The sequence below is a fragment of the Cellulosimicrobium cellulans genome, assembly GCF_007679345.1.
GTDB lineage: Bacteria > Actinomycetota > Actinomycetes > Actinomycetales > Cellulomonadaceae > Cellulomonas > Cellulomonas cellulans_A.
In genome coordinates, this window is the sequence record NZ_VEGH01000015.1 from 1 (window position 1) to 56,845 (window position 56,845).

At 75.2% G+C, this 56,845-nt stretch carries 54 protein-coding genes; 29 read left to right on the top strand and 25 right to left on the bottom strand.

Going from position 1 to position 56,845, the window contains the following annotated elements:
• The 3 genes from FS882_RS17295 to FS882_RS17310 form a co-directional block, all read right to left on the bottom strand.
• Positions 1–237: hypothetical protein (locus FS882_RS17295; protein WP_158374923.1), on the bottom strand; the 237-nt coding region annotated here is incomplete at its 3' end.
• Between the two features lie 296 nt (positions 238–533).
• On the bottom strand, positions 534–989 hold the full coding sequence (locus FS882_RS17305; protein WP_262348380.1) for a DUF6325 family protein: 456 nt from the start codon (positions 987–989) through the stop codon (positions 534–536).
• Between the two features lie 24 nt (positions 990–1,013).
• Entirely contained in the window at positions 1,014–1,685 is a 672-nt protein-coding gene (locus tag FS882_RS17310; RefSeq protein ID WP_158374927.1) for a GAP family protein, read from the bottom strand.
• A 452-nt stretch (positions 1,686–2,137) separates the two neighbouring features.
• On the opposite strand from FS882_RS17310, the gene FS882_RS17315 reads away from it, so the two are divergent.
• The gene (locus FS882_RS17315; protein ID WP_158374928.1) at positions 2,138–4,060 is read left to right on the top strand and encodes an alkyl/aryl-sulfatase; all 1,923 of its coding nucleotides are present in this window, start codon (positions 2,138–2,140) and stop codon (positions 4,058–4,060) included.
• Positions 4,057–5,784: a SulP family inorganic anion transporter gene (locus tag FS882_RS17320; protein ID WP_222848252.1), complete on the top strand. Its 1,728-nt coding sequence runs from the start codon at positions 4,057–4,059 to the stop codon at positions 5,782–5,784. Before FS882_RS17315 ends, FS882_RS17320 begins: the two co-directional genes overlap by 4 nt.
• 10 nt (positions 5,785–5,794) lie before the next feature.
• Here FS882_RS17320 and FS882_RS17325 read toward each other — a convergent pair whose 3' ends face one another.
• The gene (locus FS882_RS17325; RefSeq protein ID WP_222848253.1) at positions 5,795–7,087 is read right to left on the bottom strand and encodes a DUF1214 domain-containing protein; all 1,293 of its coding nucleotides are present in this window, start codon (positions 7,085–7,087) and stop codon (positions 5,795–5,797) included.
• Between the two features lie 146 nt (positions 7,088–7,233).
• A complete protein-coding gene (locus tag FS882_RS17330) occupies positions 7,234–8,691 on the bottom strand; it encodes a DNA polymerase IV (protein ID WP_187365350.1) in 1,458 nt (485 codons plus the stop codon).
• Between the two features lie 91 nt (positions 8,692–8,782).
• Between FS882_RS17330 and FS882_RS17335 the strand changes: the two genes are divergently transcribed.
• From FS882_RS17335 to FS882_RS17365, 7 genes are all read left to right on the top strand, one after another.
• Entirely contained in the window at positions 8,783–9,466 is a 684-nt protein-coding gene (locus tag FS882_RS17335; RefSeq protein ID WP_158374934.1) for a Type 1 glutamine amidotransferase-like domain-containing protein, read from the top strand.
• Positions 9,463–9,873, top strand: a complete 411-nt coding sequence (locus FS882_RS17340; protein ID WP_158374935.1) for a type II toxin-antitoxin system VapC family toxin — start codon at positions 9,463–9,465, stop codon at positions 9,871–9,873. The genes FS882_RS17335 and FS882_RS17340 overlap by 4 nt, the downstream gene beginning before the upstream one ends.
• 185 nt (positions 9,874–10,058) lie before the next feature.
• A complete protein-coding gene (locus FS882_RS17345; RefSeq protein WP_158374937.1) occupies positions 10,059–10,634 on the top strand; it encodes a hypothetical protein in 576 nt (191 codons plus the stop codon).
• A 26-nt stretch (positions 10,635–10,660) separates the two neighbouring features.
• A complete protein-coding gene (locus FS882_RS17350; RefSeq protein ID WP_158374939.1) occupies positions 10,661–11,179 on the top strand; it encodes a signal peptidase I in 519 nt (172 codons plus the stop codon).
• Positions 11,176–11,715 (top strand): hypothetical protein, encoded by a 540-nt coding sequence (locus tag FS882_RS17355; RefSeq protein WP_158374941.1) that lies wholly within the window; start codon positions 11,176–11,178, stop codon positions 11,713–11,715. The genes FS882_RS17350 and FS882_RS17355 overlap by 4 nt, the downstream gene beginning before the upstream one ends.
• Positions 11,708–11,902: a hypothetical protein gene (locus FS882_RS17360; protein WP_158374943.1), complete on the top strand. Its 195-nt coding sequence runs from the start codon at positions 11,708–11,710 to the stop codon at positions 11,900–11,902. Before FS882_RS17355 ends, FS882_RS17360 begins: the two co-directional genes overlap by 8 nt.
• A gap of 19 nt (positions 11,903–11,921) precedes the next feature.
• Entirely contained in the window at positions 11,922–12,293 is a 372-nt protein-coding gene (locus tag FS882_RS17365) for a hypothetical protein (RefSeq protein ID WP_158374945.1), read from the top strand.
• 69 nt (positions 12,294–12,362) lie between these two features.
• On the opposite strand, the gene FS882_RS17370 is transcribed toward FS882_RS17365, so the two are convergent.
• Both FS882_RS17370 and glnA read right to left on the bottom strand, forming a co-directional pair.
• Positions 12,363–13,406, bottom strand: coding sequence for an NAD(P)-dependent alcohol dehydrogenase (locus FS882_RS17370; RefSeq protein ID WP_158374947.1), 1,044 nt, complete (start codon positions 13,404–13,406; stop codon positions 12,363–12,365).
• 293 nt (positions 13,407–13,699) lie between these two features.
• Entirely contained in the window at positions 13,700–15,124 is a 1,425-nt protein-coding gene (gene glnA, locus FS882_RS17375) for a type I glutamate--ammonia ligase (protein ID WP_147796422.1), read from the bottom strand.
• 172 nt (positions 15,125–15,296) lie between these two features.
• Between glnA and FS882_RS17380 the strand changes: the two genes are divergently transcribed.
• Positions 15,297–15,791, top strand: a complete 495-nt coding sequence (locus FS882_RS17380; RefSeq protein ID WP_158374949.1) for an RDD family protein — start codon at positions 15,297–15,299, stop codon at positions 15,789–15,791.
• Between the two features lie 275 nt (positions 15,792–16,066).
• On the opposite strand, the gene FS882_RS17385 is transcribed toward FS882_RS17380, so the two are convergent.
• Positions 16,067–16,792, bottom strand: a complete 726-nt coding sequence (locus FS882_RS17385) for a DUF4191 domain-containing protein (RefSeq protein WP_158374951.1) — start codon at positions 16,790–16,792, stop codon at positions 16,067–16,069.
• A gap of 197 nt (positions 16,793–16,989) precedes the next feature.
• Between FS882_RS17385 and FS882_RS17390 the strand changes: the two genes are divergently transcribed.
• Positions 16,990–17,508: a flavodoxin domain-containing protein gene (locus FS882_RS17390; protein WP_158374953.1), complete on the top strand. Its 519-nt coding sequence runs from the start codon at positions 16,990–16,992 to the stop codon at positions 17,506–17,508.
• 7 nt (positions 17,509–17,515) lie between these two features.
• Here the strand turns inward: FS882_RS17390 and FS882_RS17395 are convergent, their stop codons facing one another.
• Positions 17,516–17,983 carry a MarR family winged helix-turn-helix transcriptional regulator gene (locus FS882_RS17395; protein ID WP_262348381.1) on the bottom strand — a complete coding sequence of 156 codons (468 nt, stop codon included), beginning with the start codon at positions 17,981–17,983 and terminating at the stop codon, positions 17,516–17,518.
• Between the two features lie 77 nt (positions 17,984–18,060).
• Between FS882_RS17395 and FS882_RS17400 the strand changes: the two genes are divergently transcribed.
• Together FS882_RS17400 and FS882_RS17405 are read left to right on the top strand one after the other, a co-directional pair.
• Complete coding sequence (locus FS882_RS17400; protein WP_158374955.1) at positions 18,061–20,418, top strand: MMPL family transporter; 2,358 nt, start codon at positions 18,061–18,063, stop codon at positions 20,416–20,418.
• Between the two features lie 10 nt (positions 20,419–20,428).
• Positions 20,429–21,463 (top strand): Gfo/Idh/MocA family oxidoreductase, encoded by a 1,035-nt coding sequence (locus FS882_RS17405; RefSeq protein ID WP_158374957.1) that lies wholly within the window; start codon positions 20,429–20,431, stop codon positions 21,461–21,463.
• Between the two features lie 149 nt (positions 21,464–21,612).
• Here the strand turns inward: FS882_RS17405 and FS882_RS17410 are convergent, their stop codons facing one another.
• Positions 21,613–22,500, bottom strand: a complete 888-nt coding sequence (locus FS882_RS17410) for a TIGR01777 family oxidoreductase (RefSeq protein ID WP_158374959.1) — start codon at positions 22,498–22,500, stop codon at positions 21,613–21,615.
• A 104-nt stretch (positions 22,501–22,604) separates the two neighbouring features.
• Between FS882_RS17410 and FS882_RS17415 the strand changes: the two genes are divergently transcribed.
• Positions 22,605–23,636, top strand: coding sequence for a LacI family DNA-binding transcriptional regulator (locus tag FS882_RS17415; RefSeq protein WP_158374961.1), 1,032 nt, complete (start codon positions 22,605–22,607; stop codon positions 23,634–23,636).
• A gap of 130 nt (positions 23,637–23,766) precedes the next feature.
• Here FS882_RS17415 and FS882_RS17420 read toward each other — a convergent pair whose 3' ends face one another.
• The 3 genes from FS882_RS17420 to lpdA form a co-directional block, all read right to left on the bottom strand.
• Positions 23,767–25,932: a glucoamylase family protein gene (locus tag FS882_RS17420; protein WP_187365351.1), complete on the bottom strand. Its 2,166-nt coding sequence runs from the start codon at positions 25,930–25,932 to the stop codon at positions 23,767–23,769.
• A 311-nt stretch (positions 25,933–26,243) separates the two neighbouring features.
• Positions 26,244–28,067: a 2-oxoglutarate dehydrogenase, E2 component, dihydrolipoamide succinyltransferase gene (gene sucB / locus FS882_RS17425; protein WP_158374963.1), complete on the bottom strand. Its 1,824-nt coding sequence runs from the start codon at positions 28,065–28,067 to the stop codon at positions 26,244–26,246.
• A 32-nt stretch (positions 28,068–28,099) separates the two neighbouring features.
• Positions 28,100–29,485, bottom strand: a complete 1,386-nt coding sequence (lpdA, locus tag FS882_RS17430; protein WP_158374965.1) for a dihydrolipoyl dehydrogenase — start codon at positions 29,483–29,485, stop codon at positions 28,100–28,102.
• A 268-nt stretch (positions 29,486–29,753) separates the two neighbouring features.
• Here lpdA and FS882_RS17435 point away from each other — a divergent pair, with 268 nt between their 5' ends.
• The gene (locus FS882_RS17435; RefSeq protein WP_158374967.1) at positions 29,754–30,137 is read left to right on the top strand and encodes an oxidoreductase; all 384 of its coding nucleotides are present in this window, start codon (positions 29,754–29,756) and stop codon (positions 30,135–30,137) included.
• A 399-nt stretch (positions 30,138–30,536) separates the two neighbouring features.
• Here FS882_RS17435 and FS882_RS17440 read toward each other — a convergent pair whose 3' ends face one another.
• Positions 30,537–32,036 (bottom strand): leucyl aminopeptidase, encoded by a 1,500-nt coding sequence (locus tag FS882_RS17440; protein ID WP_158374969.1) that lies wholly within the window; start codon positions 32,034–32,036, stop codon positions 30,537–30,539.
• A 40-nt stretch (positions 32,037–32,076) separates the two neighbouring features.
• On the opposite strand from FS882_RS17440, the gene FS882_RS17445 reads away from it, so the two are divergent.
• From FS882_RS17445 to FS882_RS17460, 4 genes are read left to right on the top strand one after another with little or no spacing between them, the layout of a single operon-like run.
• Positions 32,077–32,436, top strand: coding sequence for a hypothetical protein (locus tag FS882_RS17445; protein ID WP_158374971.1), 360 nt, complete (start codon positions 32,077–32,079; stop codon positions 32,434–32,436).
• Positions 32,433–32,891, top strand: coding sequence for a hypothetical protein (locus FS882_RS17450; RefSeq protein ID WP_158374973.1), 459 nt, complete (start codon positions 32,433–32,435; stop codon positions 32,889–32,891). Before FS882_RS17445 ends, FS882_RS17450 begins: the two co-directional genes overlap by 4 nt.
• A 10-nt stretch (positions 32,892–32,901) precedes the next feature.
• Positions 32,902–33,966, top strand: coding sequence for a quinone-dependent dihydroorotate dehydrogenase (locus FS882_RS17455; protein WP_158374975.1), 1,065 nt, complete (start codon positions 32,902–32,904; stop codon positions 33,964–33,966).
• Complete coding sequence (locus tag FS882_RS17460; protein ID WP_262348382.1) at positions 33,963–34,211, top strand: hypothetical protein; 249 nt, start codon at positions 33,963–33,965, stop codon at positions 34,209–34,211. Before FS882_RS17455 ends, FS882_RS17460 begins: the two co-directional genes overlap by 4 nt.
• 36 nt (positions 34,212–34,247) lie before the next feature.
• Here FS882_RS17460 and FS882_RS17465 read toward each other — a convergent pair whose 3' ends face one another.
• The gene (locus tag FS882_RS17465) at positions 34,248–35,720 is read right to left on the bottom strand and encodes a PLP-dependent aminotransferase family protein (protein ID WP_158374977.1); all 1,473 of its coding nucleotides are present in this window, start codon (positions 35,718–35,720) and stop codon (positions 34,248–34,250) included.
• A 61-nt stretch (positions 35,721–35,781) separates the two neighbouring features.
• Between FS882_RS17465 and FS882_RS17470 the strand changes: the two genes are divergently transcribed.
• A complete protein-coding gene (locus tag FS882_RS17470) occupies positions 35,782–36,519 on the top strand; it encodes a YczE/YyaS/YitT family protein (protein ID WP_262348383.1) in 738 nt (245 codons plus the stop codon).
• Positions 36,520–36,586: 67 nt separating this feature from the next.
• On the opposite strand, the gene FS882_RS17475 is transcribed toward FS882_RS17470, so the two are convergent.
• Both FS882_RS17475 and FS882_RS17480 read right to left on the bottom strand, forming a co-directional pair.
• On the bottom strand, positions 36,587–37,597 hold the full coding sequence (locus FS882_RS17475) for an aldo/keto reductase family protein (RefSeq protein WP_158374979.1): 1,011 nt from the start codon (positions 37,595–37,597) through the stop codon (positions 36,587–36,589).
• A gap of 33 nt (positions 37,598–37,630) precedes the next feature.
• Positions 37,631–38,239: a DUF3043 domain-containing protein gene (locus FS882_RS17480; protein ID WP_262348384.1), complete on the bottom strand. Its 609-nt coding sequence runs from the start codon at positions 38,237–38,239 to the stop codon at positions 37,631–37,633.
• Between the two features lie 32 nt (positions 38,240–38,271).
• On the opposite strand from FS882_RS17480, the gene FS882_RS17485 reads away from it, so the two are divergent.
• Positions 38,272–39,672 (top strand): dipeptidase, encoded by a 1,401-nt coding sequence (locus FS882_RS17485; RefSeq protein ID WP_158374981.1) that lies wholly within the window; start codon positions 38,272–38,274, stop codon positions 39,670–39,672.
• Positions 39,673–39,760: 88 nt separating this feature from the next.
• Here FS882_RS17485 and FS882_RS17490 read toward each other — a convergent pair whose 3' ends face one another.
• Complete coding sequence (locus FS882_RS17490) at positions 39,761–40,360, bottom strand: DJ-1/PfpI family protein (RefSeq protein WP_158374983.1); 600 nt, start codon at positions 40,358–40,360, stop codon at positions 39,761–39,763.
• A 40-nt stretch (positions 40,361–40,400) separates the two neighbouring features.
• A complete protein-coding gene (gene nadA, locus FS882_RS17495; RefSeq protein ID WP_158374985.1) occupies positions 40,401–41,615 on the bottom strand; it encodes a quinolinate synthase NadA in 1,215 nt (404 codons plus the stop codon).
• Positions 41,616–41,704: 89 nt separating this feature from the next.
• Here nadA and FS882_RS17500 point away from each other — a divergent pair, with 89 nt between their 5' ends.
• Both FS882_RS17500 and erpA read left to right on the top strand, forming a co-directional pair.
• Entirely contained in the window at positions 41,705–43,042 is a 1,338-nt protein-coding gene (locus FS882_RS17500) for a glycerate kinase (protein WP_262348386.1), read from the top strand.
• 502 nt (positions 43,043–43,544) lie between these two features.
• On the top strand, positions 43,545–43,895 hold the full coding sequence (erpA, locus tag FS882_RS17505) for an iron-sulfur cluster insertion protein ErpA (RefSeq protein WP_147796443.1): 351 nt from the start codon (positions 43,545–43,547) through the stop codon (positions 43,893–43,895).
• 66 nt (positions 43,896–43,961) lie between these two features.
• On the opposite strand, the gene FS882_RS17510 is transcribed toward erpA, so the two are convergent.
• Positions 43,962–45,149 carry a cysteine desulfurase family protein gene (locus FS882_RS17510; protein WP_262348387.1) on the bottom strand — a complete coding sequence of 396 codons (1,188 nt, stop codon included), beginning with the start codon at positions 45,147–45,149 and terminating at the stop codon, positions 43,962–43,964.
• Positions 45,150–45,416: 267 nt separating this feature from the next.
• Between FS882_RS17510 and coxB the strand changes: the two genes are divergently transcribed.
• The 3 genes from coxB (at position 45,417) to FS882_RS17525 (ending at position 48,597) form a co-directional block, all read left to right on the top strand.
• Positions 45,417–46,316 carry a cytochrome c oxidase subunit II gene (gene coxB, locus FS882_RS17515; protein WP_154729390.1) on the top strand — a complete coding sequence of 300 codons (900 nt, stop codon included), beginning with the start codon at positions 45,417–45,419 and terminating at the stop codon, positions 46,314–46,316.
• Complete coding sequence (gene ctaD / locus FS882_RS17520; RefSeq protein ID WP_158374989.1) at positions 46,316–48,133, top strand: cytochrome c oxidase subunit I; 1,818 nt, start codon at positions 46,316–46,318, stop codon at positions 48,131–48,133. The genes coxB and ctaD overlap by 1 nt, the downstream gene beginning before the upstream one ends.
• A gap of 65 nt (positions 48,134–48,198) precedes the next feature.
• On the top strand, positions 48,199–48,597 hold the full coding sequence (locus FS882_RS17525) for a cytochrome c oxidase subunit 4 (RefSeq protein ID WP_158375083.1): 399 nt from the start codon (positions 48,199–48,201) through the stop codon (positions 48,595–48,597).
• 149 nt (positions 48,598–48,746) lie between these two features.
• On the opposite strand, the gene FS882_RS17530 is transcribed toward FS882_RS17525, so the two are convergent.
• The 5 genes from FS882_RS17530 to FS882_RS17550 form a co-directional block, all read right to left on the bottom strand.
• Positions 48,747–49,376: a superoxide dismutase gene (locus FS882_RS17530; RefSeq protein ID WP_158374991.1), complete on the bottom strand. Its 630-nt coding sequence runs from the start codon at positions 49,374–49,376 to the stop codon at positions 48,747–48,749.
• Between the two features lie 304 nt (positions 49,377–49,680).
• Positions 49,681–51,423 carry a cytochrome b gene (locus FS882_RS17535; RefSeq protein WP_158374993.1) on the bottom strand — a complete coding sequence of 581 codons (1,743 nt, stop codon included), beginning with the start codon at positions 51,421–51,423 and terminating at the stop codon, positions 49,681–49,683.
• Positions 51,420–52,445, bottom strand: coding sequence for a ubiquinol-cytochrome c reductase iron-sulfur subunit (locus FS882_RS17540; RefSeq protein ID WP_158374994.1), 1,026 nt, complete (start codon positions 52,443–52,445; stop codon positions 51,420–51,422). The genes FS882_RS17535 and FS882_RS17540 overlap by 4 nt, the downstream gene beginning before the upstream one ends.
• Entirely contained in the window at positions 52,442–53,245 is an 804-nt protein-coding gene (locus tag FS882_RS17545; RefSeq protein WP_158374997.1) for a c-type cytochrome, read from the bottom strand. The genes FS882_RS17540 and FS882_RS17545 overlap by 4 nt, the downstream gene beginning before the upstream one ends.
• Before the next feature lie 55 nt (positions 53,246–53,300).
• Positions 53,301–53,948, bottom strand: a complete 648-nt coding sequence (locus FS882_RS17550; protein WP_154729393.1) for a heme-copper oxidase subunit III — start codon at positions 53,946–53,948, stop codon at positions 53,301–53,303.
• Between the two features lie 187 nt (positions 53,949–54,135).
• Here FS882_RS17550 and FS882_RS17555 point away from each other — a divergent pair, with 187 nt between their 5' ends.
• The 3 genes from FS882_RS17555 to FS882_RS17565 all read left to right on the top strand — a co-directional run bounded on the left by FS882_RS17555 (position 54,136) and on the right by FS882_RS17565 (position 56,626).
• Entirely contained in the window at positions 54,136–54,558 is a 423-nt protein-coding gene (locus FS882_RS17555) for a two-component system response regulator (RefSeq protein ID WP_158374998.1), read from the top strand.
• On the top strand, positions 54,555–55,607 hold the full coding sequence (gene trpD, locus FS882_RS17560; RefSeq protein ID WP_158375000.1) for an anthranilate phosphoribosyltransferase: 1,053 nt from the start codon (positions 54,555–54,557) through the stop codon (positions 55,605–55,607). The genes FS882_RS17555 and trpD overlap by 4 nt, the downstream gene beginning before the upstream one ends.
• A 167-nt stretch (positions 55,608–55,774) precedes the next feature.
• Entirely contained in the window at positions 55,775–56,626 is an 852-nt protein-coding gene (locus FS882_RS17565) for a phosphotransferase (protein WP_158375003.1), read from the top strand.
• Positions 56,627–56,845 lie beyond the last annotated feature (219 nt).

Here is a 56,845-nt window from a genome sequence, read left to right on the forward strand (position 1 = left end):
CGCCGAGGGCAGCACGTCCAGGTCCAGGTCCCGCAGCCACGCGTCCAGGACCGGTCCGGGCGGGCAGGACCGGATCGACTCGACCTGCCGCTGCTCACCCGTGCGAGGCGCCCCGCCGGCGGCCACGACCGGGTCGGGGCCGAGGTCCGTCAGGCACGTCCCGTCGGGTCCGTAGACCGGCAGCACCACGGCGGCGACCACGTCGCCGTCCGGGTGTTCCTGCAGGTCAGGTGCCATGGAACGACACTACCGACGGCCACCGACACGACCCCGGCGACCGACCCCCGCCCTGGGGACGGAGCACGACGACCGCACCTGTGGAGAACTCAGGTGAGCAGCTTGGCCTTGGCCGCGGCGAACTCATCGTCGTCCAGGACGCGCGTGTCGTGCAGCCGGGCGAGGCGCTGGAGCTGCTCGACCAGCCCTGCGTCGCCGTCCGGCTCCGGCGGCGGTCCCGATCAGTCCCGGGCGGCCGAAACGAGGCATGAGCAGGGGCACGGCGGTTCCTCCAGGTCTCGACTGCGGACGAAGGGTCACGACGCCGCGAGGGCGTTGACGACCTCGGCGGGGACGAGCTCGGTGAGCACCACCACGGCGCCGACCTCGCGCGCGGCCGCAGCCAGCGCGGCGGCCCAGAGGTGCTCCACGACGAGCACCAGCGCGCTCGCGCCCGGCGGCAGGGACTCGGCGACCAGCCCGAGGTCGTGCTCGCCGGCGAGCCCGCGGCCGACCAGGTCCGCTAGGTCGGCGAGCCCGCCCTCGGCGGGCCCGTCCAGGTCGGCGACCTCGACGATCTCGATCCCGTCCTCGCCGGGCCGGACCAGCACCACGTCGACCACCCGGACCCGGTCGGACCCGGCGAGCGCCACGACCTCCGCCAGCACCGGGCCGGGACGTCGGCCCCGGGGAACGCCAGCGCGATCAGCTCCACCGGGCCGAACGCGGGCGCGGCGCCCTCGTCGGGTGAACCTGCCATCACGGCCTCCCACCGTCGGGCCCGGCCGGCCGCCGCCTCACAGGGCGGCGATCCCGTCACCGAGCATCTTGGCGCCGATCACGAGCAGCAGGACCGCCATGATCGCCGCGTTGTGCTGCACCATCCAGGTCTTCAGCTCGTCCAGCACGGCGCCGGCCCGCGGGCCGCCCGCCAGGTACACGACGAGCGGTGCCGCCACGCCGAGCGACGCGACGACGACGAACACCGCGAGCGCGCCGAGCCGCGCACCGGTCGAGGTCGTGGCCGCGGCGATGGCCGCCGCGCCCGACACGACCAGCAGCAGGTTCTTCGGGTTGACCACCCCGAGCACCACCGCCAGGCCGAACGCCCGGACGGGGTTGAACCCGTCGACCGCGCGCATCCAGCCGGGGGTCGGCGGCTCCACCCCGCCGCGGGGCCTGGTCCGCCAGCTCCGGACGGCGAGCAGGACCAGAAGCAGGCCGAGGACGATCTTCAGCACGCTCGCCCACGCGGGGGGCGCGCCGTCGCCCGCCGCGCCCGCCGCGCCGGCCACGAGCATCAGCGCCGCGCCCACCACGGCGATGCCGACCACCCACCCGAGCAGGAACGCCGACGCGTTCGAGCGGGCCCGCGGCGTCAGCAGCATCAGCACGACGGCCACGATCGGCATCGGGCTGATGAGCACGCCGACGGCGACGGGCAGCGCCTGGCCGACGGCCTCGCCCACGGGGGCCTCCTCGGTGCGGTGACGGGGTCGGCGGTCCGGGGCCGACGCGCACCAGCCTGCGGGGCGACCCGGCGCGCGATCGTCACCCCGCGAGGATGACCCGGCCCGCGCCCGGGCCGCGTCCGGGCTCGCGCCCGGGCACACCCGTCTCGCGCCCGAGCCGTCCCGCCTCCCGCGGCGGCGGACCCCGGACACGTTCACCCGCCCCGGACGACGACGGCGACGCTCCGCGCCGGTGACGCTCGGACCGACGCCGACGACACCCGCGCCACGCGGCGGCGAGACCGGAGGACCAGCCGTGACGTACTGCTCGACGGACGCGACCCCGACGCTCGACGGCGACCGCGGCGTGCTGGAGACCTCGGGCTCCCTCATCGACTCCTTCGACCCTGACTTCGCCGTCGTCACGCCGTGACCGGCCCTACCCCGCACCGAGAGCAGGAGCGACCGCCATGACCCAGATCCCGGCCGGCACCCGGCCCCGCGACGCGGAGGCGGCGACGTCCGCCGTCCTCGACCGGTTCCGCACCACGCTGCCGTTCGACGACCGGCAGGATTTCGAGGACGTCTCCCGCGGCCTGGTGGCGGCGGCGCCGACCGCGGCGATCCGCCGGCCGGACGGGTCCCCGGTCTGGGACCTGGGGGCCTATGCGTTCGAGGACGCCGAGGACGCCCCGCCGACGGTCAACCCCAGCCTCTGGCGCCAGGCGCAGCTGAACCGCGCGGCCGGCCTGTTCGAGGTCACCGAGCGCATCTACCAGCTGCGCGGCATGGACATCTCGAACATCACGGTCGTCGAGGGCGACACCGGCATCATCGTGGTGGACCCGTTCATCTCGACCGAGACCGCCGCCGCGGCGATGGACCTGTACCGGGAGCATCGCGGAGACCGGCCGGTGGTCGCCGTGATCTACACCCACAGCCACGTCGACCACTACGGCGGGGTGCGTGCGGTCGTCAGCGAGGACGACGTCGCGTCCGGCCGCGTGCCGGTCTACGCCCCGGCGGGGTTCCTCGAGCACGCGGTCTCCGAGAACGTGTTCGCCGGGACCGCGATGAGTCGGCGCTCGCACTTCCAGTACGGGGTGTTCCTGCCGAGAGACGAGCGCGGTCAGGTGGACATCGGGCTGGGCAAGGGGGTGTCCTCGGGCACCATCACGCTCATCCCGCCGACCGACGTGATCACGACCACCGGCACGACCCTGCACGTCGACGGCGTCGACATCGAGGTGCAGATGACGCCGGGCACCGAGGCGCCCGCGGAGATGAACGTGTACTTCCCGCAGCTGCGGGCGCTGTGCGCCGCCGAAAATGCCACCCACACGCTGCACAACCTCCTCACCCTGCGGGGCGCCGAGGTGCGCGACGCCAAGGCGTGGGCGTCGTACCTCGACGAGACGATCGAGCGGTACGCTCACCGGTCGGACGTCGTCTTCGCCTCCCACCACTGGCCGACGTGGGGCACCGACCGGCTGACGACCTACCTGACCGACATCCGGGACGCCTACCAGTACCTGCACGACCAGACCCTGCGGCTGATCAACCACGGCCTGACCCCGATGGAGATCGCCGAGACGCTCACCGAGCTGCCGCCGGCGCTGGAGCGGAAGTGGTACCTGCGCGGCTACTACGGGTCGATCAGCCACGGGGTGCGCGCGATCTACCAGAAGTACCTGGGGTACTACGACGGCAACCCCGCGCACCTCGACCCGCACCAGCCGACGGCGGCCGGCGAGCGCTACGTGGCGCTGGCGGGCGGCGCCGACGCGCTGCTGGACCACGCCCGCGCGGCGTTCGACGAGGGCGACTACCGGTGGGTGGCCGAGGTCGTGAACCACCTGGTGTTCGCCGACCCGCAGAACCGGGCCGCCCGCGAGCTCCAGGCCGACGCGCTGGAGCAGCTCGGCTACCAGAGCGAGAACGGCACCTGGCGCAGCCTCTACCTGTCCGGCGCCCATGAGCTGCGGAACGGGGTGTTCCACGGCGCGGAGCTGTCCGTCGCGACGCCGGACACCATCCGTGCGATGACGCCCGACCTGTACTTCGACTACCTCGGCATCCGCGTGGACGGGACGCGGGCGGCCGCGCTGGGCACCCGCACGCTCGACTGGGTCTTCACGGACCTCGACGCCCGCTACGCCGTGACCCTGCGCAACGGCGCGCTGACGTACCGCCGCGGCCGGCACGCCGACGGCTCGGACGCGACCGTCACGCTGGCGAAGGCGTCCCTGGACCGGGTCACGCTGGGGGAGGCCACGTTCGACGAGGCGATCCGCGAGGGCGCGATCACGGTCACCGGGGAGCCCTCGGCCCTGACCGACCTCCTCGGTGTGCTCGACACGTTCGAGCTGATGTTCAACGTCGTCGAGCCGTGACGAGCGCCGGGCCGGACGCCGTGACGGGCCGCCACCCGCCGCGGCCGGGCCGCCGCCCGCGCCTCGGCCGGCCGACCCGGCAGGACGCCGTGTCGGGCTTCGTCACGGGCCTGTTCTCGATCCCGGAGGGCATGGCTTACGCCTCGATCGGCGGCTTCAACCCGCTGGTCGGTCTGTACTCGGGCATGGTGCCGACGTCCGTCGGCTCGCTGCTCTCCCGCACGGTGCTGATGACGACCACGCTCACCAGCGCGATCGCGCTCACCTCGCACAGCGTGCTGGCCGACGCGGGCCTGGACGCGGACGACCCGGGGAACCTCGCCACGCTCACCGTCCTCGTGGGCGTCGTCATGCTGCTGCTCGGGGTGCTGCGCCTGGGCTCGGTGATGAGCTTCGTGTCGAACGCGGTGATGACCGGGTTCACGACGGGGATCGCGCTGCAGATCGTCGCCGGGGTGATCGGCGACGCCACCGGGTACGAGACCGACCGGCACAACACGATCGCGAAGATCGTGGACGGGCTGGTGCACCTGCCGCAGTGGGACCTCACCTCGACCGCCGTCGCCGCCGCGACGGTGCTGGGCTGGTGGGCCGCGCACGCGGTGCGGCGGCTGCGGTCGTTCGCCGTGCTGATCGCCCTGCTGGTGGTCAGCGTCGGGGTCGCGGTCCTGCGCGTGGACGTGCGTGAGGCCGGCGACATCGGCGCGATCCCGCGGGCGCTCCCGCTGCCGGTCCTGCCCGACGTGTCCGCCGTCCCGGCGCTCGCCACGGGGGCCGTCGCCATCGCGCTGGTCGCGCTCGCCCAGGCCGCCGGCATCGGGGCTGCGGTGCCCAACCCGGACGGCAGCCGGTCGAACCTGTCGGGCGACTTCACCGCCCAGGGCGTCGCCAACATCGCGGGTGGGTTCTTCCGCGCGCTGCCGACCGGCGGCTCGCTGTCCCGCACGGGCGTGGCCACCAGCGCGGGCGCCCGCACCCGGTGGGCGGGCATCTTCGCGGGGATCTTCCTCGCGCTCCTCGTCCTGGTCGCGGGCCCGCTGGCGGAGCGGATCCCGATGCCGGTGATCGGCGGCCTGGTGGTCGTCATCGCCGGCGAGCTGATCGTCGGCCGGGTCCCGGACATCCGGCTGGTCCTGCGCACGGGCGCGCTGCCCGCGGCGGGCATGGTGCTGACCTTCCTCGCCACCACGCAGCTCGCCCTGCAGTACGCGATCTTCCTGGGGGCGGTCGTGTCCCTGGTGCTGTTCTGCGTCAACGCCCAGCGCCAGGCCCGGCTGATCCGGTTGCAGCGGGACGACGACGGCCGCTGGCGCACCGCCGACGTGCCCGCCGAGGTCGACCCGGGGTCCGTGGTGGTGCTGCACTACGAGGGCGTCAGCCTGTTCGCCGAGATGGCCCGGCTCGACGAGACGTGGCCGGACCTGTCCGGGGCGCGCCGCTCGGTGGTCGTGCTCGACGTCCGGACCATGCCCGACGTGCCGTCGTCGACGATCGTCAAGGCGCTGCTGCGCCGGGCCGCGCAGCTGCGGGCGAACGGGTCGCGGCTCGTGGTGGTCGGGGCCGACGACCTCCTCGCGGGGGTGTTCGAGCGGACCGGGCTGACCGCCGCGCTCCGTCCGGGGGACGTGCGGCCGGGCACGACGGTGCTGCTCGAGGCGCTGGACGCGGCGTACGACGAGGCCGTGGCATGGGTGGGACGCGGGGACCACGCGCCCGGCGACTGAGGTCCGGCCGTCAGGCCCGCGGCGTCACCGCCGGAGGTCCCCACGTGCCGAACGGGCGCGCCGTCACCGGGACGTAGCTGCGCAGCGTCAGCGAGAAGGGCCTGCCGGCCGCCGAGGGCAGCCAGTTCGTCGTCGGGACGTCGTCCGGCGCCTCCGGGCCGATCGCGATCGTCAGCCCGCCGTCGTCGTCGGGAGCGAGCGGCGAGTACTGGTTGAGGTTGTAGCGGTCGAGCTCGTTGGGCACCACCCGGTAGTCGGGGACACCCACGAGGATGATCGACCAGTAGGCCGCCACCGCGTCGGCGGGCAGCGCGCCCGGGGCGAACCGCAGCCGGTACTGGCGGCCCCCGTCGAAGGGCTCGTCCTCGGCGTCCCGGGTCGCGACGAAGTAGACGACCTCGCTCGCGGTGTTGGCCCAGATTCCCGCGTAGTTCGCGACGGTGCGGAGCGCGACGTCCGCGCCGTATGTCCCGATCCGCCCGCCCCCGATCCAGTGGTCGACGTACGGGGCCGACCCGGTCAGCGCCCACCTCTGGAAGCCCGGCACCACCGTCCGGCGCAGGTACGCGTCGAGGCGCTCCCGCTCGGCGGGGTCGGCCGCAGCGGTGGCGGCGACTGCATGAGCGGCCACCTGGAGGCGGGCGGCGGCCGGGGACACGTCGAGCGCCGAGGCGAGCACCGCGGGCGCATGGTCGAACAGCTCCACCCCGAGCAGCGTGGCGTTGTCGAACGGCGGGAGTGCCGGCGGGTCCGGGATGACGGGCCGGCCGATGACGTGAGCCGCGAACGCGTGCTGCAGCGCGACGGCGCGGTCGGGATCGCCCTGCAGCTCCACGCGCGCGAGCAGCTTGGCCTTGCGCCCGTGCAGCGTCAGCCGCGGCACGTCCGCGGGGACATCCACGCGCGAGCCGGGGGCGACCAGCGCGAACCGGCCCCAGGGGTGCGTCGGCATCTCCCGCTCGTTGACGTTCGCGATCACCTCGCCCCATTCATCGAGGAGCTGGGCGGTGTAGTACCGCCCCTCGATCGCCGGCACGTCGAGCAGAACAGCGGAGTCGTCGTCCACGGCGAACCACGCCTCGAGGTACGCGACGTCCAGGTTCGGGTTGACGAACTCGGCAGAGCCCAGCGGGTTGAACCGCAACGTGTTGTACGCGAAGCCCTCCGACGCGCGGTCGATCTGCTCCTGGCGGACGACGAGGGCGCGCCCCAGGAGGTAGACGTAGGCGTCGCGGACGAGGTCGTCGTCGACGTCTCGCGTCGTCGGAGAGGCCGGTACGGCCGACCTCGGTTCGTTCGCCACGATCTGCTCCTCACGGACGGTGCGCAGCCGGGCGGTCTCCCGGCGCCCGGCAAGCGAACCCGCTCGCAGGGCGCCGCGGCCTCATCCCGGTGGGGTGAACCGGGCGGAGCACCGCCCCGGCGGCGTCATCGAGTCGAGGCCGACCGTCATGTCGGGTCCGGGGCGCCCCACGGGGCCGCGTCCGGCAGCTCCGCACCGTCCGGGCCGAGCGCACCGACCAGCTCGACCTCCTCCGTCGCCGGGTCCAGCCAGATCTGCCGGCCGGGCCCGGTGGCGGCGGTCTCGAACCGGACGGCGACCCGGCCGTCGTCGCGCGCCTTCACGACCCAGCCCCGGCCGTGCGCCGGGTGCCGGACGTCGAGCCCGGGGGCGGCGTCCTCGGCGCGGAGCCGGCCGCGGCGGCGCCGGGCCACGGGGCGGAGCGCGTCGGCGTCGGCTGTGCTGGGGTCGGCCCCGGTGCGCGGGTCGTCATCCGCGCCCGCGGCCGGCGCGCCCGAGCCGGCAGCGTCGACGGGCCCCGCCAGGTCGAGCATGAGCTGCGCGTGCTCGGACAGCCCGCTGAACGCCACCCCGAGCAGCCGCACCGGCTCCGTCAGCTCCACCAGGTCGAGCGCCCGCGCCGCCGCCTCGTGCAGCGCCGCTCGGTCCGCGGTCGGCGACGGCAGCGACACCGCGCGGGTCACGGTGCTGAACCCGGCGAACCGCACCTTGGCCGTGACGGTCCGGGCCGCGCCGCCGTGCCGCTCCAGGCGGGTGTAGGCCTGGTCGACCACGGCGGGCAGCTGCGCCGCGACCTCGGCCCGGCCGTGCAGGTCCCGCTCGAACGTGTGCTCGGCGCCCGCGGACTTCCGCTCCCGGGTCTCCGCCACGGGCCGGTCGTCCCAGCCGCGCGCGACCCGGAACAGGTTCGACCCGGCGGCCTCGCCCAGCACCATCGTCAGGGTGTCGAGGGGCTGCCCGCGCAGGTCCTCGACGGTGCGCACGCCGATCTTCTCCAGCCGCTCCGCGGACACCGGGCCGACGCCCCACAGCGACCGCACCGGCATCGGCAGCAGGAACGCGTCCTCGTCCTCGGGCGCGACGACCACGACCCCCGCCGGCTTGGCGGCCGCCGAGGCGAGCTTCGCGACGAGCTTGGACCGGCCCATCCCGACGGACACCGGCACGCCGGCGAGCTCGACCGCGCGCTCCCGCAGGTCCCGCGCGACGCCCGACCAGCCGTCAGGGCCCGGGCGGACGGCGCCCAGGTCGGCGAACGCCTCGTCGATGCTCAGCGGCTCGACCGCGTCCGACCGCTCGCGCAGCGCCGCCATGATCCGCGCCGAGTACGCGGTGTACGCGTCGAACCGGGGGACCACGATCGTCGCCTGCGGGCACGCGCGCCGGGCGCTGGCCATCGACATCGCGGACCGCACGCCCATCGCCCGGGCCTCGTAGGACGCCGCGGCGACCACCCCGCGCGGCCCGGTCCCGCCGACCAGCACCGGGCGCCCGCGCAGCGACGGGCGCTGCGCCTGCTCGACCGACGCGAAGAAGGCGTCCGCGTCCAGGTGCGCGATGCTCGGCTCGGTGCGCAGGCGCGGGGCCGTCACCTCGCTGCTCACCGGGCCATGCTGCCGCACGGCACCGACACGCGCGCGGGTGCAGGATGGGCCCGACCCCCAGCGACCGACGGCCCGCACCCCGGGAGGACCCGTGCAGCTCCTGCTCACGTCCGGCGGCGTCACCAACCCCAGCATCCGCGCGGCGCTCGACCGGCTGCTGCCCCGGCCGCTCGCCGAGTGCCGCGCCCTCGTCGTCCCCACCGCCCAGTGGGGCCACCCGCTCTGCGGGCCGGGGTCGGTGCGCGGCCTGGTCGCGGCCGAGCCGGGGTTCGAGCACCTGACCGGCCTCGGCTGGGCCTCGCTGGGCGTGCTGGAGCTGACCGCGCTGCCGACGATCGGCGCCGAGCGCTGGGCGCCGTGGGTGCGGGACGCGGACGTGCTGCTGGTCGACGGCGGCGACGCGACGTACCTCGCGCACTGGGTGCGGGAGTCCGGGCTGGCGGACCTGCTCCTCGGGCTGCCCGACCTGGTGTGGGTCGGGGTCAGCGCGGGGAGCATGGTCATGACGCCGCGGATCGGCGAGATGTTCGTCGAGTGGGCCGACGCTCCGGACGACAGCGCGCTCGGGCTCGTGCCGTTCGCGATCTTCCCGCACCTGGACGCGTTCCCGACCAACACGATGGCCGCCGCGGAGCGGTGGGCGGCCGGCCTCGGCGGGCTGCCGGGGTTCGCGATCGACGAGCAGACGGCGATCGTCGTCCCCGACGGGGCGGTCGAGGTGGTGTCCGAGGGGGAGTGGGCGCGGCTCGGGGGCGCGGAGGAGGAGCGGCGATGACGCGCTTCGCGATCGACGCCCCGACGGCCGTGCGCCTGGTCGAGGAGGGGTTCGTCGTGCCCGACGGGCACCAGCTGGTCGCCCCGAACCTGCTCCGCTCGGAGGCGATGGGCCTGCTCTACCGCGACGTCCGCGCGGGCGTGCTCGACCCGGCGCGGGCCGAGCGGCTGCTCGACGGGCTGACGACGATGCGCGTCCGGCTGCTCGGCGACCGGGTCTCCCGGGCCGTCGCGTGGCGGATCGCCACCGAGCAGGGCTGGGACGGCGTCGCCCCTGCGGAGTACGTCGCGGTCGCCCGGCTGCAGGCGGACGTGCTCGTCGCTGCCGACGAGGACCTGGCGCGGCGGGCGCGCAGCCTGGTCGTCCTCGCCCCGGTCGAGGACCTGCTGGCGCTGAGCGCCCCGTAGCGCGGCGCTCCGTCGTCGCGCGCCCACGCCCGCGGCGGCGGCCACCAGCTTCGTGAACTCCCAGCGGACCTGCGTGCTGGCCGGGCCGGGCGTGCGTGCTTCCACGCAAAGGGCGCCTCCCCGACGTCCCCGACGCCGGAGGGTGGCACCCGTCCGCACCAGACGCCCCACACCGGGAGAACACCATGACCTCGCTGCCCACCCCCGCCGCGCCGAGCCGCCGCCGGTCCGCCGTCACCCGCTACGCCCTCGCGGGCGCGGCCCTCCTCGGCGTCGGCGCCGCCGCGACCACCGCCCTGTGGACCGACGACGCCTGGTTCTCCGCCGAGGCGAGCGCGATCGACCCGGCGACGGCGATCGACCTCCGCGGCGCCTTCGTCGAGACCGGGTCCCCGGCCCCGGGCGACTTCATCACCGCGGACGACGACCCCGCCTCGGGCACGGACGTGGTCCGCATCCCCGCACACGTGCTCGCGGGGCTGACCGCGGGCGACTCGGTCACAATGCCGGTGTGGCTGCGGAACGCCGGGACCGCCGACCTCGTGATCGCCGAGCCCACGGTGCGGACCGACGGCCCGCTGTTCGCCCCCGGCGGGGCGACCGCGACGCTCGGCACCGCGCCGACCGCGCTGGCCGTCGGCGGGACGGCCTCGGTGGACCTGACCGTCGCGCTGCCCGCGGAGGCCGACGCCGGCACGTTCGGCGGCGCCGCCGGCAGCGTCGCCATCGCGTTCCAGGGCTCCCTCGCCCCCCGCTCGTGATCGGGCGGGCTCACGCAGGGCGTGCCGTGCGCACGCTCCGGACCGCGGGACACGTCGCGCTGTGGCTCGTCGCCGCGCTCGGCCTCGTCAGCCTCCTCGCCTGGGGAGCCACCCGGGCCGGCTGGATCCAGCCGCTCGTCGTCGTCTCCGGGTCCATGGAGCCGGCGATCGGGACCGGCGACCTGCTCGTCGCGGTGCCGCGCCCGACCGCCGACCTGCGGGTCGGCGACGTCGCGACGCTGCGCAGCAGCACCACCGGCGTCCTCGTGACCCACCGGGTCGTCGCCGTCGAGCGCACCCCGGGGGACGGGTGGACCGTGCGGATGCAGGGTGACGCGAACGCGTCCCCGGACGCCTCCGCCTACCCGGTGGGCGACACGGTCTGGCAGCCGGTGGCCCGCCTCGCCGGGGCCGGTCGCGTCGTCACGACGCTCACCCGGCCCGGCGTCGCGGCTCCGCTCGGGGTGGCCCTCGCCGCCCTCGTCGGCCTCAGCGCGCTCCCCGCGGGGCGGGTCGCCGAGGGCCGCGCGGCGGTGGCCCCGTGAGCCGCGCGGCCGCCGCGACCGCGCTGCTGCTCGCGGTCGCCCTCGCGCTCGGGTCGGTGGCGTCCGCCGCCGGCGCGGGGGCGGCGACGCGCCGGGAGCCGCTGCACGCGGCGTTCCCCGATCTCCGGCCCGGTGCGACCGCGTCGGAGGCCTGGGCGCTCGGGCTGCCGCGGCGTGCCGTGCTGGCGGGGGCCACGGTGACCGGCTCCGGCTCTCCCGGGCTCGCCTGGGACGTCGGGATCTGCCGGCCGGCGACCGGCGCCTGCGTGCCCGTCGTCGACGGCGCGACCGGCACCGTGCTGCCACCGGGGGCGTACGAGCTGCGGGTCGCGGTCACGGCCGCGCCGGATCTCGCACCGGGCGCAGCGGCCCGGCTCGACGGCGACCTCGTGCTCGCCGACGCGCGCCCGGTCGGCCGGCTGGCCGCGACCGGCGTGCAGGCGCCACCGCTCCTGGCCCTCGCGGCCGCTGCGGTCGCCGTCGGCCTGCTGCTGATCGGCCGGGCGCGTCGCGGGCGGCGGTCCGGCCGTGGCTGAGCGTCGTCCCGCCGCCGGGGCCTCCGCGGCCCGCCGGGTCCCGCGGCGGCACCACGTCCTCGCGCTGCTGGGCCTCGGGCTGCTGACCGCGCCGGGTGCCGCCGCGACCGGTGCGGCGTGGACCGACGACGTGCATGCCGCCGCCCCCGTGAGCGCCGGCAGCTGGTCCACCGGGTCCCTCCGGTGAGCCCTGCGAGGTGGTCCGCGTGGCGGACCAGCAGGTCGACCCCGCGTACAACTGCGAGCTGGTGCAGCGCTCGGCGGCATGGGACCAGGCGGCCCAGCCGCACCAGCTGCACGTCGTGCTGGACGTGCGGTACACCTACCCGCCCGGCGTCTACGTGCTGCCGTCGGACCGCCAGGTGCGGTTCTCGACGTCCCTGGAGGTGCCCGGCCAGCCGGACTGGTGGACGTGGGACGAGGCGGTGGTGGACGCGTCCACCGACCCCGCGCCGACGCAGACCACGGCGTGCGCGGATCTGCCGCACGTCGCCGGGACGCTCCCGCCCGGCTACCAGTGGGGCACGCACTGGCTCGTCACCATGACCCCGGGCCCGGGCGGGTCCCTCTGCCGGTGAGCCCGCCCCGGCCACCCGGTCCCCGGGGGCGCGGCCGAGGCCGCGGCCCCCGGGGACCGGGTGCTGGGCTCAGGCCATCGTCGCCACGTCGATGACGAACCGGTACCGCACGTCCGAGCGCAGCACGCGCTCGTACGCCTCGTTCACGGCGTCGGCCGCGATCAGCTCCGTCTCGGGTGCGATGCCGTGCTCGGCGCAGAAGTCGAGCATCTCCTGCGTCTCGGCGATGCTGCCGATGCTCGACCCGGCGAACGAGCGGCGGTTGCCGAACAGGGTGAACACCTGGACGGGCAGCGGCTCGCCGGGCGCGCCGACGTTGACCAGGGTGCCGTCGAGCCGGAGCAGCGACAGGTACGCGCCCAGGTCGACGACCGCGGACACGGTGTTGACGATGAGGTCGAAGGTGTTCGCGAGCTCGGCGAACGTCGCCGGGTCCTCGGTGGCGAAGTAGTGGTCCGCGCCGAGCTCGAGCCCGTCGGCCTTCTTGCTCAGCGTGCGGGACAGCACGGTGACCTCGGCGCCCATCGCGTGCGCGAGCTTGACGGCCATGTGGCCGAGGCCGCCCATGCCGACGACCGCGACCTTCTTGCCCGGGCCGGCGCCCCAGTGGGCGAGGGGGGAGTACGTGGTCACCCCGGCGCACAGCAGGGGCGCGGCCTTGTCGAACGGGATGGCCTCCGGGACGCGGAGGACGAAGTCCTCGTCGACGACCACGTGGGTCGAGTACCCGCCCTGCGTGATGGTGCCGTCGCGGTCGACGGACGCGTAGGTCTGGGTGTTGCCCTCGAGGCAGTACTGCTCGAGGCCGGCGCGGCAGTTCTCGCACTCCCGGCAGGAGTCGACCATGCAGCCGACGCCGACCCGGTCGCCGACGGCGTGCCGGGTGACCTCGGCGCCGACCTCGGCGACCACGCCGACGATCTCGTGCCCGACGACCTGCGGGTAGGTGATGGGGCCCCAGTCGCCCCGGACGGTGTGGATGTCGGAGTGGCAGACGCCGGCGTAGCGGATCTCGATCAGCACGTCCTTCGGCCCCACGTCGCGGCGCTCGATCGTCACGGGGACGAGCGGCTCGGTCGCGGAGGGGGCGGCGTAGGCGTTGACGGTGAGCACAGGACTCCCAGGGGTGCGCGGGACGGTGGGTGGACGCCGGCCGGGTCGTCGTCGACGGCCGGTCGCCCGCACAGTCAACCCCGCCGCGGCCGATCGTGCGAGGCCCTGCCAGCCCCTCCTTGGCGGCGCGGAGGTGACCCGGCGGTACGCCACCTCGACGGCGCCGGACGGGCGCGCCGGACCTGGGGCCGGAGCGCGGGGCGCCGGTGCGCCGGCACCGGCCTTACACGCCACGAGGGGCGCCTCCCTGACGGGAGACGCCCCTCGCATGCGCACTGACCGGGAGCAGCCGATCAGACGTCGTAGTAGAGCTCGAACTCGTGCGGGTGCGGGCGCAGCCGGATCGGGTCGATCTCCGCGGACCGCTTGTAGTCGATCCAGGTCTGGATCAGGTCCGGGGTGAACACGTTGCCGGCGGTCAGCCAGTCGTGGTCGGCCTCGAGGTTGTCGAGCACCTCGCCGAGCGAGCCGGGGACCTGCTGGATGAGCGCGTGCTCCTCCGGGGGCAGCTCGTACAGGTCCTTGTCGACCGGCTCCGGCGGCTCGATCCGGTTCTGGATGCCGTCGAGGCCGGCCATCAGCATGGCCGCGAAGCACAGGTACGGGTTCGACGACGGGTCCGGCACGCGGAACTCGATGCGCTTGGCCTTCGGGTTCGAGCCGGTGACCGGGATGCGGATGCACGCGGAGCGGTTGCGGGCCGAGTAGACCAGGTTGACCGGCGCCTCGAAGCCCGGGACCAGGCGGTGGTAGGAGTTCACCGTCGGGTTGGTGAACGCCAGCAGCGACGGGGCGTGCTTGAGCAGGCCGCCGATGTACCAGCGGGCCATGTCGGACAGGCCGCCGTAGCCCTTCTCGTCGAAGAACAGCGGCTTGCCGTCCTTCCACAGCGACTGGTGCACGTGCATGCCCGAGCCGTTGTCGCCGAACAGCGGCTTCGGCATGAAGGTCGCGGTGCGGCCGTCGGCGTGCGCGACGTTCTTCACGACGTACTTGAACAGCTGCACCTTGTCGGCCGACTTGGCGAGCGTGTCGAAGCGGTAGTTGATCTCCGCCTGGCCGGCGGTGCCGACCTCGTGGTGCGCGCGCTCGACCTCGAGGCCGAGGGCGTCCAGCTGGAGCGAGATCTTGTCGCGCAGGTCGGCGAAGTGGTCGACCGGCGGGACGGGGAAGTAGCCGCCCTTGTAGGGGGTCTTGTGGCCGAGGTTGCCACCCTCCTCGACGCGGCCCGTGTTCCAGGCGGCCTCGATGGAGTCGATCGAGTAGAACGACGCGTTCTGCTTCGTCTCGAAGCGCACGTCGTCGAAGATGTAGAACTCGGCCTCGGGGGCGAAGAACGCCGTGTCCGCGATGCCGGTCGAGCGCAGGTACGCCTCGGCCTTGGCGGCGACCTGGCGCGGGTCGCGGCTGTAGGGCTCGTCGGTGTACGGGTCGACGATGTGGAAGTTCAGCACGAGCGTCTTCTCCGTGCGGAACGGGTCGACGAACGCCGTCGTCACGTCCGGCAGGAGCTTCATGTCCGACTCGTTGATCGCCTGGAAGCCGCGGATCGACGACCCGTCGAACATCTGGCCCTCGACGAAGAAGCTCTCGTCCACGGACGCGGCCGGCACGTTGAAGTGCTGCATCACGCCGGGCAGGTCGCAGAACCGGACGTCGACGAACTTGACGTCCTCGTTCTTGATGAAGGCCAGGACTTCCTCTGGCGTGCTGAACATCCGCTGCTCCTCGGGTTGACGTGCCCTCACCGGGCTCCGACGAGGCTAGGGGTGCCCGATTTCCCGCCGGTGTACCGATTGTTTCGCCCGTGTTACGTGACCCCCGATCCGTGTTGCTGGCGCGTGACAGGAGGCGGTCGGGGTGCGCGCGGCGGGCGGTTACCGTTGACGCATGGTCGATCGCGAGGACGTCGGTTCGTGGCTCGAGGGGCCGCCCGTGGGGGACGGGAGCGCGCCGAGCGGCAGCCGGCTGGGTCTGCCCGCCACGGGGAGCGGGTCGCTCGCGCCGCTGGGCCGCCGGCTGATCGCGCTGCTGATCGACTGGTTCGCCTGCCTCGCCATCGCCAACGTGTTCCTGCCGGCCGACGCGCAGCAGCTCGGCACGCTGGCGGTGTTCGCCGTCGAGAACGTGCTGCTGGTCGGCACCGTCGGCGGCACGCTCGGGCACCGGCTGCTGGGGATCCGCGTGCGCCGGGTGCGCCCGCCGGCGCTCGTCGCCCGCCCGGACGCACCGCCCGCCGACCCGGGCCCGGACGCGCCGCCGAACCTGCTGCTGGCCCTGGTGCGCACCGTGCTGCTCTGCCTGGTGATCCCCGCCGTGGTGTGGGACGCCGACGGCCGGGGCCTGCACGACCGCTCCGCGGGCACGGCGATCGTCCGCCGCTGACCGCGCGGCCCCGCCGCGCCCGCCCGTCTCCGCACCTGAGCCCCGCACCGTCCGCGCCTCGACCCTCTCGCGAGGGGGTAGTCGACGCGTCGAGCGAGTAGTCGCTGGGTACTCGCTCGACGCGTCGGTTGCTCGTTCGGCGGTTCGGCGCCCGGGCGACCGGGCGGCCGGGCGGCCGGGCAGCCGCGCGGGGTGCCCGCGCGGGCGAGGAGCGCGGCCGGACGCAGGACGCGCCCGCACCCCCGAGGGGGTGCGGGCGCGCGTGCGCGTGCGGCTCAGCGGCCGCGCATGCCCTTGCGGTCGGGGCGGACGCGCATCGGGTCGACGCCCTTGGGCACCGGCATCTTGACCGCGCCGAGCGCCTGGAGCCGCTTGACGACCTCGCCGACCTCCGCCTTGGTGAGCTGCGGCTTGAGGCGCTGCACCTTGCGGGCGAGCTGCGGCAGCGGGACCTGGCCCTCCTCGCGACCGACCTCGATCAGCGTGATCGGCACGCCCTGGAGCACGCGCGCGGTGCGCTTGCGCTCCGACTCGAGCAGCTTGCCGATGCGGTTGGCGGGACCCTCGCCGATCAGGACGATGCCCGGGCGCCCGACGCCGCGGTAGACGAGGTCCTGGGTGCGCGGCGCGACGGCCACCGGCTCCTGCGCGAACGTCCAGCCGCGGCGGATGGTGCCGAGCGCGGACAGCGCGGCGCCCGGCTGGCCCTCGATCCGGGCGTACGCGGCGCGCTCGGCGCGGCGGGTCAGCGTGAACATGGCGCCGAGCAGCGCGAACGGGATGCTGACGAGCAGCCACCACCACCAGCTGAGGAAGAACAGGGCCAGCACCTGGCCCAGCACGACGATCCCGACGAACACCCCGAGGATCAGCCAGGTGACCGCGGGGTCCTGCTGCCGGGTCATCTGGTACGCCTGCCAGACCTGGTGGTACCACCGGGTCTTCTTCACCTTCGCGGGCTTCGCGGCCGCGCCGGCGGTCGGGTTCTTCTCACGGGCCATGACCCGGGAGTCTACCGGCGCGCGCGGCTCCGCCGTCGCCCGGTCGGCGGGGCGCGGGGACCCGGGGCGCAGCCCCCGGTGCGGACCGCGTGCCGCGCCGCGGGACGGAGGTCCCTGGTGGCCGCTGCGCCGTCCGGGTGACGCTGGGAGGACGGGCGCGGCGCCGGGCCGGGCCACGGGACGCGGGGGAGGCGACCATGCGGGTCCTGGTGACGGTGGCGTCGCGGCACGGCAGCACGCGGGAGATCGGCGCCGAGGTGGCGCAGGTGCTCCGCGCGGCGGGGCACGACGTCGCGGAGGTCGAGCCCGACGACGTCGGCTCCGTCGAGGAGTACGACGCGGTGGTGCTCGGCTCGGCGGTGTACGTCGGCCGGCTCGCGGCGGCGCTGCGCGACCTGGTCGACCGGGACGCGGCGCGGCTGGCGTCCCGGCCGACGTGGCTGTTCTGGTCCGGGCGGGTGGGCGAGCCGCCGCTGCCCGCCGCCGAGCCCGACGACGTGCGGGTGGTGGCCCGGCGGGTGGGCGCGCGGGACGTCGTGGCGTTCGGCGGGCGGCTGGCTCGCGACGAGCTCGGGCTCGCCGAGCGGGCGCTGGTCGCGATGATCGAGGCCGAGGCGGGCGACTTCCGCGACTTCGACGAGGTGGACGCGTGGGCCGGCCGGGTCGCGGAGGACCTGCGGCGGATCGGGCGCGGCGGGGCGGTGGCCGGGCGCTGAGCCCCCGTCAGCGCCGCGCGACCAGGAGCAGCAGCGCGCGCAGCTGGTCGACCTGCTCCGGCGTCAGCCCGTCGGTGACCATCGCCTCGGCGGTGGCCGGGTCCGAGGCGGCGAGCACGGCGGTGCGACCGGCGTCGGTGGCGGAGATCTGGTGCTTGCGCCGGTCGGTGGCGTGCGCCGTCCGGGTGACGTAGCCGGACCGCTCCAGCCGCGCCAGCACCCGGCTCATCGTCTGCTCGGTGACGTCGCACATCGCCGCGAGCTCCGCCTGGGTGCGCGGGCCGCGCAGCAGGATCACGAGGACCGGCTGGCTCGCGTGGTTGAGGTCCCAGGACGCGAGGTGCGCGTTCCAGTCGCGCTCGACGCGGCGGGCGGCCGCCGACAGCAGCCGGCCGACCGGCCAGCCGCTCGGCTCCGGCGCGGCCATCGCCTGCCACCGCGGGTGCTCCTGCGGCTCTCCGGCGTCGCGCTCCACTGGTCCCTCTCCTCCTGCTGGGCGGTTGCCCCGGGCTCATGTTGCCGGAACGCGGCGCGTCCCGCATAGTGCTCAGCATGCTGAGGAATGGCGTACGGGGGATCGGGCGGGGGCTGGCCGTGCTGGCGGTCGCCGCGGGGTGGCTGGCGGTGGGCTCGCTCGGGGGCATGGCCCAGGGCCAGCTCTCGCAGGTGCAGACGAACGACGCGGCGGCCTTCCTGCCGTCGTCGGCGGAGTCGACGCGCGCCGCGGAGGCGTCGGCGGCGTTCACCGAGTCCGAGTCGCTGCCGGTGCTGGTCGTGCTGGAGGCGGAGGGCGGCGGTGCACTCGACCCCTCCGCGATCGCGGCGGTGCAGCCGGTCGTCGACGGGCTGGCGGACGTCGCGCTGCCGGGCGCGGACCCGGCGGCGGGCGACCCCGCGACGCTCGGCGACGTGCTGACCGGCGACCCCGTGGTCGTGCCGTCGGAGGACGGCGAGGCGCTGCTGGTGCCGCTGTCCCTGGACGCCGACCAGGCCGACGCCTCGCTCGCCGACGACGAGAGCGTGGTGGGCGCGACCGTGCAGGCCGTGCGCGACACCCTCGCCGACGAGCTCGGCGCCACCGCCGACTCGTCCGGGGAGGCCGGGCTGCGCGCCTGGGTCACCGGGCCCGGCGGGTTCGTCGCGGACCTGACCAACGCGTTCGGCGGCATCGACGGCGTGCTGCTGCTCGTCGCGCTCGGGGCCGTCCTGGTCATCCTCGTCCTGGTCTACCGGTCGCCGTTCCTGCCGCTCGCCGTCATCCTCACCGCGGTGTTCGCGCTGTGCGCCGCCGCGCTCGCCGTCTACCACCTGGCCGACGCCGGGGTCCTCACGCTCAACGGCCAGGCGCAGGGCATCCTGTCGATCCTGGTCGTCGGTGCGTCCGTCGACTACGCGCTGCTGATCGTCGCCCGGTACCGGGAGGAGCTGCGCTCCGTGGCGGCGCCGGCCGCCGCGATGCGCCGCGCGCTGCGCCGCAGCCTGGAACCCATCACCGCCAGCGCGGGCACCGTCGTCGCCGGCCTGCTCTGCCTGCTGCTGTCCGACCTCGCGTCCAACCGCTCGCTCGGCCCGGTGGGTGCCCTGGGCATCGCCGCCGCGTACCTGGCGGCGTTCACGCTGCTGCCGCTCCTGCTGCTGATCGCGGGCCGGCGGTCCCGGGCGCTGTTCTGGCCGCGGGTGCCGCGGGTCGCCGAGCCGGGCGCGCACGCGGTGGGCCCCGCGCACGACGAGCCGGCGGGGACCCCGGTCGCGGCCGGGACCGCCGCCGCGCCCGCGCACGACCACCACGGCGCGCACGCGCCCGCCGGCCACCCCGCGCCCGCCGAGGGCCTGTGGGGCCGGCTCGCCCGCGGGGTGGGGCGGCGCGACCGCGTCGTGTGGGTGCTGACCACCGTCGTGCTCCTGGGCTGCGCGGCGTTCCTGCCCACGTTCCAGGCCTCGGGCACGAGCCAGGCCGACGTCTTCCTCACCGACGTCGACGCCGTGGCGGGCGAGGAGGTGCTCGCCGACCACTTCTCCGCGGGGACCGTGCAGCCGGCGACGGTGATCGTCGCCCAGGACCAGGCCGACGCGGTGGTCGAGGCGGCGCTCGACGTCGACGGCGTGGTCTCCGCGGCGCCCTACACGGGGGCGACGACGGGCGCACCGACCGGGTCCGGCGGCCCGGGCGCCGAGGAGCCCGCGGAGCCGGTCGTCGTCGACGGCGAGGTGCGGGTGGACGTCGCCACCGAGGCCGCGGCCGACACCACGGAGGGCGTCGCGACGGTCGAGCGGCTCCGGGACGCGGTGCACGAGGTCGCCCCGGACGCGCTGGTGGGTGGGGCCGCGGCCGAGACGCTGGACGCGCAGGACGCCGGCACCCGGGACCTGCGGGTGATCGTGCCGGTGGTGCTGGTCGTGATCCTGCTCATCCTCATGGTCCTGCTGCGGTCCGTCGTGGCCGCGGTGCTGCTGATGCTCGCCAACGTGCTGTCGTTCGCGGCGGCGCTGGGCGTCGCGGCGCTGGTGTTCGAGCACGTGCTCGACTTCCCCGGGGCCGACCCGGCCGTGCCGCTCTACGCGTTCACCTTCCTGGTGGCCCTGGGCGTCGACTACTCGATCTTCCTCATGACGCGGGTCCGGGAGGAGAGCGTGCGGCTGGGCACCCGGGAGGGCGTGCTGCGCGGGCTGGCGGTCACCGGCGGTGTGATCACCTCCGCCGGCGTCGTGCTCGCGGTGACGTTCGCGGCGCTCGGCGTGATCCCGCTGCTGTTCCTGGCCCAGCTCGCGTTCATCGTGGCGTTCGGCGTGCTGCTCGACACCCTCGTGGTGCGCAGCCTGCTGGTGCCGGCGCTCGTGCACGACGTGGGGCGGCGCACCTGGTGGCCGAGCGCGCTCGCGCGGCAGGAGGAGGGCGCGCACCGGGCCTAGGGTGGCGGCCATGACGGACGCGCTGCGGGTGGGACTGGTCGGCTACGGCTCGGCGGGGCGGGGCATCCACGCCCGGCTGCTCCGCGAGGTCGGGGCCGAGGTGACCCGGGTCGTGACCCGGAACCCGGCGCGCGCGACCGCGGCCGGCCGGGACTGGCCGGGCGTCGGCGTCGACCCGGACGTCGCGTCCCTGCTCGCGCACGCGGCCGAGCTCGACGTCGTCGTCGTCGCCAGCCCGACCGGCGACCACGTCGAGCACGTCACCCAGGCGCTCGCCGCGGGCGCGTTCGTCGTGGTCGACAAGCCGCTGGCCACCACCGCCGACGAGGCCGAGGCGCTGGCCCGGCTCGGCGCGGAGGCAGGTGGCCGGCTGACCGTGTTCCAGAACCGCCGGTGGGACCCCGAGCAGCTGACGCTGCGCGCCCTGCTCGAGGCGGGCGAGCTCGGCACCGTGCACCGGTTCGAGCGCCGCTGGGAGCGGTGGCGGCCGGTGCCGCAGGACCGGTGGAAGGAGAACGACACCCGTGCGGGCGGCCTGCTGCTCGACCTCGGGGCGCACCTGGTCGACTCGGCGGTGCAGCTGTTCGGCCCGGTGGCCCGGGTGCACGCCGAGCTGCGGAACCTCACCACGCCCGCCGAGGACGACGTGTTCCTCGCTCTCACGCACGCGGCGCGCCCGGACGGTTCGGCGGTCATCAGCCACCTGCAGGCCGGCGCGCTCGTCGGCGCGCCCGGACCCCGCACCCGGGTGCTCGGCGACCGCGGCGCGTACCTGGTGACGTCGTTCGAGGGCGAGGCGACCCCGTTCTCGGCGCTCGACGACGGCGACGACGCGCACGAGGGCTGGCTGGTGCACGGCGACGAGCGGGTGCCCGTGCGGCGCGCGCCGGGCGGCCACCCGGACTTCTACCGGGCGGTCGCGGCGTGGGTGCGGGGGACCGGCCCCGTCCCGGTCGACCCGGCCGACGCGGTGGTCACGGCCCGCGTCCTGGACGCGGCCCGGGTCTCGGCCCGCGAGCACCGCACGGTGTCGCTGGACGCCTAGCCGCCCGCCGCGCCCGCGCTGGCGCGGCGCCCGCCCTGGCGCGGCGGGCGTCGAGATGGCGGTCGTCGCGGGGTTCAGCGCCCCGGAACGCAGCACCTGCTGCACAGTCGGCGGGGTGCGCCGGGCCGCGGGGTCGGGACGGCGCGCGGTCAGGGGAGGACGTAGGCCGCCGCGACGTCCGGGGTGGGGTGCGCGTGCACGAAGCCCGAGGCCGTCAGCGCCGCCGGGACCACGCGCAGGCTGCCCAGGATCTCCTCGGAGAACTGGCCCAGCGCGACCCGGAGCGCGAACCCCGGCACGGGCAGCACGGCCGGGCGGTGCGCGCGGCGGGCGAGTGCCCGGACGATCTCGAGCTCGGTCGCCGGCTCGGCGGTCAGGTTGACCGGGCCGCCGACCGGTGCGTCCAGCAGGTGCAGGATCGCGCGCACCTCGTCCTCGAGGCTGATCCACGACCAGTACTGCCGCCCGCTGCCGAGCGGCCCGCCGAGCCCGAGCCGGATGAGCGGCAGGAGGCGCCCGAGCGCGCCGCCGGACGGTGCCAGCACGATCCCGGTGCGCAGGAACGCGACCCGTACCCGCGGGTCCGCGACGGCGGGCGCTGCGGCGGCCTCCCACGCGCGCACGACCTCCGCGAGGTACGACGTGCCGTACGGCTCCTCCTCGGTGACCCGGGTGTCGCCCCGGTAGCCGTACGCGCCGGTCGCGGACCCCTGCAGGAACACCCGCGGCGGGTCGTCCAGCCCTGCGACGGTGCGGGCGAGCAGACCCGTGGTGCGGGTGCGGGACTCCAGCACGACCCGCTTGCGCGCCGGTGTGAGCCGCTTGTCGCCGACGCCGGCGCCCGCGAGGTTCACCACGGCGTCCGCGCCGGCGAGCGCGCCGGGGTCCAGCACGCCGGCGCCGGGGTCCCAGGTCCGCTCGTCGGGCGTGCGCGGCGCCCGGCGGACGAGCCGGCGCACCTCGTGGCCCTCCGCCCGCAGGCGCGCGACCAGCGCCGTCCCGATCAGCCCGCTCGACCCCGCCACCACCACGATCATGCGGCCGACCCTACGTGCGCCCACGGGGCGGGGCGCGCCGGCGGTCCCCTGGGTCGCGCCGCGTCCGCGCCGACGGTGGTCCGTGCGCCCTAGGCTGGTGCGCCATGGACGCCGAGCACCCGGGCGCCGGGGCGCCGTCGCCCCTGGCCGTCGTCGCAGCGGAGGCCGGCGTCTCCGTGCCCACCGTGTCGAAGGTGCTGAACTCCCGCCCGGACGTCGCGGGCGGGACCCGGGAGCGGGTCGCGGCGGTGCTGGCCCGGCACGGGTACGCGGTCCGGCCGTCGGGCAGCCGGCGCACCGGGTTCGTCGACCTCCGGGTGGTCGACCTCGACAGCACCTGGGCCGAGGCCGTCGTGCGCGGGGCGGCCAGGGCGGCGACGCGGCTCGGTGCGGACCTGGTGGTGACCGTCGACTCCGAGCCCGGCGCCGGGTCGAGCGGCGCGTGGGTCCGGCACGCGCTGCGCCGGGGCACCGACGGGCTGGTCAGCGTCGTCGGCGTCCCCGACGAGGGGGCGCGGGCCGACCTCGCCCGGGCGGGGGTGCCGCTCGTGGTGGTGGACCCGCGCACCCGGCCGGACCCGGAGCTGCTGGCCGTCGCCGCGACGAACTTCCGGGGCGGCCTGGACGCGACCGCCCACCTGGTCGCGCTCGGTCACCGCCGGATCGCGACGATCACCGGCCCGCAGGACCAGGACAACGCGGTGGCCCGCCTCGCGGGGTACCGGACCGCGCTGATCCAGGGCGGCCTGGCCGTGCAGGAGGAGCTGGTCCGCGGCGGGTCCTACGGCGTGGACGCGGGGTTCCGGGCGGCCGAGGTGCTGCTGCGGGCCGACGACCCGCCGACCGCGGTGTTCGCCGCCTCCGACGACACCGCGATCGGCGTGCTGCGCGCGGCCCGGGAGCACGGGGTGCGGGTGCCGGAGGACCTGTCGGTGGTCGGGTTCGACGACCAGCCCGTCGCCGCCTGGCTCGACCCCGCGCTCACCACGGTGCGGCAGCCCCTCGACGAGATGGGCGATGCCGCCGTGGCCCTTGCGCACCGCGCCCGGCAGGGCGGCGGCCGCGGGCCGGCGCACCTGGAGCTGGCGACGCGCCTGGTCGTGCGGGCGTCGACGGCGCCGCCGCGGCCACGCTGACGCGCCGCCCGCGCGCCGCCCCGCCGCACCCGCACCCGCGTGCGCGTGCGCGTACGCGCCGAGTCTCCGCGATCGGACTGCGTCCCGGGCGTGTGCGGGAGTCCGGAGTCGGAGACTCGGCGTCGGCGCGTCAGGGGGTCGGGCGCCTCCGGAGGAGAAGGCCACCGCCGGCCGCCAGGGCGGCGAGCGGCGCCAGCACGCCCAGCGCGGCGTGCGCGCCGGTCGCGGCGAGCACGGGCTCCGCGGCCCCGCCCGCCGCCGGCTCGTCGCCCGCCGGCGCCGCTCCGGCCGGGTCCTCGGCCCCGGGCTCGACCACGCCGGCGTCGCCCGGCCCGGCACCCGCGCCCGCCGTGACGGTCAGCGTGACCGCCGCGCCGCGCACGGTGATCCCCGCGTCGTTCGTCGTCGACAGCGCGAGCACGTGCTCGCCCGCGCCCGGCGGCGTCGCGACGTCGCACGCCCACGCCCCGTCCGCGTCGACGTCGGCGGTGCACCAGACGGCGCTGTCGGGGCCGGTGACCGTGAGGTGGGCGCCGGGTTCGCCGGTGCCCGCCAGCCGGGTCACGGCGTCGACCGTCGACCCCGGCGCCGGCTCGGTGAGCACGGGCGGCACCGCCTCGGCGGCGGACGAGAACACCTCGGCCGCGAGCACCGGCCGCAGGTTCTGCTCCATGTCCGGCCCGACGACGTAGTCGCGCAGCAGGCCGTCCCGCAGGTAGTTGCCGATCGCCGCGACGATCATCGACTGGTCGAGCGACAGGTAGCGCTCCGCGACGGTCCCGGACCGCACCGCGACGGCGTCGTAGAACCCGCCCGGGCCGTAGGCGTCGAAGTCGGCGGCGATGTTCTTCAGGTTGTCGATGACGCCGCGGGGGTCGTACTCCAGGCCGAGGAACGCGGCGTGCGGGGTGACGACGCCGTCGCCGAACTCGGGCTCCGGGTTGGTCGCCTCGCGGCAGCCCGGGAAGCCGAGGTCGACGTCGGTCGTGCCGTCCGACAGGTAGCCGTCCGACCGCATGCCCAGCACGTCGACGCCGTACTCGGCGTAGCCGCCGTGCGGGTCGCTGGCGGGGGAGAAGCCCCAGTAGCCGTAGCCGGCCTCGTCCAGGCCGTGCCGCTTCTGCGCCTCGACGACCAGCGGGTGGTTCACGCCCCAGGACCGCGGGGCCCACTCGGACTCGGGCACCAGCATGTCCGGCATCAGCGCCTCGAACATCGAGCCGCCCCAGCCGGGCACGAGCGCCATCTCGTCGTAGTGGTAGACGCCCTCGTAGACGGGGAAGCCGTCGTAGGTGCGGGTCACGCCGCTGGGGCGCTGCTCCTGCCAGGACCAGTCGCAGGTCGACGGGAACGTGCGGTAGGTGCCCCAGTACGCCTCGGACGGGATCTCGCCGTCCGCGATGCCCAGGTACAGCGCGATCCGGGTCTCGGACACGGTCGTGTCGTAGTGGTGGCAGGTGTAGTAGACGGTCTCGCCGCCGGTGTAGTTCCCGGGCACCGAGCAGCCCGAGGGCTCCTCGTCCCAGAACCCGCCGCGGATGAGCCCGACCCCCAGGTCCGCGCGACCCCCGGGGTTGTAGTAGACGCCGAAGTGCATCGAGTCGTAGAGCGCGGTGGCCTCGTCCGCGAGGCGGGGCTCGGCGGACGCGACCACGCGCAGCGCGGCGGCGAGCCAGCCGTTGTCGACCGACGACAGGAAGTGCTCGACCGGGTCGCCGCTGTCCGGCCAGGTGTCGACGCGATCGCCGGTGGCGGGGTCGTACCAGTTGTAGAACATGCCGGACTCGTCGTGCCGGTCCATGCGCTCGAGGGTGCCCAGGGTGGTCGCCATCCGGTCGCGGGCGTCCCGGTGGCTGAGCAGCCCGAGGTCGCGGGCGACGACGGTCGACCACAGGTAGCCGCCGATGTTCGTCGGCGAGGTGTAGGCGCTGGCGGTGCCGGGCTCGAGGGCGCCGGGCATGTTGTCCGCGACGAGCCCGGTCCCGGGGTCGGTCATCGCGTCGAGGGAGCGGTAGGTGTCGGCCAGCCACGTGCGGAGCTGGCGGACGTCCCGCCCGCCGCCGTGGCCGCCGCCGTGCCCACCGCCCCGGGCGTCGTCGCCGCCCGCTGCGACAGGGGTGCCGGCCGGGGTGGTCGGTGCCGCGGAGGCGACGGCGGGCGCCAGCGCCGCGGCCGAGCCCGCCAGCAGGGCGGCGAGCCCGGCGGCGAGGGCCCGCCGTCGGCGGGGTCGGCGCCCGGGCGGGGGCTCGGGGGAGTCGGGCCGGCGCCGGGTGGTGGCGCGGGGTGCTGCTCGCATCGGGTCACGTCCTCGTGGTCCGGGGCGCCGAAATTTCGACACCCGTTGTCGAAAGAGCGCCAGCACGGTAGTCGGCTCCCGCGGACCGGTCAACGGCCCGCGTCGGACCGCCGAGCGCGGGGGATCCCGCCGAGCGCGGTCGCTCCAGCTGCCGCGCTCGGCGCGATCGACCGCGCTCGCGGGCGTGGCGCGCACTCCCGAACCCCTCGGTGCGCCCCCGCGCCGGGCTCCCGGCGCGGGCGATCCCGGACGCACGACGCCCCGGCGACCGCGTGGGTCGCCGGGGCGTGGTGTGCTGCGTCAGGCGGTGCTCAGAGGCCGACCTCGGCCTCGAACGCGCCCTCCTCGATCCGCTGCTTCACGGTCATGAGGTACCGCGAGGCGTCCGCGCCGTCCACCAGGCGGTGGTCGTACGACAGGGCCAGGTAGCACATGGACCGGATCGCGATGACCTCGGCGCCGTCGGCGTCCTTGATCACGACCGGGCGCTTGACGATCGCGCCGGTGCCCAGGATGGCGGAGGTGCCGCCGGGGACGATCGGGGTGTCGAACAGCGCGCCGCCCGAGCCCGTGTTGGTCACCGTGAAGGTCGCGCCGGACAGCTCGTCCGGGGTGACCTTGTTGGCGCGGGTGCGGCCGGCGAGGTCGGCGATCTTCCGGCCGATGCCGGCCAGGTTGAGGTCGCCGGCGTCCCGGATCACCGGCACGACGAGGCCGCGCTCGGTGTCGACCGCGATGCCGATGTTCTCCGTGCCGTGGTAGGTGATCTCCTTGCCCTCGAGCACGCCGTTGATCTTCGGGTGCACCTTGAGCGCCTCGACCGCGGCCTGCACGAAGAACGGCAGGAACGTGAGGTTGACGCCCTCGCGGGCCTTGAAGGAGTCCTTCGCCTTCGCGCGGAGGCGGGCGACGCGGGTGACGTCGACCTCGACCACGGAGGTCAGCTGCGCCTGGCTGTGCAGGGCGTCGACCATGCGCTCGGCGATGACCTGGCGCAGACGGCTGGCCTTCTCGGTCGTGCCGCGCAGCGGGGACGGCTCGACCGGCTTGGCGGCGGCGGGCGCGGACGGCGCCGACGGGGCGGCGGCCGGGGCCTGCTGGGTGGCGGCGGCCTTGGCGGCCTCCTCCGCCTTCGCGGCGGCCTCGAGGACGTCCTCCTTGCGGATGCGACCGCCGACGCCGGTGCCGGTCAGGGTCGACGTGTCGACGCCCTTCTCGGCGGCCAGCTTGCGGACCAGCGGCGTGAGGTAGGAGCCCTGCGCCTGGGCCGGGGCGGCCTGCTGCTGGGCCGGGGCCGCCGGGGCCGCCGGGGCGGCGGGAGCGGCCGGGGCCGACTGCGTCGGGGCGGGCACCGGGGCCGGCGTCGGCGCGGGGGCCTCCTCCGGCGCGGCGGCCTGCGGGGCGGCCTCGGTCGCGGCGGGGGCGGCGGCCTGGGCCGCGCCGTCCTGCGACTGGCCGGACGCGGCGGGCGCCGAGCCGGAGCCGATCACGGCGAGCGGGGCGCCGACCTCGGCGGTCTCGTCCTCGCCGACCAGGATCTGCTGCAGCGTGCCGGCGAACGGCGAGGGGACCTCGGTGTCGACCTTGTCGGTGGAGATCTCGAGCAGCGGCTCGTCGACCTCGACCGAGTCGCCGACCTGCTTCAGCCAGCGGGTGACGGTGCCCTCGGTGACGGACTCGCCGAGCGCCGGCAGGGTGACCTGCTGGCCGTCGCCGGAGCCCTGGGCCTCGGCGGCGGGCGCCGGCGCGGGCTGCTCGGTCGCGGGGGAGGCGGACTCGACCTCGGGGGCCGGGTCGCCGTAGCCCTCGCCCTGCGTGGTGGCGCCGGTCTGCTGGGCCGGGGCCTCCTGCTGCGCGGGGGCGGACTCCTGGGCCGGGGCGTCGCCGCCGGCGCCGGAGCCGTCGCCGATCACGGCCAGGACGGCGCCGACCTCGGCGGTCTCGTCCTCCTGCACCAGGATCTGCTCGAGCACGCCCGCGAACGGGGAGGGGACCTCGGTGTCGACCTTGTCGGTCGAGATCTCGAGCAGGGGCTCGTCGACCTCGACGCGGTCGCCCACGTTCTTGAGCCAGCGGGTGACGGTGCCCTCGGTGACGGACTCGCCGAGAGCGGGAAGCTGCACGTTGTCGGACATGACCGCTCGTGTCTCCTTCGAAGTTCGTGTGGTCAGTTGTGGGCGTGCAGCGGCTTGCCGGCGAGCGCCAGGTGCGCCTCGCCGAGAGCCTCGTTCTGCGTCGGGTGGGCGTGCACGAGCGCCGCGACGTCCTCGGGGTACGCCTCCCAGTTCACGATGAGCTGGCCCTCGCCGATGAGCTCGCCGACGCGTGCGCCGATCATGTGCACACCGATCACGGGGCCGTCCTTCTGGCGCACGAGCTTGATGAAGCCCTGCGTCGCGAGGATCTGGCTCTTGCCGTTGCCGCCGAGGTTGTACTCCAGGGTCTCGATCGCGTCGGCCCCGTGCACCTCCTTGGCCTTCGCCTCGGTCAGGCCGACGGACGCGACCTCCGGGTCGGAGTACGTCACGCGGGGGATGCCCGACTCGACGATCGGCTGCGGGTTGAGGCCCGCGATCTCCTCCGCCACGAAGATGCCCTGGGCGAAGCCGCGGTGCGCGAGCTGCAGGCCCGGGACGATGTCGCCGACCGCGTAGATGTTGCCGACGCCGGTGTGCAGGCGCTCGTTCGTGATGACGAACCCGCGGTCGAGCGTGATGCCCTGCTGCTCGTAGCCCAGGTCGGCGGTGCGGGGACCGCGGCCGACGGCGACCAGCAGGAGGTCGGCGTCGAACGTCTTGCCGTCCTCCAGCGAGACGTGCACGCCGCTGTCGTCCTGGGTCACGCCGGAGAACCGGACGCCCAGGTTGAAGTTGATGCCGCGCTTGCGGAACTGGCGCTCGAACGCCTTGGACAGCGCCTCGTCCTCGTTCGGGACCAGGTGGGGGAGCGCCTCGATGATCGTGACGTCGACGCCGAACGACTTCCACACGCTCGCGAACTCGGAGCCGATGACGCCGCCGCCGAGGATGATCGCGGACTTCGGCACGTAGTCGAGCTTGAGCGCCTGGTCCGAGGTGATGACGCGGCCGGCGATCTCCAGGCCGGGCAGCGACCGGGCGTAGGAGCCGGTGCCGAGGATGACGTGGCGGCCGGTGACGCGCTCGCCGTTGACCTCGACGGTGTCCTGGGCGACGAGCTTGCCCCAGCCCTCGAACACGGTGATCTGGCGGGACTTGATCAGGCCCTGCAGGCCCTTGTAGAGCCGGCCGATGACCGAGTCCTTGTAGGCGTTCACGCCGTTCATGTCGATGCCCGTGAGCTGCGTCTGCACGCCGAAGTGCGCGCCGTCGCGGGCGTTGTCGGCGAGCTCCGCCGCGTGCAGCAGGGCCTTGGTGGGGATGCAGCCGTTGTGCAGGCAGGTGCCGCCGACCTTGTCGCCCTCGATCAGGGCGACGCTGAGGCCGAGCTGGGCACCGCGGAGCGCAGCCGCGTAGCCGCCACTCCCTCCGCCCAGGACGACGATGTCGAAAGCGGATCCGGTCGTGTCGGACACGTGAAGACTCCTCCGGCGCAGACATAGGGGAACGCGGTTGTTCCCGAGCCATCTTGTCATCCCCGCGTAGGCCGGACGACCCAGATGACCGGGGGCCGCGTGTGATTCTGGGAACAGTCATCCCATGTCTCGCGTCCGGGACGCGGTCGCGGGGACGTGCGGGGGCGGACCGAGGTCCCGGCGGCGGCGCCTGCGGGCACCGGGCGCACCTGCACGGCACCCGGGTGATTCCCAGCCGGGGCCCAGCGTGCGCCGTTACGCTCCCGCCATGGGTCTGTTCTCCCGCCGCCGCCGACCGGCCGCCGCCACCCCGGACGCGCCGCCCACCGGCCGCGCCGCCCGCGAGGAGACGGTCGAGCACCTGCGCGAGTTCGTCCGCACCCGCGTCGGCGTCGAGGCGTACCTCGAGCCGCAGACGAACGTCACGCAGACCACGCTCATGCTCATCGCCACCGACGGCGAGTGGACCCGGCGCCGGGTGCCCGACGGCCGTGCCGGGTGGGACATCGCCAAGGAGCTCGGGGTGCCGTTCTACGACGTGCAGCGCACCGGGTACCCGCAGCGCATGCGGGACTGGAACTCGCGTCAGCGGATCGAGCGCGAGCGAGCGGCCCGGGAGCGCGCCGCCCGCCGCGCCGCCGACCCGCGCTGACCCCGGTCGCCACGCGCTGAGCGGGCGCCCGTCCCGTCCCTCCGTCCGGTGCTCGGCTCTGCCGGGCACCGCCCGGCTCCGCTGCGAACCGCCCGGCTCCGCTCGCTCGGCACCCCTCGCTCGCCGCCGACGCCGAGTGAGGACCGCCGCGCCGAGGTAGGACGCTGGGCGGCCCCCTCTCGGCCGGCAGGTCCTACCTCGGCGCGGGAGGGGACGGCGGGAGGGACGCCGAGATCGGTGCGTGGGAGGGCCGATCTCGGGCGGAAGCGCCGATCTCGGCGTCGGTGACCCGGACGCGCGTGCGCCCGGACGCCCGGACGCGCGAGCGCCCGGCGCGCCCTCCGGGAGGGCGCGCCGGGCGCTCGGGGTCGCGTGCGGCCCGGTCTGCGGGCGCGCGGGTCAGCGGATCGCGCGGGCCTCGATCAGCGCCAGCAGCGTGCGGACGCCCACCCCGGTGCCGCCGGCGGGCGTGTACCCGAACGGCGCCTTCTCGTTGAACGCGGGGCCGGCGATGTCGAGGTGCGCCCACGGCGTCGACCCGACGAACTCCTGCAGGAACAGGCCGGCGGTGAGCATGCCGCCGAACCGGTCGCCGATGTTGGCGATGTCCGCGACCTTCGACTTCAGGCCCGCGCGCAGGTCGGCGGGCAGCGGCATCGGCCAGAACGCCTCGCCGGCGGCGCCGGCCGCGTCGACGACCTCGGTCCGGGTGGCGTCGTCGCCCATGACGGCGGAGACGCGCGGGCCGAGCGCGACGAGCTGCGCGCCGGTCAGCGTGGCGATGTCGAGGACGACGTCGGGCTTCTCCTCGACCGCGGCGACCAGGCCGTCGGCCATGACCAGGCGGCCCTCGGCGTCCGTGTTCAGCACCTCGACGGTCTTGCCGCCGCGGATCGTCAGCACGTCGGAGGGGCGCTGCGCGGTGCCCGACGGCATGTTCTCGGCGAGGCAGAGCCAGCCGGTGACGGCGACGGGCAGCTCGAGGCGCGCGGCGGCGAGCACGGTGTGCAGGACGGCGGCGGCGCCGGCCATGTCGGACTTCATCGCGTCCATGCCCGCGGCGGGCTTGATGGAGATGCCGCCGGAGTCGAACGTGATGCCCTTGCCGACGAGCGCGACCTTGGCGGCCGGACGGGACGGCGAGTAGGAGACCTTGACCAGGCGCGGCGGGCGGGCCGAGCCCTGGCCGACGCCGAGGATGCCGCCGTAGCCGCCGGCGGCGAGCGCCTTCTCGTCGAGCACGGTGACCTTGACGCCCTTGGCGCCGGTGTCCTTGACCGCGGCCTTGGCGGCGTCCGCGAACGCGGCGGGGTAGAGGTCGTTGGGGGCGGCGTTGACCAGGTCGCGCACGCCGTGCACGGCGGCGGCCAGCACCTCGGCGCGGGCGACCGCCTTCGTGACCGCCTTGTCGCGGGCGCGCGGGGTCAGGACGGTGATCTCGGCGGCCGGGGCAGCGGCGTCCGCGGCGTCGGCGGAGCGGTACCGGGTGTAGGCGTAGGCGCCGAAGAGGGCGCCCTCGGCGACCGCGGCGACCTGCTCGGCGTCCTCGGCCGGCAGCGCGACCGCGACGGACGTCGCGCCCGTGAGCTCGCGCAGCGCGGCGCCCGCGGCCCGGCGGAGCGTCTCGGCGTCCGGGGCGACCGCGTCGAGCGCCCCGACGCCGGTGAGCACCACGGTCCTCGCGGCGATCCGGCCCGCGGCGGGCAGCCGTCGGACCTCGTCGGCCGCACCGGTGACGCCGAGGACGCCGGCGAGGCCGGTCACCTGCTCGACGGTCTCGGCGGGCAGCCAGTCGGCGCCGACGACCCGGGGGCCGGCGGGGCTGCTGGCGACCGCGACGACGAGGGCGTCGGCGGTCTGGCGGGCGGGGTTCGCGGAGGTCAGCGTCACTCGGGGCACCCGGCGATGCTATCGCCGCCGCCGGGTACCGTGGGGCCCCGTGATCCCGCCCCTGCTCTACGCCGTCGCCGCGGCGGCCCTCGCGCTCGCCGTCTGGGCACTGGTGTTCGCCGTCCGCGACCGCGCCGTGGTCCTCCGGCAGCTGTGGGGCGCGGCGGTCGTCGAGGGCCTGATGGTGGTCCAGGCGGTCGTCGCGGGGGTCCGGCAGGCGACGGGGGCGGACCCGGCGGAGCCGGTGGTGTTCTGGGGCTACGTCGTGACCCAGCTGGTCCTGCTGCCCGCCGCCGCGCTGTGGGCGTTCGCGGAGCGGACCCGGTGGTCGTCGGTGGTGCTGCTGGTCGCGGCGGTCGCCGTGGCGTTCCTGCAGCTGCGGCTCGACCAGACCTGGGCGGGCGCGTGACGACCCCGGCCCCCGCGTCGCGCGCGACGCCCGAGAGCACCGCCTCCGGCCCGGGCCGCGTCCTCGTCGCGGTGTACGGCGTGTTCGCCCTCGCCGCGACCGCCCGCGCCGGCTACCAGCTGGTCGCGAAGTTCGACGAGGCCCCGCTGGCCTACCTGCTGTCCGCGCTCGCCGCCGTCGTGTACATCGTGGCGACCGTCGCGCTCGCCCGGGACCGGCGGGGCGCGGCCTGGGCGGCGGTCGGCGTCGAGCTGGTCGGGGTCCTGGCCGTCGGCACCCTCTCGGTCCTCGACGCGGGCGACTTCCCGGACGAGACGGTCTGGTCGGTGTACGGCCAGGGCTACGGCTACGTCCCGCTGGTGCTTCCGTTCCTCGGCGTCGCCTGGCTGTGGCACACCCGCCCCGGGGTCCGCGTGGGCGAGGGGTCCCGGCCGTCGGCGCCCGCGGACCAGTAGGTTGGGGGCCGTGTACGGCCTCCTCTTCCGCCAGGTCTTCTCCCGTCTCGACCCCGAGCAGGCGCACCACCTCGCGTTCCGCGCCATCCGCGTCGCCTCCCGCGTCCCGGTCCTGAGCGGGGCCCTGCGCGCCGCCCTGACCCCGCCGCCCTCCGGCGCGGTCCGGGTGCTGGGCCGGACGTTCCCGTCGCCGTTCGGGCTCGCGGCGGGCTTCGACAAGAACGCGGTGGGCGTGCCGGGGCTGACGATGCTCGGCTTCGGGTTCGTCGAGATCGGCACGGTGACCGCCCACGCGCAGCCCGGCAACGAGGCGCCGCGGCTGTGGCGGGTGCTGGACCGGCGGGGCCTGCGCAACCGGATGGGCTTCAACAACGAGGGCGCCGCCGCGGTGGCCGAGCGCCTGCGCCGGCTGCGCTCGACCGCGTCCGGCCGGGGGTTCGTCGTCGGCGTGAACATCGGCAAGACGAAGGTCACCGCGCCGGAGGACGCCGCCGACGACTACGCCACCAGCGCCGGCCTGCTCGCGCCGTACGCGGACTACCTGGTGGTCAACGTGTCGTCGCCGAACACGCCCGGGCTGCGCGACCTGCAGTCCGTCGGCGCGCTGCGGCCGATCCTGCAGGCGGCCCGCGCGGCCGCGGACGAGTCCGCCGCCGCCGCGGGGCGCGCCCGGGTCCCGCTGCTGGTGAAGATCGCCCCCGACCTCGCCGACGCCGACGTCGACGCGGTCGCCGACCTGGTCACCGAGCTCGGGCTGGACGGCGTGGTCGCGGTGAACACGACGATCGCGCACGACCTGGGCCCCGGGGGCCTGTCCGGCCCCCCGCTGCTCGACCGCGGTCTGGTCGTCGTCGCCCGGCTCCGGCACCGGCTCGGCCCGGACCGGGTCGTCATCGGCGTCGGCGGCATCACCACCCCGGCGGACGCGCGCGCCTACCTCGCGGCCGGCGCGGACCTCGTGCAGGGGTACACCGGTTTCATCTACGAGGGCCCGTTCTGGGCGTCGCGGATCGGCCGGGCGCTCGCCCGCGACGCGGCGGCGCGCCGCGCCGGCTCCCCGGCGGCCGCCGCGTGACCGCCGCCCTGCACCCCCAGTGGACCTGGGAGCTGACCGGGGGGTCGGGCGAGGTGCTCGACCGCCCGCTGTCGCCGGTGTTCGGCACCCGGTTCGACGCCGAGGAGTGGCTCGGCGCGCACTGGCGCACGCTGCGCGACCAGGGCGTGCGCACGGTCGTGCTGCGCAACGACGGCGTGCTCGTACCGCCGGCGTACGACCTGGCCGCCGTGCCCGAGCAGGTGACGGTGCGGCCGCGCGCCTGAGGCGCGCCCGCGGCCTGCACGAGCACCGCCCGCGCCCTACACCAGTCCCGCGGGCGCGGCCGCCAGCGGCGCCGACCCGGCGCCCGCCCGCGCCGGCGCGCCGAGCGCCGCCCACGCCAGCGCCAGCCCGTCGACCGCGCGCCGCAGCTCGTCCGGCTCGACCGTGAACGGGACCCGCAGCCGGTCCTCCAGCCCGCCGTCGACGCCGAACGCCGGCCCCGGCGCCACGCGCACCCCGTGCGCGAGCGCCAGCGCGCTGAGTGCGGAGGACACCGGCGCGCCCAGGTCCGCCCACAGCGCCTGACCGCCCCGCGGCACGGCGAACCGCCACGCCGGCAGCCGCTCCGCGAGCAGCCCCGCCAGCAGGTCGCGGCCGGCGCGCAGCCGGTCCCGGCGCTCGACGAGCGGCGCCTCGCCGAGCCGGAGCAGCTCGACCGCCACCAGCTGGTCCAGCACCGCCGTGCCGAGGTCGGCGCTGCGGCGCGCGAGGGCCAGCCGGGCGACCAAATCCGCGGGTCCGCGCAGCCAGCCGACCCGCAGGCCGCCCCAGTGGCTCTTGGACATCGAGCCGATCGCCACCACCCGCGGCGCGCGGCCGTCGCCGGCGAACGGCTCGGGCGGCGCTCCCTCGAGCGTGAGGTCGGTCAGCACCTCGTCGCCCGCGACCACGGTCCCGGTGCGCCGGGCGAGCGCCCGCACCCGCTCCCGTCCGGCGGCGTCGAGCGTCGCCCCGGTCGGGTTGTGGTGGTCCGGGATCAGGTAGACGAGCCGCGGGGCGACCTGCCGGACGGTGGACTCCAGCAGGTCGAGGTCGGTCCCGCCCGCGCCCGTCGGCACCGGGACGGGCCGGGCGCCGACGGCGCGCACCGCGTCGATCGCGTGCGGGTAGGTCGGCTGCTCGACGACGACCCGGTCGCCCGGCCCCGCGTGCGCGCGCAGGAGCAGCGCGATGGCGTGCTGGGCGCCGGTCGTCACGAGCACCTGGTCGGGCGTCGTCGGCGTGCCGCGGGCGGTGTACCGGTCCGCGACCGCCTCGCGCAGCACGTCCAGGCCGAGGGGGGCGTAGCCGTGGCCGGCGTGCCGCGGCAGGGTGTCGACCGCGCGCCGGGCGGCCTCGTGCAGCTCCCGCGGCGCGGGGCAGGCGGCGATGGTCAGGTCGACGACGCCGTCGGTGGCGAGCGGGCGGTGCAGGGGGAGGGCGGCCCCGCCGCGGGACCGGTCCTCCGGCAGCGCGGTGACCGTGCCGGAGCCCTGGCGGCTCACCAGGTACCCCTCGTCGCGCAGCAGCCCGTACGCTCCGGAGGTCGTCGTGCGGGACACCCCGAGCGCGGCGGCCAGCTCGCGCTCGCCGGGCACCCGGGTGGCGAGCGGGAGGTCCCCGGCGAGGACGGCGCGCCGCACGGCGTCGGCGAGCGCGGCGTACGCGGGGCCGGGGCGGCGCCAGCGGCCGAGCACGGCGGCCAGTCCGGTGCCGCCGATGCGACGGTCGGAGACGAGGAGCGTGGACATGAGGCCACTGTTGCGCAAGTGGCTATCGAAGGGAAGGCCGGTCGCTGCCGATGATGGGTCCGTGACCGCTCAGCACGAGGCCACCGACCCGGTGGCCCACCCCGATCCCGCCCCTCCGCACCCCGCGGCCGCTCCACCGGCCGCGTCCCGCAGCGCCGCGCGCGCCCACGCCGGCCGCCGCGGCGCCCAGCTCGTCGTCGGCCTGGTCCTGTACGCCGCCTCGATCGCCCTGCTCGTCCACACCGGGCTCGGCAACATGCCGTGGGACGTGCTCAGCCAGGGCGTGGCGCGGCAGGTCGGCTGGTCGCTGGGCACCATCACGATCGTGCTGAGCGTCCTGATCCTGCTCGCCTGGTGGCCGCTGCGGCAGAGGCCGGGCATCGGCACCGTGGCGAACGTGGTGCTGATCGGCGTCCTCATCGACCCGTTCCTCGCGCTGCTCGACCGGCTGCCCGCGCTGCCGCTCGCGGCCCGGGTCGGCATGGTGCTCGCCGGCATCGCGCTGAACGGCGTGGCCAGCGCCCTGTACATCGGCGCCCGCCTGGGTCCTGGCCCGCGGGACGGCCTGATGACCGGTCTCGTCGCGCGCACCGGCTGGCCGGTGGGCCCGGTCCGGATCGCCATCGAGGTCACCGTCGTCGCGGTCGGCTGGCTGCTCGGCGGCACCCTCGGGTTCGCGACGCTGGCCTACGCGCTCGGGATCGGGCCGCTGATCCACTGGCTGCTCCCGCGCCTCACGGTCCCGGTGCCGCCGGCCGTGGCGGCGGCCGAGCCCGCCGCACCGGGGGAGGGCCGCTGACCGCGGCGTCCCGCGCACGACGCAGGGCCGGTCACCCCTCGGGGTGACCGGCCCTGCGCGCGTCGGGTCAGCGGCTGGCGGGCGAGTTCTTCGCCGTCTCCGCCGGGTCCGCGATCACGGCGTCGCCGAGGATCTCGTCGATCCGCGTCATCAGCTCGGCCGGGATCTCGACCCCGGACGCCTTGACGTTCTCGGTGACCTGCTCGGGGCGGGACGCCCCGATGATCGCCGCGGCGACGTTCTGGTTCTGCAGCACCCAGGCGACCGCGAGCTGCGCGAGCGACAGCCCGAGCTCGTCCGCGACCGGCGTCAGGTCCTGCACGCGCTGGAGCACGTTCGGCTGGTCGAGGAAGCGCTTGATGGTGTTCGCGCCGCCCTTCTCGTCCGTCGCGCGCGAGCCCTCGGGCAGCGGCTGGCCCGGCTTGTACTTGCCGGTGAGCACGCCCTGGGCCACGGGGGACCAGACGATCTGGGACACGCCCAGCTCCTCGGACGCCGGGACGACCTCGGGCTCGATGACCCGCCAGAGCGCGGAGTACTGCGGCTGGTTCGAGACCAGCTGGAAGCCCAGGTCCTTCGCCAGCGCGTGGCCGGCGCGGATCTGGTCCGCGGTCCACTCGGAGACGCCGATGTACAGCGCCTTGCCGGAGCGCACGACGTCCGCGAACGCCTGCATCGTCTCCTCGAGCGGCGTCGCGTGGTCGTAGCGGTGCGCCTGGTACAGGTCGACGTAGTCGGTCTGGAGGCGCTGCAGGGAGCCGTCGATCGACTCCATGATGTGCTTGCGGGACAGGCCGGTGTCGTTCGGGCCCTTGGGGCCGGTCGGCCAGTAGACCTTCGTGAAGATCTCCAGCGACTGCCGGCGCTCGCCCTTGAGGGCCTCGCCGAGCACCTCCTCGGCGACCGTGTTCGCGTAGACGTCCGCGGTGTCGAAGGAGCTGATGCCGGCGTCGAGCGCGGCGCGGACGCATGCCGTCGCGGCGTCGTTCTCGACCTGCGAGCCGTGCGTCAGCCAGTTGCCGTAGGTGATCTCGGAGATCTTGAGGCCGGAGCGGCCCAGGTGGCGGTAGTTGACCATGCCACCACCCTAGGACGGTCTAGGAGCGCCGGCTCACTCGGGGTAGTCGCCGTGCTTGACCTGCGGCTTCGGCAGGCGGGCGCGGCGGATCTGGAACACCCGGGTGACGGCGTACATCATCAGGCCGCGCTGCTGGGCGGCGTCGCCGAACTTCGCGGCGAGCCGCTTGCGCAGCTTGCGCCACATGATGAACACGTCGACGACCATGCCGATGATGAACAGGTAGAGCACGACCAGGCCCAGGAACGCGAGCTCCGGGCTGACCGAGGTCAGCAGCATGTTGAGCAGCAGCATGACGATGGCGACCGGCAGGAACAGCTCGCCGAGGCTCCACCGGGCGTCGACGTACTGCCGGATGTACCGGCGCACCGGGCCCTTGTCCTTCGCGGGCATGTACCGCTCGTCGCCGGTCTGCATGGCGGCGTACTGCTTGTCGCGCTCGGCCCGCTGCGCGGCGCGCGCGTCCTTGGCCGCGGCCTTGCGGTCCTGGGGCACGAGCGGCCGGCGGTTGGCGGCCTCGGCCGTCTTCCGCTTGGGGGTGGGGCGGCCCTTCCCGACCTCGATCAGGCCCGGGGTCTCCTCGACGAGACCCGGGGTGGCCTGCTCCGCGGGGGAGGTGCTGTCCTTGCTGCGTCCGAACACCCCTCCAGGGTAGTCGAGTAGCGTGGCGATCCGTGACAGAGCCCACCGCCACCCACGCGTCCCCCACGCCCGCCGACCCCGAGGCCGTCGCCGACCTGCGGGCCCGCGTCGCCGCCGCCTTCCCGGGCGTGCGCGCCGACCTCGAGGCCCTCGTCCGCGTGCCGAGCGTCTCGAACGCGGACTTCGACCAGGCGCACGTCGCCGCCAGCGCGGAGCACGTCGCCCGCCTGCTGGGCGAGGCCGGCCTGCCGGAGGTGCAGATCCTCTCGGTCGAGCGGCCCGACGGCACGCCCGGCGCCCCGGCGGTCGTCGCCCGGCGCCCCGCCCCGGCCGGCGCGCCGACCGTGCTGCTGTACGCCCACCACGACGTGCAGCCCCCGGGTGCCCGCGAGGACTGGGACACCGAGCCGTTCGAGCCCACCGAGCGCGACGGCCGGCTGTTCGGCCGCGGTGCCGCGGACGACAAGGCCGGCGTGGTGGCGCACCTCGGCGCGCTGCGCGTGCTCGGCGACGAGCTGGGCGTGGGCGTCACGGTGTTCGTCGAGGGCGAGGAGGAGGTCGGTTCCCCGTCCTTCACCCGGTTCCTGCACACGTACTCCGACCTGCTGCGCGCGGACGTCATCGTGGTCGCCGACTCGTCGAACTGGAAGGTGGGCGTCCCCGGCCTCACCACGTCCCTGCGTGGCCTCGTGGACCTCGAGGTCGAGGTGGCCGTGCTCGACCACGCGGTGCACTCCGGCATGTTCGGCGGCCCGGTGCTCGACGCCGTGACGCTGCTGTCCCGGCTGATCGCCACGCTGCACGACGACGCGGGTGACGTCGCCGTCGAGGGCCTGGTCACCGCCGCGGACCCGACCGTCGACTACGACGAGGCCGCGTTCCGCGCCGACGCGAGCGTGCTCGACGGCGTGACCCTCGCCGGCACCGGCCCGCTCACCGCGCGGCTGTGGACCCGCCCGACGATCGCCGTGATCGGTCTGGACGCCCCGCGCGTCGCCACGGCGTCGAACACCATCGCGCCCAAGGCCACCGCCAAGCTCTCGATGCGCATCGCGCCCGGGCAGGACCCGGCCGCCGCGCTCGCCGCGCTGCGCGCGCACCTCGAGGGCCACGCGCCGTTCGGCGCCCGCGTGACCGTCCGGGACGGCGAGCTCGGCAAGCCGTTCCAGGCGCCGGCCGACTCGGCCGCGATGCAGGCCGCGCGCGCCGCGTTCGCCGACGCGTGGGGGACCGACCCGGTCGACATCGGCATCGGCGGGTCGATCCCGTTCATCGCCGACCTGCTCGAGGTGTACCCGGACGCGGCGATCCTGGTGACCGGCGTCGAGGACCCGGACTCGCGCGCCCACGGGGCCAACGAGTCGGTGCACCTGGGCGAGCTGGAGCGCGTGGTGCTGGCCGAGGCCCTGCTGCTGGCGCGGCTGGCGGTCTGACCCGCCGGTCCACCGGTCGAGTGGAAGGTCCGGCCCGACACGCCCCGGGCGTGTCGGGCCAGACCTTCCACTGTCGGGCGGGTCGGCGTCAGACCGGCGGGGCGGGGTCGTACTGGATGCCCCGGCGCACCGCGCGGGCCGCATCCGGCGACTCCAGCCGCGCCACCAGGTGCAGCGCCATGTCGATCCCGGCCGACACGCCCGCGCTCGTCACGACGTCGCCGTCGTCCACGAACCGCGCCTCGGTGTCGACCAGCACGCTCGGGTCGAGCGCGACCAGCTCGTCGACCGCGGCCCAGTGCGTCGTCGCCGGCCGCCCGGCCAGCAGCCCCGCCGCGGCGTAGACCAGCGCCCCGGTGCACACGGACGTCATCAGCGCGGTCTCCCGGCGCGCGTCCCGCACCCACGCGAGGTGCTCCGGGTCGCGGGCCAGCGCGCGGGTGCCGCGGCCCCCGGGGTGCACCAGGACGTGCAGCGGGCCGACGTCGTCGCGCGACGCGTCCGGCACCAGCCGCAGCCCCTTGGCGCACCGCACGCCCGACCCGTCGGCCGAGAACGTCACGACCTCGGGGTGCAGCGCGGAGTGCGCCGCCCAGGAGGACAGCACGTCGAACGGCCCGACGACGTCGAGCTCCTCGGCGTCGTCGAACACGACGATCCCGACCCGCAGCGAGCTCCCGGTGCCCACGGACGTCCCCTTCCGACGGCTGCGCCAGGCCCCCAGGGTGTCAGTACCCCGGCAGCGCCAGCATCTGGTCGAGCGCGACCCGCGCCCAGTGCGCGTCGTCGGCGTCGACGACGATCCGGTTCGGCACCCGCCCGGCCGCGAGCGACTCCATCGCCCACACCAGGTGCGGCAGGTCGATGCGGTTCATGGTCGAGCAGAAGCACACCGTCGAGTCGAGGTACGAGATCCGCTTGTCGGGGTGCGCCTTCGCCAGCCGGCGGACCAGGTTGAGCTCGGTCCCGATCGCCCAGGCCGACCCCGCCGGGGCCGCGTCGAGGGCCTTGATGATGTACTCCGTCGACCCGACGAGGTCGGCGCCCGTGACGACCTCGTGCTTGCACTCGGGGTGCACCAGCACGGTGACGTCGGGGACCGCGGCGCGGACGTCGACGAGGTTCTGCGCGCTGAACCGGCCGTGCACCGAGCAGTGCCCGCGCCACAGGATCATCCGCGCGTCGCGCAGCTCGGCGACGGTGAGGCCGCCGTTCGGCTTCCGGGGGTCGAACACCACGCACTGCTCCAGCGGGATGCCGAGCTCCAGCACCGCGGTGTTCCGGCCGAGGTGCTGGTCCGGCATGAACAGCACCTTGCCGGTGCCGTCGACGCCGCCGACCCGGTCGAACGCCCAGCGCAGCGCGACGTGCGCGTTGGAGGAGGTGCAGACGGTGCCGCCGTGCCGGCCGGTGAACGCCTTGATGGCCGCCGTCGAGTTCATGTACGTGACGGGCACGGTGTCCTCGGCGACGCCCGCCTCCACCAGCACGTCCCAGGCGTCCTCGACCTGGTCGATCGCGGCCATGTCGGCCATCGAGCAGCCGGCGGCCATGTCGGGCAGCACGACCTGCTGGCGGTCGGACGTGAGGATGTCCGCCGACTCGGCCATGAAGTGCACGCCGCAGAACAGGATGAACTCGGCCTCGGGGCGCGCCGCCGCCTCGCGGGCCAGCTTGAAGGAGTCGCCGGTGACGTCGGCGAAGTCGATGACCTCGTCGCGCTGGTAGTGGTGGCCCAGCACGAAGGCGCGGTCCCCGAGGGCGGCCCGCGCCGCACGGGCGCGCTCGACCAGGTCGGGGTCGGAGGCCGCGGGCAGGGCGCCGGCGCACTCGACGCCGCGCTCGGACGCCAGGTCGCGGCCCTGACCGAGGAGCAGCAGCGCGGAGGACGCGGGCTCGGCGAACGTGGTCCCGGGGGCGAGGAGAGTCACGCGCAGGATCATCCCACAGCGGTCCGGGGCGCTGACCAGGACCGCGGCCGGGGCGCGCCGGGCCGGGCGGGGCGCCCGGCCCGGCGTGCGAGGATCGCGCCGTGCACGTCCTCGTCGCCCCCGGCCGGTTCGACGCGCGCCCGGGCGACGGCCCCGGGGTCGCCGCCTCCGCGGTGCAGGGGGTGGCCGGACCGTCGGTCGCCGCCGGGTCCGACCCGTGGCCGGCGCTCACCGCCCCGGAGGCGGTCGCGGCGCTCACCGCCGGCTGGCTCGAGGCGGCGCCCGGCGACACCCTCGTGCCGCTGCCGCTGTCCGACGGCGGCGCCGGTCTGGTCGAGGCGGTGCACGCGGCGCGCGGCGGGGACCTGCTGTCCGTCACCACGACCGACGCGCACGGCGCCGTGGTCCCCGGGACCGTCCTGGTCGTGACGGAGGCGGGCGGCGGGAGGACCGCGTACGTCGACGGCGCGCTGGCGCTCGGCGCGGCCGACCCGGACGCGCTGCCCGCGACCGCGACGACCTCCGCCGGGCTGGGCACGCTGCTCGCGGCCGCCCTCGACACCGGGGCGGGGCGCGTCGTGGTCGGGCTGGGCGGCCGGCGGACCGTCGCGCACGACGCCGGGGCCGGGCTGCTGGCGGCGCTCGGCGCGGCACCGGGCGCCGCGGCGCGCGGGCTCGACGGGGCGGCGGGGCTGTCCGTGGCGGACCTCGGGGAGCTCGGCGCGCTGCGCACGGCGCTGCGCGGCCGGGACCTCGTGGCGCTGCACGCGCACGACCTGCCGCTGCTCGGGCTCGGCGGGGTGTCCGCCGACCTGGCCGAGGCCGGCCGGGCGGACGCCGCGACCGCGCAGGAGGCGGAGCGGGCGGTCGCGGGCTTCGTGCGGGCGGCGGGGGACGCCGCGGCCCGCGCGGGCGACGGCGGGCGGCGGGACCTGCTCGCGGGGGGCGCCGGTGCCGGGCCGGGTGCGGCGGGACCGGGCGGCACCGGGGGCGGGGCGCCGGGCGGCGCGGCGGCGCGGGCCCCGGGCTCGCGTGCGGCCCTGGCTCCGGGCTCCGGCGCGGGCGGGGGCGCGGCGTTCGCGCTCGGGCTGCTCGGCGCGCGGCTGGTCGACGGGGCCTCCTGGGTCGCCGACGCCGTGGACCTGGGTCGTCGCGCGGCCGAGGTGGACCTCGTGCTCACCGGGACCGCCGTCCTCGACGGGACGGCGCTCGAGCACGGCGTCGTCGGGGCCGTGGCGCGCGCGGCCCTGCCCCTGGGCGTGCCGGCGGTCGCCGTCGCCGCGTACCTGCGCACCGGCCGGCGCGACTGGGGCGCGGCGGGGCTGGCCGCGGGGTTCGGTGTCGTCGAGCAGCCGGCCGACGAGGACGCCTGGCGCCGCGACCCCGGCGCCGCCCTGCGCGCGCGCCTGCCGCGGATCGCCCGCACCTGGTCCCGCTGACCCGGTGCCCGCGCGCCCGAGGGCTGACCTGCCCCAGGGCGCGCGACCGACCCCGCCCGGCGCCGGCTGCGCCGGCTGCGCCGGCTGCGCCGACTGTGCCGGCTGCGCCGGCTGCGCGAACTCCGCCGGCTGCGCCGACTGTGCCGGCCGCGCCGGCCGCGCCGACTGTGCAACCGACACGTCGAGCGAGCATCCGCCGACTACTCGCTCGACGTGTCGGTTGCTCGCTCGGCGTCCGGGGAGCCGGGAGCCGGGGGGCGGGGCGGGCGGCAGCCGGAGGCCGGGGTGCTCGCGTGGGCGGGCCGAAGGGGTGCCCGCGGCCCGCGGCCCGCGCCGCGCGCGGCGTGCAGGTCGTGTGCGCGTCCCGGGGCGGGCGGCCCCTGCGGGCGTACATTTGAGGGAACAGATCACGCGGGAGCGCGGTTGTGCTCGACGTGACCGTCCCGCGGCCCGTGCCAGGCGCGCGCCCGCGACCGATCCGAGACACCGTCAGGAGACAGCAATGAGCGAGACCACCGAGACCGCGACGCACGGCGTCGACCTCACCGACGTCGCGGCCGAGAAGGTCCGCAGCCTCCTCGAGCAGGAGGGGCGCGACGACCTGCGCCTGCGCATCGCGGTGCAGCCCGGCGGCTGCTCGGGCCTGATCTACCAGCTCTACTTCGACGAGCGCGTGCTCGACGGCGACGCGCTGCGCGACTTCGACGGCGTCGAGGTCGTCGTGGACCGGATGAGCGTCCCCTACCTCGAGGGCGCGACCATCGACTTCGCGGACACCATCGAGAAGCAGGGCTTCACGATCGACAACCCGAACGCGGGCTCGTCCTGCGCGTGCGGCGGCTCGTTCAGCTGACCCGCACCGCCTGACGCCACGAGGGCCCCGGACCGCACGGTCCGGGGCCCTCGTGCGTGCGGGGCGTCAGAGGTCGGTCAGGCCGGCGTCCCGGCGGATCGCCGCCACGACGCCCGGCAGCACGTCGCAGAACCGGTCGACGTCGGCCGCGGTGGTCCCGACGGGCAGCGACAGGCGGACGTTGCCCTGGGTGAGCGCGCCCATCGCGGCGAGGACGTGGCTCGGCTCCTCCGTGGCCGACGTGCACGCCGATCCCGACGCGACGGCGAACCCGGCGCGGTCGAGCGCGGTCACGACGGCCTCCCCGTCGACGTAGAGGCACGAGAACGTCAGCACGTGCGGCAACCGGTCGGCGGCGGGGCCGGCGACGTCCACCTCCCGCACCTCCGCCGCCACCCGGGCGCGCAGCCGGTCGACGAGCGCGTGCCGCGGGTCGGGGCCGGCGGCGACCCGCGCCGCGGCGGCCTGGAGCGCGACCGCCGCGGCGAGCGCGGCGGGCACGGAGACCCCGCCCGGGAACCAGCGGTCCTCGTCGCCGGCGCCGGCGGGCGGCACGGGGGAGCGGCGCACGCCCGCGCGGGTCGCGAGGACGGCGACCCCCGGCGGCGCGCCGACGTCGCCCGGGTCGAGCGTCAGCACGTCCCACTCGGCGCCGACCGGCGCGTGCCCGAACGAGGAGCCGGCGTCGACGAGCAGCGGGACGCCCGCGGCGCGCGCGGCGGCGTGCGCCTGCGCCACCGGCTGCCGCGTGCCGACCTCGCCGTTGGCGTGCTGGACCGCGGCCAGCGCGACCCCCGGGCGGGCGACCGCGTCCGCGAAGGCGGCGAGGTCGAGCCGGCCCTCGTGGTCGACGGGCACGGTCACCGGCCCGTCGGCCGCAGGGCCGTCCGGCGCACCGGCGACGACCGCCGCGGCCGCGTCCAGCACCGCCCGCCGCTCCACGGCCGACGCCACGACGCCCGGCCCGACCCGCCGGCGACCCCGCGCGACCGTCAGCACCGCCCCGTGCAGCGCCGCCGTGTGCGACGGCGCGAGGTCGACCTCCTCGGTGCGTGCGCCCACCAGCGCCGCGACCGCCTCCCGCGCCCCGTCGAGCAGCGCGCGGGCCCGCCGTCCCTCGGTGTGCAGCCGGCGAGGGTCGGCCCAGCCCTCGTCGAGCGCGGCGAGATAGGCCTCGCGCGCGGCGGGCAGGACGGGCGCACGGCCGCCGGCGTCCAGGACGACGCGGCGCGCGGGGGCGGGGGAGTCGGTCACCCGGGCACGGTAGCGCCGCCCCCCGGCGCGCCCGGCCCGGCGCCCGGCCCCGCGCACGGACCCGCGGCCTGCGCACGGGCCGACGGGGACGTGATCCAGATGACACTGCGTCACAAAGTGGCGCCCACGGGCGGTTCTGAGGCCACGACAAGCCGACCAGCGCGCTACGCTGCACGGGATCGAGGACATAGGTCCTAGGTGACTTCCCTGTCGGGCGACGCACGGTGCGGTGTCGTGCGCGACGGGGACCGACGTGGAAGGCCCCCGGTGCGCTCGCAGACCCCCCGCCGCCCCTGGCGGACCCGACTGGCCGTCGCGGGCGCCGCGACGACCGTCGCCCTGGCGCTCGCCGGATGCTCGCCCGAGGCCCAGCGCGGCTGGCTGCCCGGCGACTCCGACAACGAGATCACGAACCAGACCGGCCGGATCACGAACCTGTGGGTCGGCTCCTGGGTGGCCGCCCTGCTGGTCGGCATCCTGGTCTGGGGCCTGATCCTCTGGTGCGTCACGGTGTACCGGAAGCGCAAGGACGACGACCAGCTCCCCGTGCAGCTCCGGTACCACGTGCCGCTGGAGATCATGTACGTGATCCTGCCGATCATCATGGTCGGCGTGCTGTTCTACTACACGGCGCGCGACATGACGGAGATCCAGGACACCTCGGCCGAGCCGGACCTCACGGTCCAGGTGATCGGCAAGCAGTGGAGCTGGGACTTCAACTACGTCGACTCCGACGTGTACGACACCGGCCAGCACGCCCAGGAGGTCGGCGCGACCGGCGTCCTCGCGGACCAGCCGACGCTGTACCTGCCGGTCGGCGAGCGGGTCGAGTTCGTGCTCGACTCCCGCGACGTCATCCACTCGTTCTGGGTGCCCGCGTTCCTCTACAAGCAGGACATGATCCCGGGGCGGACCAACACGTTCCAGGTCGTCCCGCAGGTCGAGGGCGAGTACGTCGGCAAGTGCGCCGAGCTCTGCGGCGAGGAGCACTCGTCGATGCTGTTCAACGTGAAGGTCGTGTCGCGCGACGAGTACGACGCGCACATCGAGGAGCTGCGGGACGCCGGCCAGGACGGTCAGCTGGGTCTCGAGTACAACCGCCTGCAGGACGTGCGTGTCACCGGTGAGGGTGGCGGCGACGCCGAGGGCGAAGAGGGAGCGAACTGATGGCCGCCACCGTCGAGGTCGTGCCGGGGCTCGCGCCCCGCCGCCAGACCCTGGGCCGCACGATCGTCAAGTGGGTCACGTCGACCGACCACAAGACGATCGGCTACATGTACCTGATCACCGCGTTCGTGTGGTTCGCGGTCGGCGGCATCATGGCCCTGCTGATCCGTGCCGAGCTGTTCGAGCCCGGCATCCAGATCGTGCAGAGCAAGGAGCAGTACAACCAGCTCTTCACGATGCACGGCACGATCATGCTGCTGCTGTTCGCGACGCCGCTGTTCGCGGCCTTCGCGAACATCATCATGCCGCTGCAGATCGGCGCCCCCGACGTCGCGTTCCCGCGGCTCAACGCGTTCTCGTACTGGCTGTACCTGTTCGGCGGCCTGATCGCCGCGGGCGGGTTCCTGACCCCGCAGGGCGCGGCGTCGTTCGGCTGGTTCGCGTACGCGCCGCTGTCGAACTCGGTGTACTCGCCGGGCGCCGGCGGGGACCTGTGGGTGTTCGGCCTCGCGCTGACCGGCTTCGGCACGATCCTCGGTGCGGTCAACTTCATCACCACGATCGTCACCATGCGCGCGCCGGGCATGACCATGTTCCGGATGCCGATCTTCACCTGGAACACGCTCATCACGAGCCTGCTGGTGCTGATGGCGTTCCCGCCGCTGGCGGCCGCGCTGTTCGCGCTCGGTGCCGACCGGCGCCTCGGCGCGCAGGTCTTCAACCCCGAGAACGGCGGCGCCATCCTCTGGCAGCACCTGTTCTGGTTCTTCGGGCACCCCGAGGTCTACATCATCGCCCTGCCGTTCTTCGGCATCGCGACCGAGATCCTCCCGGTGTTCAGCCGCAAGCCGGTGTTCGGCTACAAGGGCCTGGTGTACGCGACGATCGCGATCGCGGCGCTGTCCGTCACCGTGTGGGCGCACCACATGTACGTGACCGGCGCCGTCCTCCTGCCGTTCTTCGCGCTCATGACGATGCTCATCGCGGTGCCGACAGGCGTGAAGTTCTTCAACTGGATCGGCACGATGTGGCGCGGCAAGCTCACGTTCGAGACGCCGATGCTCTGGACGATCGGCTTCCTGACGACCTTCCTGTTCGGTGGCCTGACCGGCATCATCCTGTCCAGCCCGGCCCTCGACTTCCAGGTCTCGGACACGTACTTCGTGGTCGCGCACTTCCACTACGTGGTGTTCGGCACCGTCGTGTTCATGATGTTCGGCGGCATGTACTACTGGTGGCCGAAGTTCACCGGCCGCATGCTGAACGAGCGCCTGGGCAAGGTGCACTTCTGGCTGCTGTTCATCGGCTTCCACATGACGTTCCTCATCCAGCACTGGCTGGGTGCGATCGGCATGCCCCGCCGGTACGCGGACTACTCGCCGGAGGACGGGTTCACCTGGATGAACCAGCTGTCCACGATCGGCTCCATGATCCTCGCGATCTCGACGCTGCCGTTCCTCTGGAACGTCTACATCACCTGGCGCCGGGCGCCGAAGGTCACCGTCGACGACCCGTGGGGCTACGGCCAGTCGCTGGAGTGGGCGACGTCCTGCCCGCCGCCGCGGCACAACTTCACGTCGCTGCCGCGCATCCGGTCCGAGCGTCCCGCCTTCGACCTGCACCACCCCGAGGTCGCGGCGATGGACCACGTCGAGCCCGAGCCCGGGTTCTTCGACTGGGAGTCCGAGCGCACCGGCGAGCAGGGCGTGGCCCGCGACCGGGTGCAGAACGGCGGCGGCCAGGAGGAGCAGTCCTCGGCGACGATCGTCGACGACCGCCCGCGTGACACCGACGACCAGGAGGGCCGCGACAAGTGACCAGCCTCAACGAGCCCGGCGCGCGCCCGTCGCCGACCGGCAGCGGCACGCGGCCGAAGCACGCGATGAAGGTCGAGCCGTACCTGTTCCTGGGCGGCATCCTGTTCTTCATCCCGATCGGCCTGATCTACGCGTGGTGGAGCGGTGGCGAGCCCGTCGGCACCGTGGGCATCCCGCTCGTCGGGGGCCTGGTGGGCATGATCGGCGGCTACCTGCTGCTGCTCTCCCGCCGGATCGACGCCCGCCCGGAGGACGACCCGGAGGCGCTGATCGCGGAGGGTGCCGGCGACCAGGGCGTGTTCAGCCCCTGGAGCTGGTGGCCGGTGACGATCGCGTTCGCGGGCGCCCTGGTGTTCCTCGGCATGGCGATCGGCTGGTGGCTGCTGTACGTCGGCGTCGCCCTCGGCGTCATCGGCCTGGTCGGCTGGATCTTCGAGTTCTCCCGCGGCCAGCACGCGCACTGACCCGCGGCACGCCGGAAGGGCCGGGCACCCCACGGGGTCGCCCGGCCCTTCTGCATCCCCCTGGACGCCGCTGGGGGCCCGCTGCGGGCACGAGAGAGGCCGGCCCGCCCCTCGGGGCGGACCGGCCTCTCTCGGCCGTCAGAGCGGGCTCAGAGCGACGGGACGATCAGGCCCGAGGTCTGGGTGCGCGCGCGGGTGAACCGCTCGCCGGCGTCCGCCCAGTTCACGATGTTCCACCACGCCTTGACGTAGTCCGCCTTGACGTTGACGTAGTCCAGGTAGAACGCGTGCTCCCACATGTCGAGGACGACGATCGGCACGATGCCCAGCGGGATGTTGCCCTGCTGGTCGTACAGCTGCACGACCACGAGCTTCTCGCCCAGGGAGTCCCAGGCGAGGATCGACCAGCCGGAGCCCATGATGCTCGTCGCGTTGGCCGTGAAGTGCGCCTGGAACTTGTCGAACGAGCCGAAGAACTCGTCGATCGCCGCGGCCAGCTCGCCGACCGGCTTGTCGCCGCCGTCGGGGGAGAGGTTCTCCCAGAACACGGAGTGGTTCACGTGCCCGCCGAGGTTGAAGGCGAGGGTCTTCTCCAGGCCGGCCACGGCGGCGAAGTCGCCGGACTCCCGGGCCGCCGCGAGCTTCTCCAGCGTCGTGTTGGCGCCGGCCACGTACGTCGCGTGGTGCTTGTCGTGGTGCAGCTCCATGATGCGGCCGGAGATGTGCGGCTCCAGCGCCGCGTAGTCGTAGGGCAGGTCCGGAAGGGTGTAGTCAGCCATCAGTGCCTCTCTGAGCTCAGGCCCCGGCGTCGGTTCGCCGCGGCAGGCGTCTTCGCAGCAGGTGCGCCCCGCCGCGGGGCGGCCGCACCTCCTCTGTCGTACCACGACCGGGCGGTGCCCGGCCTCCCGGGCCGGGGGACCGGCTCGGCGTACGTCGGGTCCGACGGCCCCGGGGACGACGACGCCCGGGCCGCTCCGGCGGTGAGCCGGTGCGACCCGGGCGGGGTCGTCCTGTCGGAGATCGTCTCGCCCACCCGGTCCAACGACCGGGCGCTCGGGATGATTCCCCAGGTCAGCGCCCGATTCAGCGGCGCTGGGTGCCCTCGGTGTCCTCGGGCTCCGGGGCGAGGTGCCGGCTGCCGGACGCGCCGGCGGTCAGCTCCTCGCGCCGCTCGTCGTGCGCGAGCGGCAGGGCGTCGTGCCCGCCGTGCGACTGCGCCGCGGCGAGCTCCGCCGGGGTGACGGGCTCGACCCGGTCCTCGTAGAAGACCTTCGACAGCCGGCGCCGGGCCGCGTCGATCCGGTAGCCCTTGCGGCGCACGCCGCGCGAGTCCTCGGCCGGCTCGATCTCGAGCGGGCGACGGGGCTCGTGCTGCACGCGGAGCCACCGCTCGTGCGCGTCGAGGGGCTTGTGCACCTCGATGTACTCGCCGGACGCGAACCGGACGATGCGACCGGTCTCGTGGCCGTGCAGGACCAGCTCGCGGTCCTTGCGCTGCAGCGACAGGCAGATCCGCTTGGTGATCCAGAACGCGAGCGGCGGGGCCACGAAGAACAGCACCCGGAACGTCCACGTGATGTCGTTGATCGACAGGTGGAAGTGCGTCGCGATGAGGTCGTTCGACCCGGCCAGGACCAGGATCATGAACGCCGTCAGGAAGGCGACGCCGAACGCGGTGCGGAACGGCGCGTTGCGCGGGCGGTCCAGCACGTGGTGCTCACGGGTGTCGCCGGTGGCGAACGCCTCGATGAACGGCCACAGCGCGAGCACCGTGAACAGCAGGCCGGGGATGACCACGCCGGGGACCAGGATGTTCATCGAGACCGTGTACTGGCCGATGACGAACTCCCAGCCCGGCATCAGGCGCAGGCCGCCCTCGAGGAACAGCATGTACCAGTCCGGCTGCGCGCCCGCGGACACGACGCCCGGGTCGAACGGGCCGTAGTTCCACACCGGGTTGATCGTCATGGTCGCCGCCATCAGCGCGATGACCGCGAACACCACGAAGAAGAAGCCGCCGGCCTTGGCCACGTACACGGGGAACAGCGGGTAGCCGACGACGTTCTTGTCGGTCCGGCCCGAGCCCGGGTACTGGGTGTGCTTGTGCAGCACGACCATGAGCAGGTGCAGGCCGATGAGCGCGAGGATCAGCGCCGGGATCAGCAGGATGTGCACCGTGAACAGGCGGGGGATCAGCTCCGTGCCCGGGAACTCGCCGCCGAACAGCGCGAACGAGATGTACGAGCCCAGGATCGGGATGGCGCGGGCCACGCCGTCCGCGATGCGCAGGCCGTTGCCGGACAGCACGTCGTCGGGGAGCGAGTAGCCGGAGAAGCCGGCGAGCAGGCCCAGGATCATCAGAGTGAAGCCGACGAGCCAGTTGAGCTCACGGGGCTTGCGGAACGCGCCGGTGAAGAACACCCGCATCATGTGCGTCACGATCGACGCCATGAAGATCAGCGCGGCCCAGTGGTGGATCTGCCGCATGAGCAGGCCGCCGCGGACCTCGAACGACAGGCGCAGCGTCGAGGCGAACGCCTCGGACATCTGTACGCCGTCCATCGCGGCCCAGGGGCCGTGGTAGTGCACCTCGGTCATCGAGGGCACGAAGAACATCGTGAGGAAGGTGCCCGAGATCAGCAGGACCACGAACGAGTAGAGCGCGATCTCACCGAGCAGGAACGACCAGTGGTCGGGGAAGATCTTGCGCGCGAACTCCTTGACGGCGTTGCCGATGCCGGTGCGCTGGTCCAGGTAGTCGGCGGCCCCTGCCGCCGCGCGGGCACCCCGCGTGGGGGGTGCCGGGGGGGAGTCGACGGTGCTCACGTGAGGCGCTCCCAGAAGGACGGGCCGATGGGTTCGTTGAAGCCGTCCTGCGCGACGAGGTAGCCCTCGTCGTCGACGGTGATCGGCAGCTGGGGCAGCGGGCGGTGCGCGGGGCCGAAGACCACCTTGGCGCCGTCGGCGGCGTCGAAGGTCGACTGGTGGCACGGGCACAGGATGTGGTGCGTCTGCTGCTCGTAGAGGGCGACGGGGCACCCGACGTGGGTGCAGATCTTGGAGAACGCGACGATGCCGTCGTAGCTCCAGCCCTCGCCCTGCTCGGACTTCAGGTCCCGCGGGTCCATGCGGACCATGAGGACGACGGCCTTGGCCTTCTCGTCCAGCGGGTGCTCGGCGTCCTCGAGGCCCTCGGGGATGACGTGGAACGCGGAGCCGATGGTGACGTCGGACGCCTTGATCGGGCGGCCCGAGGGGTCGATCGTCAGGCGGGTGCCGCGGCGCCACAGCGTGCGCTTCGACACGGAGACGTCCCAGTTGCCGCCGAGGTTGCCGACCAACGGCACGGCGATCGCCAGCGGGAACAGCGCGAGCGAGGTGACCATCGCGCCCTTGAGCACGCCGCGGCGGCCGATCGAGGAGTCCTTGACGCCCTCGCGCAGCGCCTCGACGGCCTTGACCCGCACCGGCTCGGACGAGGCGGTCGGGTGCCGGTCCTCGGCGCGCTCGTGGTCGTTCATGAGCGCCTTGGCCCAGTGCACGGCGGCGAAGCCGATGCCGGCGAGGCCGAGGAACAGGCCCAGGCCGAGCAGGAGGTTCGACAGCCGCATCGTGCCGACGGTCTCGCCCGGGGGCACCAGGGCGTACGCGACGATCGCGCCGATGGTGCCGAGGATCGAGATCGTGAAGAGGACGACGACCTGCTTCTCGGCGCGCTTCTGCGCCCTGGGGTCGGTGTCGCCGACCCGGGCGCGGTGCTCGTGCAGGCCCGGGTCCTCGAACCGCTCGGGCAGGGGACCGTCGCCGTGCGTCGTGACGTCGGTCGAGGGGTCGTGGTGCGTGCTCACGAGGACTTGGCTCCGATCCAGACCGAGGCGCCGATCAGCAGGCCGATGCCGACCACCCAGGCCCACAGGCCCTCGCTGACGGGGCCGAGCGAGCCGAGCGAGAGGCCGCCGGGCGAGCCGTCGCGCTGCTCGTCGAGGTAGGCGATGATGTCGCGCTTCTCGTCCGGGGTGATGTTGGCGTCGTTGAACACCGGCATCGACTGCGGGCCGGTCAGCATCGCCTCGTAGATGTGGGTGGGCGTGGTGTCGGTGAGCGCGGGCGCCCACTTGCCCTGGGACAGCGCGCCGCCGGCGCCGACCGCGTTGTGGCACATGGCGCAGTTCGTGCGGAACAGGGCCATGCCGTTGGCCGCGTCGCCCTTGGCGGGGTCGACCTGCTCCGCCGTGGGGATCGCGGGACCGGCACCGAGCGACGCGACGTAGGCCGCGAGCTGGGCGATGTCCTCGTCGTCGAACTGGACCGGCTTGGCCTGGATCTGCGCGCCGTTCATCTGCGCGGGCATGCGACCGGTGCCGACCTGGAAGTCGACCGCGGCGGCGCCCACGCCGATGAGGGAGGGGCCGCCGGCGCCGCCGTCGACCGCCTCCCGGCCCTCGGCGGAGACGCCGTGGCAGGTGGCGCAGTTGGCCTGGAACAGCTTCTGACCGGCGGCGATGTCGCTCTCGCTGGCCGCAGCCTGCGCCGCGTCGGCGCTGGCGGGCTGGGCGATCGCGTACACCGCTCCGGTGAGCAGCAGCGCCAGCAGGAGCAGCACGACCGGCGCTGACCGGTGGTGCCTGCGGGCGGCGAGTGCCTTCACGGATGGATCCTCGTCTCGGGCGTTGCGGGGGGCTGTGCGGGGGTCGTGCCGCTGGTCACTTGATGAGGTAGATGGTCGCGAACAGCGCGATCCACACGACGTCGACGAAGTGCCAGTAGTAGGAGGTCACGATGGCGGTGGTCGCCTCGTGGTGGCCGAACCGCTTCGCGGTGAACGAGCGGCCCAGCAGGAACAGGAAGGCGATGAGGCCACCGACCACGTGCAGGCCGTGGAAGCCGGTGGTCAGGTAGAACACCGAGCCGTACGGGCTGGACGAGATCGTGAGGCCCTCGTGGACCAGCTCGGCGTACTCGAAGACCTGCCCGCCGATGAAGAAGGCGCCCATGATGTAGGTGAGCGTCATCCACTCGTTCATGCCCCAGCCGCGCACGTTCAGCAGCGAGCCGGAGCGGACGGGCTGGAACCGCTCGGCGGCCCAGACGCCCATCTGGCAGGTGACCGACGACAGGATCAGCACCGTGGTGTTGACCATCGCGAAGCCGACGTTCAGCTTCTCGGTCTGCACCGCCCACTCCTCCGGCACCGTCGCGCGGAGGGTGAAGTACATCGCGAACAGGCCCGCGAAGAACATGAGCTCCGAGGCCAGCCACACGATCGTCCCGACCGACACGGGGTTCGGTCGGTTGACGCTCACGTGGGGAGCGGAGGCGGGGGCAGCCGTTGCGGTCGTCACGCGTGTCAGTATGGCCGAAAACCGGTGTGCATGGGTCCTTAGTCCCCGCACGTCGCCGAGGTTTCTGTCACATCGTCACCTCGTTCCGCGTGTTCGTGGGCAGGTCGGAGCGTCGCGACCGGCGTGTCGGTGGTCGTGCCAAGATGCAGGGCAGGGACGCGCGCGACACGTCCCCCCGCACGAGCGAAGGACCACCATGGCCGCTGACGCCACTCCCGCCGCACCCGCCGAGGGCCCGCGCATCCTGCTCTACAGCGACGACGTCGACACGCGCGCGCAGGTGCGCCTGGGCGTCGGCCGCCGGCTCGGCCGGGGCGCGCCGGACATCCGGTGGAGCGAGGTCGCCACCCCGCAGGCGGCGCTCGAGCAGGCGGAGACCGGGACCTACGACCTGCTCGTCCTCGACGGCGAGGCGGCCAAGGTCGGCGGCATGGCGCTCGCGCGCCAGGTCAAGGACGAGGTGTTCCGCTGCCCGCCGGTGCTCGTGCTCACCGGCCGCCCGCAGGACGCCTGGCTCGCCGCCTGGTCCGACGCGGACGCCGTCGTCTCCCAGCCCCTCGACCCGGTCGAGCTGCACGACGCCGTCGTGGGCCTGCTCGCCCGGACCCCCGCGGCATGACCGAGCAGGTCACCTGGTCCGACCTGCTCACCACGCTCGTCGAGGGCAGGGACCTCGGCGAGGCCCAGACCGCGTGGGCGATGGACGAGATCATGTCCGGGTCGGCCTCGCCGGCGCGCGTCGCCGGCTTCCTCACCGCCCTGCGGGCCAAGGGGGAGACGGTCGCCGAGCTGACCGCCCTCGCCGACACGATGCTCGCGCACGCGCTGCGGTTCGAGGTCCCCGGGCGCGCCGTGGACATCGTCGGCACCGGCGGCGACCGCGCGCACACCGTCAACGTGTCCACCATGGCGTCCGTCGTCGTCGCGGGCACGGGCGTGCGGGTGGTCAAGCACGGCAACCGGGCGGCGTCGTCGTCCTCCGGATCGGCCGACGTGCTCGAGGCCCTCGGCATCCGGCTCGACCAGACCCCCGAGCGCGTCGCGCAGCTCGCGTCCGAGGTCGGCATCACGTTCTGCTTCGCCCTGACCTTCCACCCGGCGATGCGGCACGTCGCCGTCGCGCGGCGCGACCTCGGCATCAAGACGGTGTTCAACTTCCTCGGGCCGCTGACCAACCCGGCCCAGCCCGCCGCCGCCGCCATCGGCGTCGCGGACGCGCGGATGGCGGGCCTCGTCGCGGGGGTGCTCGCGCGGCGCGGGACCGAGGCGCTGGTGTTCCGCGGCGACGACGGGCTGGACGAGCTCGCGCCCACCGGGACGTCCCACGTGTGGCACGTGACCGGCGGCGCGGTGACCGAGCACGTCCTGGACCCGGTGGCCGACCTCGGGCTCGCGCCGGTCACGGTCGCGGACCTGCGGGGCGCCGACGCGGCGTTCAACGCCGGCGTGGCGCGGGCGGTGCTCGCGGGGGAGACGGTGGCGTCCCGGGAGACCGTGCTCCTCAACGCCGCGGCGGCGCTGGTCGCCGACGGCAGCCTGCCCGGGACCGGCGCGGCCGGGGGCGACCTGGTCGCGCGGCTGCGCGCGGGGCTGACGCACGCGGCGGCGGCCGTGGACTCGGGCGCGGCGGCGGAGGTCCTGGAGCGCTGGCGTGCGGCCTCGGCCTGACGCCCCCGCTGACCGCTGACCGCTGACCGCGCCGAGTGGGCAACCGACACGTCGAGAGTGCATCCGCCGGATGCACTCTCGACGTGTCGAGTACCCCCTCGGTGAGCGGACGCGGGACGTAGGGGGCCACGGGTCGGCCGGAGCGGGGCGGGCGGTAGCGTGCGCGCATGACCTCGGGGTTCGACGCGCTCGACGCGCGGCAGCGTTCGCTCGTCGAGCGCTGGCTCCCCGGGGCCGAGGTCGAGGCGAGCCTCGGGTGGGGCCTGGTCGCGACCACGGTCCTGCGGGTGCGCGCCGCCGACGGCGGGCTGTGCGTCGTCAAGGCCGGCGGCCCGTCCGACCACCACATCGCGCGGGAGATCCGGGCGCACCTGTCCTGGCTCGCGCCCTGGGTGCGTGCGGGCAGGGCGCCGGGGCTGCTGCACCACGACGCGGACGCCCGGGTGCTGGTGACCCGGTGGCTGCCGGGCCGGCTCGTCCTGGACGACCCCGCGGCCGACGACCCGGAGGTCTACGCCCAGGCCGGGCGGCTGCTCGCCCAGCTGCACGCCGTCGAGGCGCGACTCGACGACGGGTACGAGGCGCGCGAGAACGCGCGGATGCGGCGCTGGCTCGGCTCGGCCCACCGGATCGCCGCGGCGGACGCGGCCCGGCTGTCGGCGATGGCCGACGGCTGGCCGGAGCCGCCCGCGGTGCTCGTCCCGACGCACGGCGACTGGCAGCCGCGGAACTGGCTCGTGCACGACGGCGAGGTCCGCGCGATCGACCTGGGCCGCGCCGACCTGCGGCCCGCCGCGACCGACCTGGCGCGGCTCGCGGCGCGGGACTTCCGTCGCGACCCCGCGCTGGAGGCGGCGTTCCTGGGTGGCTACGGCGGCGATCCGCGCGACCCCGGCGCCTGGGCGCGGACGCGGGTGCGGGAGGCGGTGGCCACGGCGGCCTGGGCGCACCAGGTCGGGGACGAGGCGTTCGAGCGCGAGGGCCTTGCCCTGGTCGCGGAGGTCCTGGCCGGGGCGTGACGGCCGGCGCACGCCGCCGGGCGAGGCCGGCTGGGTCGGCTGGGCGCCCGCACGGGCACGGCTCGGTCGCCCGGCGCGCCCGCGGGCGGCCCACGGCAGCCGCGTGCCCGGTGCCGTCCGTCGCCGACGGGGTAACGGACGCGTCGAGCGAGTAGTCGCCGACTGCTCGCTCGACGCGTCGACTACCCTCTCGGCGTCCGGGCCGGGGCGCGCGCGACG

Coding starts and splice junctions, on each gene's coding strand:
- FS882_RS17315 (WP_158374928.1), top strand. CDS start 2,138: ATGACCCAGATCCCGGCCGGCACCCGGCCCCGCGACGCGGAGGCGGCG.
- FS882_RS17340 (WP_158374935.1), top strand. CDS start 9,463: ATGACGCGCTTCGCGATCGACGCCCCGACGGCCGTGCGCCTGGTCGAG.
- FS882_RS17345 (WP_158374937.1), top strand. CDS start 10,059: ATGACCTCGCTGCCCACCCCCGCCGCGCCGAGCCGCCGCCGGTCCGCC.
- glnA (WP_147796422.1), bottom strand. CDS start 15,124: ATGTTCAGCACGCCAGAGGAAGTCCTGGCCTTCATCAAGAACGAGGAC.
- FS882_RS17380 (WP_158374949.1), top strand. CDS start 15,297: ATGGTCGATCGCGAGGACGTCGGTTCGTGGCTCGAGGGGCCGCCCGTG.
- FS882_RS17385 (WP_158374951.1), bottom strand. CDS start 16,792: ATGGCCCGTGAGAAGAACCCGACCGCCGGCGCGGCCGCGAAGCCCGCG.
- FS882_RS17390 (WP_158374953.1), top strand. CDS start 16,990: ATGCGGGTCCTGGTGACGGTGGCGTCGCGGCACGGCAGCACGCGGGAG.
- FS882_RS17400 (WP_158374955.1), top strand. CDS start 18,061: ATGCTGAGGAATGGCGTACGGGGGATCGGGCGGGGGCTGGCCGTGCTG.
- FS882_RS17405 (WP_158374957.1), top strand. CDS start 20,429: ATGACGGACGCGCTGCGGGTGGGACTGGTCGGCTACGGCTCGGCGGGG.
- FS882_RS17410 (WP_158374959.1), bottom strand. CDS start 22,500: ATGATCGTGGTGGTGGCGGGGTCGAGCGGGCTGATCGGGACGGCGCTG.
- FS882_RS17415 (WP_158374961.1), top strand. CDS start 22,605: ATGGACGCCGAGCACCCGGGCGCCGGGGCGCCGTCGCCCCTGGCCGTC.
- FS882_RS17420 (WP_187365351.1), bottom strand. CDS start 25,932: ATGCGAGCAGCACCCCGCGCCACCACCCGGCGCCGGCCCGACTCCCCC.
- sucB (WP_158374963.1), bottom strand. CDS start 28,067: ATGTCCGACAACGTGCAGCTTCCCGCTCTCGGCGAGTCCGTCACCGAG.
- FS882_RS17435 (WP_158374967.1), top strand. CDS start 29,754: ATGGGTCTGTTCTCCCGCCGCCGCCGACCGGCCGCCGCCACCCCGGAC.
- FS882_RS17465 (WP_158374977.1), bottom strand. CDS start 35,720: ATGTCCACGCTCCTCGTCTCCGACCGTCGCATCGGCGGCACCGGACTG.
- FS882_RS17475 (WP_158374979.1), bottom strand. CDS start 37,597: ATGGTCAACTACCGCCACCTGGGCCGCTCCGGCCTCAAGATCTCCGAG.
- nadA (WP_158374985.1), bottom strand. CDS start 41,615: ATGATCCTGCGCGTGACTCTCCTCGCCCCCGGGACCACGTTCGCCGAG.
- erpA (WP_147796443.1), top strand. CDS start 43,545: ATGAGCGAGACCACCGAGACCGCGACGCACGGCGTCGACCTCACCGAC.
- ctaD (WP_158374989.1), top strand. CDS start 46,316: ATGGCCGCCACCGTCGAGGTCGTGCCGGGGCTCGCGCCCCGCCGCCAG.
- FS882_RS17525 (WP_158375083.1), top strand. CDS start 48,199: ATGAAGGTCGAGCCGTACCTGTTCCTGGGCGGCATCCTGTTCTTCATC.
- FS882_RS17530 (WP_158374991.1), bottom strand. CDS start 49,376: ATGGCTGACTACACCCTTCCGGACCTGCCCTACGACTACGCGGCGCTG.
- FS882_RS17555 (WP_158374998.1), top strand. CDS start 54,136: ATGGCCGCTGACGCCACTCCCGCCGCACCCGCCGAGGGCCCGCGCATC.
- trpD (WP_158375000.1), top strand. CDS start 54,555: ATGACCGAGCAGGTCACCTGGTCCGACCTGCTCACCACGCTCGTCGAG.
- FS882_RS17565 (WP_158375003.1), top strand. CDS start 55,775: ATGACCTCGGGGTTCGACGCGCTCGACGCGCGGCAGCGTTCGCTCGTC.